The sequence below is a fragment of the Idiomarina sp. A28L genome, assembly GCF_000218785.1.
Classification (GTDB): Bacteria; Pseudomonadota; Gammaproteobacteria; order Enterobacterales; family Alteromonadaceae; genus Aliidiomarina.
This window is the reverse complement of record NZ_AFPO01000020.1, coordinates 57,672-115,342: the sequence shown is the minus strand read 5'-3', so window position 1 is coordinate 115,342 and position 57,671 is coordinate 57,672. Positions and strand designations below refer to the sequence as shown.

Sequence of the window (57,671 nt, the reverse complement as noted above, 5' to 3'; positions counted from 1 at the left end):
ACGTTTTAGAGCTTCGCAGATTTGACTTCTTGAGGCTGTATAGCTCAGTTGTTATATACTTGCTTATGCGGTGAAAATTGAATGATAACTGCTGAGATAAGAATGAGTTGATGCTTATCAGCGTTAGACTAAATGCATGAATTCATGTCAGAAAGTTGTGACCAAATAAGATTGTGACCGAGATAAAGTACGTTGTTCGACTTTAAAATACACAGTTGCAATTCTTAATTAATATTATTAATAACAATGAGTTGCAATCATTGTCCATTGAGGTCTAATAATGTAAAACACTCTTAACCACCTTGACATGGTGGGGGTCGGTGGTTCGAGTCCACTAGGACGCACCAATAATTTCAAAGATCCTGCTGCACTCTTGTGTTGCGGGATTTTTTTGTATCTGATTTTCGTATTAGCTTTTGCTCCCTGTCATTTAAACGTCATAAAACTTCTATAGCGTAGCGGTGCGCTAATACGCTTGTATTGCGTGCTTTTTTGTTACTGCTAGGGGATTCATCTTTGAAGTTTTTTGCTAAAGAACTGAGCTGGTTATCGTTTAACGAGCGGGTATTACAGGAAGCAGCTGATCGAACGGTTCCGGTAATTGAACGTGTGCGTTTTCTGGGGATATTTTCGGCCAACATGGATGAATTCTTCCAAGTTAGAGTGGCTGATGTACGCCGAAAAATATTTTTCGCTAAAGACGCGGAAGAGATAGAATCGGCGCAACTGTTACTAAAGCAGATTCAAGATAAAGTAATTGCCTTACAACTCAAGTTTGATGAAATACAAAAAGATGTTGTGATTTCGCTAGCGCGAAAAAATATTTTTATTCTAGGCGAGCATCAGCTTTCAGACACCCAGCGCGATTGGGTTGTTAGCTATTTTCACGATAAAATTAAGCGCTATATTATTCCACTAATCATCTCGCCGAAATCAAATTTATTAAAGCATTTGAAAGAAGATCGCATCTACTTTGGTGTTGAGATGAGTTTTGAAAAGGAAGTTCTATACGCTGCAATAGAAGTTCCTACCGAAGAAGTTTCGCGATTCGTACGTTTACCGCACAACAAAAGCAAACGGCGCAAAGATGTTATTTTACTCGATAACATTATCGCTATGTGTTTGGGGCAGGTGATGCATTTGATGTTTGATTGCGAACAGATACGTGCATTTTCCTTTAAGCTCACGCGCGATGCTGATTATCGTTTGCCTCATGATATTGACCAAGGCTTGCTTGAGAGAATGGAAGAGGGTATCAAGCAACGGGAACAAGCCGATCCAGTTCGCTTAGTTTATGATAGAGAAATGCCTAAAGCGATGCTGCGGTTTCTGAGTAAAAAGCTGCATATGAACGAATATGATTCGCGAGTAGCCGGGGGTAGTTATAGAAACACTCGAGATTATCAAAAATTCCCAAATTTGGGCCGCAAATCGTTAGCATACCCAAGTTTGCAAACATTGGAACACCCGAGGTTTCTTCGCGATAGTAATGTTTTTGATGTGATATCTAATCGTGATGTGCTGCTATATTTTCCATACCATAAATTTGCTCACGTTACTGAATTATTGCGGCAAGCCGCTTACGATCCCGCGGTTCGGAAAATTCAAATCTGTGTATATCGAGTAGCTCCACACTCTCGAATCATGCGCTCGTTAATGGAAGCTGTGCATAACAACAAACAGGTAAAGGTAACCATAGAATTGCAGGCTCGTTTTGATGAAGAAGCTAATATTGAGTTGGCTAAGGAGTTAACTGATGCGGGCGTGCACGTAGTATTCGGAATCTCCGGTTTAAAAGTGCATTCGAAACTATTCTTAATTCACCGCGAAGAAGGCAACAATATTCGCCGTTATGCTTATATAGGCACTGGTAATTTTAATGAGAAAACTGCAAAAGTTTACACCGATTTCGCCCTAATGACCTGTAATCCGGGTATCTGTAGCGATGTAGAAAGCGTATTTTCTTATTTGGATACTCCTTATTTACGTCACTCATTCAATAAGTTGATGATCTCACCAGTAAATTTACGCGAGCGTTTTGTTGCTTTACTTGAAACTGAAATTGAGAATGCTCAGCAGGGTAAACGCGCTGAGATTTTCCTGAAAGTAAATAATTTAGTAGATGAAGCTATTATTGTGCAACTTTACAGAGCCAGCCGTATGGGCGTTAAAATTCGCTGCATCGTTAGGGGAATGTGCTCACTGCGCGCTGGTGTTGTAGGCTTAAGTGAGAATATTGAAGTGCGCAGTATCGTTGATCGCTTCTTGGAACATCCTCGCGTATATTGGTTTCATCAAGATGGCGGTAACAAAGTATACATTTCATCTGCTGATTTAATGACGCGTAATATCGACCATCGAGTTGAGGTAGCGTGCCCTCTAGAAGATACAGATAGCAAGCAACAAGTTATGGATATTGTGCAACTGCAGTGGAAAGATAATTGCAAAGCAAGGGTAATCGATGCTGAGCAGCGCAACGAATATGTAACCCGAGGTAACAAGAAAAAAGTGCGTAGCCAAATTGAAATCTACAATTATTTAGCCGCAAAAATGCGAGCAGTAATACCTCCGGAATAGGTACACATTTAATGGTTAAACCTTCAGATCCTGCATTTACCGCTATGCCGGAGGACGCTCCGCAATTCGCCACGTTAGATTTGGGGTCGAATTCGTTTCATTTGTTAACCGCGAGGTTTGATAAAGGAACCATGCTTCCATTGCTGCGTTTTAAAGAAAAAGTGCAGCTCGCCGCAGGTTTGAAAGCTCCCGGTATTCTTACCGAAGAAGCGATTGAACGTGCAGTTCTCGCCTTGCAAGGTTGCGCGCAACGATTGCAAGGGTTTAGCCCTGAGCAAGTTCGCGTGGTGGCAACCCATACGCTACGCATAGCACAAAATAGCGATATCTTATTGAATCGTGCGAAAGCTATCTTTCCGTTTCCCATTGAAATTATTTCCGGGCACGAGGAGGCACGATTAATTTATCACGGCGTAGCGCAAACAACCGCGATGGATAGCTCTCGGTTTATTATTGATATCGGTGGTGGTAGCACCGAGCTCGCAGCTGGCGATAAAGTTTATCCGAAGATTGTTGCTTCTGTAAGTATGGGTTGTATCTCTTACACGGAACATTTCTTTGCCGGAGGTAAACTAACTCGTAAGCGTTTTGATAAATCTATCATTGCTGCTCGGCGTGAGCTTGAAGCCATGCAAGCCGATTTTCGGCCCTTTGCGTCAGGCAAGGTGTATGGCACTTCCGGCACCATTAAAGCTTTGAGTGGTTGGTGCGCTAGCCGTTTTAATAATGCTGCGGATACAATTGAACTTGAGCAATTATATTCTTTGGTTGATTCGCTGATTGAGGCGAAAAGTATTTCGGTTATTGATATTAATTCGCCGGAGTTTATCGGTTTAGAAACGGAAAGGGCGGCTATTATCCCCGGCGGTATCGCAATTCTTATCGCGGTGATGGAAGAGTTAGGCGTGAGCGAGGTTCATGCTCATGATGCCGCCTTGCGTGAGGGGGTACTTTATCAGCTGGCGGAACAGGTATTGGAAGACAAAGACGTACAGCAGCGCACCATCGATAGCTTGGCGTTGCGCTATAGTGTGGATACGGATCAAGCGGCACGGGTGCAAGCAACAGCGCTCGAGCTTCTATCGGCAGTAAAACAGGAATGGCAATTAAAGGGAAAAGTATTTCGCCGTTTACTGAGTTGGGCGGCGCTACTGCACGAAATCGGATTTCATATTAACTTTAGCAGCCGCCACAAACATGCCGGTTATATATTGCAGCATACGGATATGCCCGGTTTTAACCGTGAAGAACAGCAAGCTACTGCTCTATTGGCGCGTTATTTTCGGAAAAAAATTGATCCGAGAGCATTTCCTCCTTTTACCCTATTTGAAACATCAAAAGTTCTAGCGTTATTAGTGCTTCTGCGCTTAGCTATTGTATTCAATAACGATCGTCAGCATTTATCACCGATTACGAATATCTCGGTAAACGGCTCTGCGCTGCGAATATCGCTAACTGATGTTGCTCTAGCGGATAAAGTATTAATGGAAGATTTAGAGTTTGAGAAACGCCAATTCGGAAAACTTGGTTTTTCACTCTATGTTGTTGAAAAAGTGCCTAACTAGCGTTAGCGCCTTAATAGAATTCCAATGAAAAGCCGAGCTGGAGCTCGGCTTTCAAAAGGATATCCTAGTAAAAATAGTTTATTTATTTTTACCTTTATTTCCATTGTCGCGCTTGCCACACGAACTTTGTGCCGCGGCGCTCACAAGTTCAGAGCCTTCAGCTTCGGTTATCAATCCGTTATTTACCTCGTTATTTTTTGCTTTAGCTACACAGCTAACATATTGACCATGATTTTTCCACGGAGAGTTGTCATCGCTTCCTTCACATGAACAAGCGAGGGCAATGTTTTGCACTCCTGAACACCCGAATTGGTCTACAAGGACTCCCTCAGAGGTATTAGGGCATGCATCATCAATATCCCAAACTCCGTCACCATCTGTATCGAACACTGGGAAATCATTTGGATCGTTAGGATCTGTGCCCGCAGCAACTTCTTCGCCGTCAGTGAAACCATCACCATCGCTATCCGGGTTAAGTGGATCCGTTCCATACAGAGCTTCTTCAGCATCTGTTAACCCATCATTATCTGAATCCACGAATACAGTTCCGGTATTCGTTTCGAGACGGAACATTCCGCCAGCTAATCCACCACCGTCAAAAATTAAAAAATCTAAAGTATGATCACCGTTTAACGTCACCGGATATTTCTGCGCTAGGCTGGTTACTGCCTGAAAGCCAACTAACGTACCATCAATGTAAATCCATGAGCAGTTATCAGCGAGAAGGTCGAGCACAAACTCGCCTTGCCCTGAAATCTCGGTAGAATATTTCGTCCAGCTCTGACCTAGAGGGCCGCGAGCGTTAATATCACTCCAAGCATTTATCCACTGAGCATTTAAAAACGAGCCTGATTGCCATGGGTGAACGTTAGTGCCGAACTGATAACTAGGATGAGGGTTTTCCCAATCTGCATCGAGCCCAACGTCAGGATTGATAGTACAGGCTTGATTTACCCAATCAGAGTAAGCGGTAGACGGAAAAATCGGGTCATACGCTGTTACTGATGAATCGCTTGTGTAAACCGTATCAGCCTGAGCAGCAAAAACTAACATGCCAGCGGAGACAACGGGTAAGAGGAATGAATTGATCTTCATCATGGTGTTACCTTCAGTATGTAATGGTCATATTTGAGTTTTAAATCGGTAATAGCTTCCGAATGACCACGTTACAATTCGGTAACCTTCACCTATAAGTGTGAGGCTAAGTAAAGAGCTAGCCTCATATTAAAATAGGTTAAGTTGTATACTTTGCCACTATGATAGATGTTATATAAACATAAAAAATGTATATTTTTTTAAGGATTATGCTTTGGAGTGATAACAGAAATTACGATGAATGGCGCTTCTTACCCTAAAATGAGCAACGCAGGCTGGGGCCAGCAAACCCGTTTAAATTGGTTTGATGGTGGGGTGCAACGAGCGATAGTTTATAATATTTGATGTTCATTGCACTTTAAATCACTAGAAGGATTTGTAATCAACTTCAGGTAATGTTTCGAAACCAGGTTTAGCAAAAAAGAAGCCTTGCATTAATTCAACGCCACGCGATTTAAAATAATTAACTTCTTCTAGCTTCTCAATACCTTCAGCTAGTGGCGTAATACCTAAACGCATACACATGGTGAGCAAAGAATCGACAATAATCTGCTTCACGGTAATTTCATGAACATCCCGAACTAACTCCATATCGATTTTCATCACTCGAGGTTGAAAACTCGAAAGAAGATTTAAACCAGCATGGCCAGCACCAAAATCATCGATAGCAGTTACAAAGCCTTGTTCGGCGTAGTGCTTAAAAATCTTTGTTAGATGAACTGCATCATGTACTTGCTCTGATTCTGTGATCTCAAACATTAACTTTTCGATTGGGAAATTATATTCCTTCGCCGCAAGAAGAGTGCTGCGAATGCAGTGGGCAGGTTCATAAACGGCATTTGGTAGAAAGTTGATACTTAGAATCGAATCAAGCTCAAGCTTAGCAGCAAGGCGAATAGCAGTAACACGACAAGCTTGGTCAAACATGTATCGGTTATCATCGTTTACTTGGCTGAGAATGGACCAAGCCGAGCTTCCATCACAACCACGAACTAATGCTTCATAGCCGAACATGGTTTTAGTTTTAACATTAACGATGGGTTGAAATGCAAAAGTGAACTTGAAAGGGAGATCAACAGCACAACGGTTACAGCCGATCACTGGCTCCATATCTTTTGGGAAGTTCGTACGCATTCATTTCGCCTTTACAAATAATCATCAATAAATGCACTATAACGCAATAACGACGGGGAAAAAAGTAGCTTATATTAACCGTTCCGAATATGTCGTTTTAGTGCTTCTCTTTATGAGTGTTAATACCCATCTACGTTACCTTATCGGCATGAAGGTTCCAATCTGAAGTAGCCTAGGGCTAATTTACACTTTTATTTTCGAAATTAATTAACCATGAACTTAACTGAGCGCGCTTACGTAACCTTTAGACTAATATGACGCGTTCACAGCTATTGTTCACAGCATCTAATAGCTACATGAGTGATGTTAAGGCAATAACCTGATAAGGGCAGGTAAAGCAATGTTGGAGCATGAAAAATCGAGAATTATTGAGATGGCGTGGGAAGATAGAACGCCTTTTGAAGCGATTGAAGAAACCTTTGGTTATGCGGAAAAGGAAGTAATTAAGTTAATGCGAGCATCATTAAAGCCTTCTTCGTTTAGGTTGTGGCGTGCGCGCGTAACTGGCCGCAAAACTAAACATAAGGCTTTGCGCTCTCCGGAAGTATCGCGTGGGTATTGTCCTACTCAATACAAGCGTTAATTATTTTAGAGGCTTTAAATGCTAGATAAAAGCGAGAAGAATTACATTGCTACCAGAGCTTCTGAGCATACCAAAGCCGAGCTTGAACGGTTTAATGCACTTGCAGAAGAATGGTGGAACCCAAATGGTAAATTTAAAAGCGTATTAGCGTTTAATGCCGCTAGGGTAGATGTAATCATTGCCGGAATCTGTGAGCACTTTCAACGTAATAAAGCAGCGCAGTTGCCTCTATCGGGGCTTCGAATTCTTGATGTAGGCTGCGGCGCGGGGCTAATTTGTGAGCCGTTGGCAAAACTGGGCGCAGAGGTTACCGGCGTTGATGGTAGCGAAATGAACATAGCCGTGGCGCGTGCACACGCAGAAAGTTCTGGTGCCAACATTACGTATCATCATGCCCTGGTGGAAGATCTGCTAGCAGATAATGCTGGCAGACAAGGCTTTGATGTGGTTCTGAATACCGAAGTGATTGAACACGTGGCAAATCAAAATGAGCTCATTGCTACCTGCGCCAACTTGGTTACGAGCGGTGGAATGTTGGTAATGGCCACACTAGATCGAAGCATAAAATCATTTTTAGTGGCGATTGTTGGAGCGGAATATGTTCTGAACATGCTGCCACGCGGCACTCACGATTGGCGCTATTTTGTGAAGCCGAGTGAAATGATCGACAAGCTCTCAGTGCATGGTTTTAAACCCTTCAGACAGAAAGGGTTTGCCTTTAATCCTTTAGTTCAAGAATGGCGAGTAAAAGCTACCCCAAACGTTAATTATATGCAGATGTTCTGCCGCTAGCGAATTCCCAAAGGCTAATATTCTCACAAAATCATAACAGTAGGGCTACTCTGGCCATGCTAATATTTTGTCCAAATTTTATTGTGCGGCTTTTCCCGTTTTTATTACTTTGAACTTTCGCCCGGAACTTTGAGAACCTTACTTGTTATGAATTATTGGAACCTATTGCAACGCTACCCTGGATTTTTAATGTTCGGGTTTCTCGCTACGTTTGCATCTAGCTTTGGACAAACCTTTTTTATCTCGCTTTTTGTTGACGATATCATCAAAGTACACTCGCTAAGCTATGGTGAGTTCGGAACCATTTACGCTTTAACTACTGCACTTGGTGGCGTGTTTTTAATGCGCTTAGGTAAAAAGCTAGATATCGTTCCATTACGCCAGTTTGCGCATTTTGTGGTGCTTGGGTTGGCCTTTTCCGCTGCGATTATGGCTTCTTCTTCGCATTTTTTGGGCTTACTTATTGCCTTATTTGGCTTGCGTTTATTTGGCCAAGGCTTGATGGGGCACATGGCCATCACGAGCATGGGCCGTTATTTTGATAAGCTTCGTGGCCGCGCGGTCGCCTTTTCCGGTATTGGTTTTCCTGCGGCAGAAATTATTTTTCCAAGTATTGCTCTTTTTCTACTTCTCCACCTTGGGTTTACGCAAACCTGGTGGGTGTTTACTGCCGTATTGCTACTGGTTTTTTGGCCACTTTTAGTATTTTTACAAAGCCGGCATCCGAAGGTTTCGGTAGCTGAAGATGATCCCGAAGCAGTAGAGGATTTGCCAGCGCTTTTACGGCAACGAGATCTTATTCGCGATCCTCGTTTCTTAGGTATATTACCGGCTATGCTTGCACTGCCGTTTGTGATTACCGGTGTATTAATTAATCAACTGTGGTTTGCAGGTGAGCGTAGCTGGGCGATCGAAGTTATTGCTTTAGGTATTGCTGCATTTTCAGTAAGCCGCGTTGCTACCTCAATTATTGCTGGCAGCTGGGTAGATAAGCTAGGTTCAAAAAAGCTGATAGGCGTGAATATATTACCGGTTGCATTGGGGCTTATCGTGCTGGCCTATGTTGAATCGTATTGGGGATGGTATGTGTTTCTTTTACTTTCTGGCTTTGCTGCGGGCTTCAATTCAGCCATTTCTGGAACTCTCTGGGCTGAAATTTACGGCACAAGGAGCTTAGGCACGGTGCGTGCTTTGTATCACGCGCTGATGGTGTTCGCCACTGCGGTGTCGCCGATGTTATACGGCTTTCTCATCGATCTAGAAGTGCCCATGCACCTGTGGCTTATGGGCACAGTGGTGGCGTTGATTCTTGCCTGGTTTGCAGCACGTACTGCGGTTGCTAAAACAGCTTAAAATAGAGTTTTACCAACCGCTCTTCGATGCCGATGCCTGCACTGATGCCAAAATTTACACCAATGCATAGGCGCTACTTCTTTTTTAAATAGGTGAACCCGGTGGCATTTGTGCCGGGCTGAATGAATCCAACCACTCTTGATGCTCTAGTACATGGGCCAAACGGCGCATTAAATAGTGAGCAAAATAAGCATCCTCAGATTCATTTTCTAGTGCAGCTTTCCAATTGTGCAACGCCCATTCAAACTGACTCCGAACTTCTGGTGCGGTAGCCGAGTTAAGCATGCTTGCAGCTAGGTGGTATGCCGTTAAGTAAGCTACGCGTTGGCTGATCTGGCTATTGTTGTGTGTTTTTATGTTGTTACTCGCGTTTTCAATTAGCTTCTGCGCTAGGGCTCTCGGCGAGGTGTGCTTATTGCCACCGCGTTCGAACTGCCAGTTTAAACGGTTCAAGCGCTGAGAGTTGAGCAGTAAGCTAAGGGTGTGGTTTGCGCTCGTTTCCGCCATAGTAATTGGATCGCTGAATAACCCCATTCGGGTGGGGAAATCTTCGCGGCTGTCATAAGAGCCGTATGCTTTCGGTACGAGAAGGTTTTCGATAGTTGTGGGCAACTGCAAAAAATCAGTGTTGAGAGTATTCATAAGCGCTGCAATCGCTTGTTGTTGCTCATCAGCACTCACCGCCTCATTAATAATAGGTTCACCGTTCACTACATAGCGATAATCAACACCACCTACGAGCTTAACCGCAGCTTCAACTTGATACCGATGTAACAAATACATAGGCGCCAATACCTGTTGTAGTTCATCCAAAGGGCGGCCGGGTGCTAAGTTATCTTGATTGAAACGCGCAAGTACATTTTCACGAACGTGAATTAAGCGGTTTAACTCATCTGTAGCACTTTCGCCATTATTCCAAAGATGCGCGGTAGGATGACCTCCATGAATTGGTCGAGCATCGCGGTCGGAAATAAAATGCATATCTTTTGCGTAAGTTTCGGCAATCAAGTTCTCAAGGCCTTCAACTTCAGCTTCAGGTGATGAAAACTCAGTGTAGCCATAGGCCACAGTAAACATATCCCATTCGCCCATGCCGGAAGCGTAAGCATTATTCAAACTTAGTTCACCGTTATTGTTAACTGTGATTAGCGGGTGAGGGTAATCCATCACTGATGCGCGATCTTGTGAGTTAGCAGCAAAATTATGAGCGATACCAATGGTGTGGCCGATTTCGTGTGCTGATAACTGCCGAATACGATGTAATGCCATTGCTTCAATATCGGCCATTAGTTGTTGGCTATCTTTATCTTCTGCAAACGGCGCTAATAACCCCTGAGCAATTAGCATATCTTGGCGAACGCGCAGTGATCCCAAAGAAACATGGCCTTTTAGAATTTCACCGGTACGTGGGTCTGCTACCGAAGCACCATAAGACCAGCCCCGAGTTGCCCTATGGATCCATTGAATAATGTTGTATCGCACATCCATTGGGTCGGCATCTTTTGGTAGTTCCTTAACAATGAACGCATCCTTAAAGCCTATAGCTTCGAAGGCCTCGGCCCACCAGCTCGCGCCATCAAGTAATGCAGTGCGAACTGGCTCAGGAACACCGGGGTCGAGATAATACACAATGGGTTCAACCGCTTCACTTATAGCTGCATTGGGGTTTTTCTTTTGCAAGCGGTGGCGAGAAATGAAGCGCTGATTCATCGATTCTTGCAAAGGAGCTGCGTAATCTTGAAAGCCACGGGCGTAATAGCCACTGCTTGGGTGAAATGCACGAGTTTGATAACCATCATCAGGTAACGCAATTAATGAGTGATGTAAATGCACCGTTATTGCTGAAGGTTCCGGCGTTACTGAATTAACAAAGCGGCCAGCGTTGCTACCGGCAAAGGTTACTTTAGCCTCAAGCTCGGTATTCTTGGGGAATGATTTCATGCGCTCGGGCCACAATACCGAGCGCGATGTATCGGGTTTAAACGTACCTTCATTGATGCGCAGTAAGCGCTGCTCGATATTATTGATATCGGTAAATAGAAATGGGGTGTAATCAATCAACACAGCGCTTTCGCTTTCAGCCACCACGTTAAAGCCAAACAGAGCTGATTCAGCGAAGGCTTCTTCAACGCTTCTGCGCTCCATTTCGTTATCAGTAATAGCGCGAAATGCGGTGTTTTTTTCAATTAATAGTGCGCGGTTGCCATGAACACTGAACTCAACCAAACGAGTAGCCCCAAGTTGGCCGCGATCAAGGCCAAGATCGTTTGAACCAACGCCCCGAGGTAAACTACTTTGGAAGATAAATTCTCCGCTATCAGAGGGTATTTCAAGGTAAATCTTATCGTTTTTGGAATCAAAGTAGAAAGTATAAAAGCCTTGGTTTCCCTGCATCTCAGCCGTGTACTCAGCAATAGTCTTGGTATCGGTAGCTATTGCTGATGATGCACTTAACAGTAATGCTATGGTAAGTAGGGCTTGGAAAATTGATTTCATAGTAGGTCCCTGAGCGTTAATTGATATTTTTATTCTAATTTTTCGCCCATAACCATGCTGTATTTCGGCGTTAGAATCAAGGCTATTGCGGTGGCTTGAGCGTTTGTTTCTTGCGAATAGATTCGCGGTGGCTGATATAAACGCCGCTGGCGATAACAACGCACGCCCCAGCTAAAACCCATACATCTGGAAGTTCCTGCCAGAATATATAGCCCAACAAAAGAGCCCAGATCATGGCGGTATATTCAAACGAAGAAAGCACTGATGGAGGTGCTTGACGGTAGGCTTCAGTTAACAAATATTGGGCAATAGCCCCCGATATTCCTAACAGTAAAAGCCATGGTAAATCACTGTTCGATAGGGCGCGCCAATCGCTCAGTGCTAAAATTCCGCATCCAAGCGTTAAACTGAGTACAAAGAAGAACATTAATGATTCAGAGGTTTCGGTGCGATGCATATAGCGAACTAAAATCATTGCAAAGCTGTAGCCAACGGTAGCGAATAGCCCGGATATAACACCAACAGATGCAAAGCCCATAGCATTTGGATTAAGCATAATCACTACGCCAATAAACCCAACTAACACGGCTGTATATCGATGAATACCTACTTTTTCACCAAGAATAGGCACGGATAACAAGGTAATTATCAGGGGTGCCGCAAAAAATATGGCGTAGGCATTGGCGAGCGGAAGTTCTCGGAGCGTAATTACTGTAAGAACCAAAAAGGCAATGCTAATTCCGCCGCGAAGTGCATGGAGAAATAGGTTGTTGGGTTTGATTTTATGTAAGGTTCGCTGACTTGCAAGCCACAAAAGAACGAAAGGCAGTGAAGTAGCTCCCCGGAAAAAACTTACTTGAAAAGCGCTTAAATGAGCGGCGAGATGCTTCATTGCTACGTCCATCAGTGCAAAACAAAACACGGCGAGCACCATAAAGATAATGCCGCGGCTGATATGTTCGGAGGCTTGATGTACAGAATTCATGGATAATTTCTCATAGGCAATAAACTGCAACGCACAGTAATGATAGGGGCTTTAGTGACGATTAAGCCGATACATCTTCTCAAATAACGATTAGCGAGTGCGCGCGCATTGTATAGGCATTTCCGTGCCGACGAAATAGTTGTTCAGCCTAATACGAGAAAGGCATAATGAAGTATTCTCGTTGGTTTTCTCGAAAGTTTGCAAGGAATGAACCTGTTCCTTATTTTGCAACGATACCAAGATAAGCTGGAACTTCAATTAAAGAGACCTTGAAATGATAAATGAACAACCGAAAAACCCACTGCATGGCGTTACGTTAGAGCAAGTTGTAACGCGCCTTGAAGAACATTACGGCTGGGAACTATTGGCCACTAAAATCAATATCAATAGCTTTAAAAATGATCCTTCAGTGAAATCGAGCTTAAAATTCTTACGCAAAACCCCGTGGGCCCGCGAGCAAGTTGAGCAGCTTTACATTCATACTTTTGAAAAGTAATAGTGCACTTTGGTGCAACGTATCGAATATTTTGGAGAAACGAATGTTAGAGCATGATGCTTGCCCTTGTGGTAGTAAAAAAACGTACGAAACTTGCTGTGGTGTTTTTCATCAAGGAACCCCTGCGCCAACACCAGAGGCGTTAATGCGCTCGCGATATGTAGCTTTTGTGCAAGCAAATCTGAATTATTTGCAGGAAACTTGGCATGCAACTACGCGGCCACAGCTGAACTTGCAGGGTAACCCTGAGTGGGTTCAGCTTCAGGTTATAGATAGTTGGCAGCGCGGTGTTAAAGGTTTTGTCCATTTTCGCGCTTTTTATAAAGATGAATGCAGCCTACAAATGATGGAGGAAAAATCTAATTTTGTGCGCGAAAATGAACGTTGGTTCTATTTGGAGCCGGAACAGATTTGATTAAGGGCAGGGTGTGCTTAGCTATAGGTAAAGATTCGGCGAAACTGTGATCATTTAGGTGATTTTTACGTACATAAAGTTCGTGCCAAAACTATAATCTATTGATAACCATGAAAGGAAACACAATGAGTGCTAGCTGGGATCGATCATTTTTTCTTATACTGCTCGGTATAGCGTGTTTATTTTCGCACACTGCAAATGCTCAGCAAAATGGCCGCACTAACCAAACGCTTGTACTCGTAAAACCGGTAGAGATTGAGCGAGAAAGCCGCACTATTGAAGCGGTGGGGTCGGCTCAAGCGGTGCAATCGATCATGTTATTTCCTGCGGTAGGCGATATCGTAACGGCAGTGCATTTTTCTCCGGGGCAGCTTGTAGAGAAGGATGGAATTTTAGTTGAACTTGATGCCCGCCGGCAAAATGTGGCTGTGGCTCGGGCGCGCATTCAGTTGGCCGATGCTGAACGTACTGTGCGCCGATTACAAACAACGCGCGAGCAGGGTGGTGTGGCGCAAAGCGCGCTTGATGATGCAATAACGGTTCGCGATCTATTAGAAGTTACATTACAAGAAGCGCAAACAGAACTCGAAGACCGATTTGTGCGCGCACCCTATACTGGGGTAGTCGGTTTAACCGATGTGAACGTGGGCGATCGCATAACGCAACAAACGGCAATTACCAGCCTCGATGATAGAAACCAACTGTTTATTAATTTCCGCGCCCCAGAAGCGGCGTTAGAAATTCTCGCCAATAATCCAGAGATTACCGTACAACCTTGGCAGCGCCAGGATGTAAGTGTTGATGTAGAAATAGCTGAGATTGATTCAAGAATAGACGAATTGAACCGCACCTTGCGGGTGCGGGCATTGCTGGATAACAGCGCTGATTTGTATCGCCCTGGTATGAGCTTTCGCGTGAATATGAAGGCTCTTGGGCAACAGTACGTTGCGATTCCTGAAGCCGCTTTACTCTGGAGCGCAACGGGCGCCTATGTTTGGTTGGCGGTAGCCGATAATGATGAATTTCGAGCACAACGTGTGAATGTGCAAATTAAACAGCGATTAGCGGGCCGTATTCTAGTTGATTCTGAAATTAGGCAAGGCGATTTACTGGTTCTCGAAGGTATTCAAACACTAAGAGAGGGTGAGCTTTTACGCTTTACCGACGACTCCCAGGTGAACCTATGAGTATCAGCAAAGGAGAAATTACCCAAAATAAGGCTCGGCAAGATCTTCCCTCTTTGGCAATTCGCCGGCCAGTTCTTATTATTGTTCTTAATCTGCTGATAATCATTGCCGGATTCGCCGCACTAAATGCTATCGAAGTGCGTGAGTTACCCGATGTAGATCGCCCTGTGGTTACTGTTACCGCGGCATTCCCCGGAGCTGCACCGGAAACTGTGGATACTGAGGTAACGCGTTTATTAGAAGGTGCTGTAGCACGTGTAAACGGCGTTAAATCAATTAGTAGTTCAAGTGAAGAAGATAGCACGCGTATTGTTGTTGAATTCCGGCCTGGCATCGATTTAGATAACGCGGCGAATGATTTACGCGAATCGGTGGCTCGGGTTGAGCGTGAACTACCACCCGGAGTGGAACGTTTAGCGATTATTAAGGCGGACAACAATGCCGATCCGGTAGTGCGCGTAGCCGTTACGAGTGAAACGCTTGATTTCGAAACGATGACCGATAGAGTAGAAACCGATTTAATTCCCTTACTCTTAAATATTCCCGGCGTTGCAGATATTGCTTTGAATGGTGATCGTGAACGAGTTTTACGAGTAATGATTGACCCGCTCAGGCTAACCAGCTTTGATTTAGCGGTAACTGATATCGCTAATGCGTTGCGGCAAGCGCCATTTGATGTTCCTGCTGGGAGTATTCGTTCAACCGACCAACAATTAATAGTGCGGGCAGATGCTACTTCAGTGACTGCCGAGCAGGTAGCGGATATTGTTATTCGCGGTGATACTCGGGTGGGCGATGTAGCCGATGTATATTTTGGCCCTGCTGATGCTCGCAACTTTGTGCGCTTGAATGGCCGCCCTGTTATTGGGCTTTCTATTATTCGCCAAGCAAGCTCCAATACGATTGAAATATCGAATGAAATTCAAGCCCAGATGGTGGGAATTGCAGAGCGTTTCCCTGATTTGAAAGTGCAGATTACCTCTGATGATGCAGAGTTTATTCGCGGCTCGGTGCGAGAAGTGCTGACATCGCTTGTTTTAACGGTGCTTTTGGTAGTTCTTACTCTTTGGCTATTTATTGGTAATTTTCGATCTACGATTATCCCTGCGTTAGCGATACCGGTTTCTTTAATCGGCTCATTAGCCGCTCTATGGGTTCTTGGCTTTTCTATCAACATTTTAACGCTGCTTGCTCTCGTGTTAGCTACGGGGCTGATTGTTGATGATGCTATTGTGGTTACAGAAAATATTCAGCGCCGCCGAGCGATGGGGCTTGGAGCTCGAGCGGCTGCAGTTATCGGCACGCGAGAAGTTTTTTTCGCGGTGGTGGCTACCACGGCAGTGTTAGTAGCAGTGTTTGTGCCGATCGCATTTCTTCCTTCCACTGCGGGGCGCCTATTCCGCGAATTTGGTGGTGTGCTTGCCGCTGCAGTAATTATATCCTCGTTTGTGGCGTTATCTATGGTGCCAGCGCTCACCGCTCGATTGCCTTTAGCCAAACCAAGTAATAGTGCTTTAGCTCGATTCGGAAATAAACTACGAGATGGTTATAGTACTAGCTTGCATTGGGCATTAAATCACGCGTGGATAGTATTTGTAATTTGTACATTGGCGGCTATTTCATCGGTTTGGGCTTATCAAACATTAGATAATGAACTGTTACCTCCAGAAGACCGTGGCCGAATCGCGATTTTTGCAACAGGCCCAGATGGCGTTGGTTTGAATTTCATGGACCGCCAGGCGGATCGAATTGAAGCGGTATTGTTACCTTATGTTGAAGCTGGTGAGATTGAAAATATTGTAACGGTTGTAGGGCAGTGGGATCCGAATCGCGTGTTTGTGGTTGTGCCGTTAAAACCATGGGAAGAACGTACTCGTAGCCAGCAAGAAATTATTAATGAAATTCGCGGGCCGCTCTCTGAAATTCCCGGAGCACCAGCACGGGCGGCTGGAGCTAATAGCCTAAACCTTCGTGGCACAGGCGGTGGTTTAGATTTAGCCCTTACAGGCCAAGATTATGAAGAAATCTATGCGGCAGCCCTTAAGTTTTCGGGATTAATTCAAGATCGAATTCCAGAACTTGGGGTACCAAACATTGGCTATCAACCCACGCAGCCTCAATTACGTGTGAACATCGATCGGTTACGTGCCGAAGAACTTAACGTGCCGCTAGCGGATATAGCAACTACTTTGCGGGTAGCTATCAATGGTGATGATCTAGCTGATTTGAATGTAGGTGATCAATCAATACCTATTATTTTGCAGGCATCTCGGAACTTGGTTGAGAACCCTTCTGACTTAACTAATTTGTATGTGGGCTCTCGCGATGGTGGCTTAGTGCCATTATCGAGTTTAGCGAGCATTAGCGAAGAGGGCGTAGCTGCGGAGCTTGAGCGTCAGGCACAGCGTCGAGCTATTAACATGGATATGGAATTACCGGATAGCATTACCATAAATGAGGCGGTATCTAGGCTGCGAGAATTAGCGCAAACCGAGTTACCATCCGATATTGGTTTAGTATTTCTTGGCGAAGCGCTAGCATTTGAAGAAACGACCCGAGATGTAACGCTTACTTTTGTGTTCGCGTTACTAATTGTATTTTTGGTGCTTGCAGCGCAGTTTGAAAGTGTTAATAGCGCTGTGGTGGTAATGGCAACGGTTCCATTTGGTATTGCGGCGGCTCTTTTTGCACTTCTGTTAACCGGTAACTCAATTAACATTTACTCGCAAATTGGCTTGGTAATGCTAATCGGCTTACTTGCCAAAAATGCAATTTTGTTGGTTGAATTTGCTGATCAAATGCGTGATGGTGGCCGTTCGGTGCGTGAAGCGGTTGAAGAAGCTGCGAGCATTCGGTTACGCCCGATCACAATGACACTGTTATCAACCTTGCTTGGCGCGTTGCCGTTGATTCTTTCCTCAGGAGCTGGCGCTGAGGCTCGCAATGCCATCGGTTGGGTGGTATTTGGTGGATTAGGTATATCAGTATTGTTTACGTTATATCTTACGCCAGTACTGTATTTAGCGTTAGCGCGATTAGTTAAACCGCGTGCTGATGAAAGTAATCGTCTAGAAAAAGAACTCGCAGCAATAACGGATAATTAACTCGGCTAAACCAAACATGTAAACTTGCTGTAACCATTGCTTACTGTACAATGCGCGCAGAAGGGTATGTATTAGTTGAATCGGAGAAAGCACCATGCGCGTTTGCGGCATCGAAATAAAAAGTAATGAAGCGATTATTTGCTTGATGGAAATGAAAGATGGGTTGTTGCAAATCCCAGATTGTCGGCAAGTACGTTTCCAGTTATTGAAAGATAACGATGCAGAGCAAGTGCGCCGTTTTCAATTCACTTTTCGCAAGTTAATTGAAGATTACAAAGTAGAACGCTTAATCATTAAAGAGCGGATGCAAAAGGGCAAATTTTCGGGTTCGGCGGTGGGTTTCAAAATCGAAGCTGCATTACAGCTAATTGATAATGTAGAAACACATTTATTATCGGGTTCAATTCAAAAAGAGATCATTAAACGTAACCCGATTCCTGTTGATTACGCAGATACAGGATTAAAAATATTTCAAGAAACGGCATTTACAGTAGCTTATGCCTATTTGATGTCGAAAGAATACAACTTGTAATTTATTGCGAACTAAAAACGCAGCCTACTCGTGTTCAAGCAAGTGGCTGCGTTTTTTTATAGGTGACTTCTAATAAATCTAAATCGTATAACTGGTTACCCTTGGTTTGCACGGTAACGCTTGCAGCAGCAACACCGTAACGAAAAGCAACATCTAAAGATTTGCCTTGGTACAACTGATGCGTTAGCGCAGATACAAAGCTATCGCCCGCACCCACATGGCTTATTATTTCAACTTTCGGTGGCATATAGGCAAGCTCTTCGCCACTTTCGGTAATCAGCAGAGCACCGCCTTGGGCTAAAGTAACGATTAGGTTGCTAACCGCCCCTTTTGCCATGATTTCGCGCATTTGCGCGCGCAGGGTAGCTATATCATCGAGCTCAGAATAGCCGAGTGAAGAGAACTCTTTGCGATTTAATTTGGCAACATAAGCCCCGTTATAAAGAGCTCCTTGTAAGGCAGCGCCCGAGGTATCGAGCACAACCTTAATCCCCAACGCGCTTGCCTTTTTGGTAATCTCACCATAGAAACTTGCAGGAACGCAATCCGCAATACTACCGCTCAATACAAGAAACTCAGGTAACTGTTGGTGCTCTAGTAAGGCGTTTCGGCAGGCATCTTGCTCGGCTTTAGTGAGCTCTGGACCCGGAAAGACAAAATGATACATTTTTCCACAGTAGCGCTCTGTGATAGCTAAATTTTGCCGAGTATCACTGGCTATTGATATTGATTGATATGGGGTATTATCACGTGCTAGAAGCTGCTTTAGCAATTCGCCATTTAGCCCGCCAGCAGGAAAAATCGCAAGGGCAGGAGTGCCCATACGGATTATATTGCGAGCTACGTTAATACCTCCACCGCCTGGCTCTTGGCGTGTTTGTTGACAGCGAGTTTTGCTATCTTCAAAAATACGTTCAGTTTCACCGAACGTATCAACAGCCGGATTCATAGTAAATGTAATAATAGGGGCGTACATAACGGTCCTTTTTTATAAGTTTTACAACTTAATAGCTGGTTTTTATCTTGTTTTTTAAAGTATAGCTATCTTTTCGTTACGGATGCTGTATACTTCATTTCAATGCAAGAAAGATACAATTTAACACTCCAATTCGTCGTATTACCATAATCTTCGTCCTGTAGTTCTTAAGTTTCAGTTTATTTTTCCCGCATGACCGCACTATCCGAGCTGATACCAGCTGGAGTGCACATTTAACATTTAAAATTTCAGGATAATATTATGTCTAATACAGTTACTGGTACCGTAAAGTGGTTTAACGAAACTAAAGGTTTTGGTTTCATCGAGCGCGAAGGCGGTCCAGATGTATTCGCTCATTTCAGCGCGATCTCTGGCAACGGTTTCAAAACTTTGGCTGAAGGCCAAAAAGTTTCTTTCACCGTTACTCAAGGCCAGAAAGGTCCTCAGGCTGAGAACATCGTAGCAATTTAATTTGCCATGATTTCTGCCTAGTTTAACTTCGGTTAAACGGACGTGAAATAAATAATAAAGGGTAGCCGTTGTGGCTACCCTTTTTAGTTGTGTGCCGGGCACGGCGCATAGAAGGAGGCCGTGAGGCCTCCTTCTACTCGATTATAGGTGTGAACTCTTCAAAGCCTGTTTTATTTCGTTAATACTTTCAGGATTGTCTATCGTGGATGGAACAACATAATCGTGTCCATCGGCAATCTTTCTCACTAAGTTACGAAGAATTTTACCCGACCGCGTTTTTGGTAATTGCTTTACGGTAACCGCTTTCTTAAAACACGCCAGGGCACCGATTTCTTCCCGAACCAGCGCTATTAACTCTTTCTCTAATTGTTCTGGTGTAATATCCAGACCATTTTTCATGATAATCAACCCAATAGGTTGCTGTCCTTTTAAGCTATCGCTTGCACCTACCACACAACATTCGGCAACTGCAGGATGGCTGGCAACTACCTCTTCCATTTCACCCGTAGATAATCGATGGCCAGCAACGTTGATTACATCATCCGTTCTCCCCATGATAAATACATAGCCATCGCTATCAATGTAGCCACCATCACCGCTTGCATAGTAGCCGGGGAATTGTTGCAGATAACTCGTTTGAAAGCGTTCGGAATCGTCCCAAATTGTGGTTAAGCAGCCCGGTGGAAGGGGAAGTTGAATGGCTATATTTCCTTGTTCATTCGCTGCAATGGGATCACCCGAATCATCAAGTACCATAACATTATAGCCAGGTACGGGTAATGAAGAAGAACCTGCTTTTACGCTAAGCCTTTCAATACCCGCAGGGCTTGCGCAAATTGGCCAGCCAGATTCAGTTTGCCACCAATGATCAATAACTGGTTTCCCAGTTTTTTCACAGGCCCAATCAAAAGTAGCTGGATCTAATCGTTCTCCCGCCATAAAAATATTTTTCACACTACTTATATCGTATTTCTGCAGGAATTCGGCTTCAGGGTCTTCTTTACGAATCGCTCGAAAAGCTGTTGGTGCGGCAAAGATAGCGTTCACTTTATATTCTTCACATATTCGCCAGAAAGCCCCGGCATCAGGAGTAAATACGGGTTTTCCTTCGTAAAGAACGGTGCTGCAACCGGCAAGAAGGGGCCCATAAACGATATAGGAGTGGCCTACCACCCAACCAACATCAGAGGCAGAAAACATGACATCGCCGGGTTCAAGGTTATAAATCGCCTTCATACTGTAATGCAGGGCGGTGGCATAACCTCCAGTATCGCGCACCACACCTTTCGGCTTGCCGGTAGTACCCGAAGTATAGAGAATATAAAGCGGATCATTGCTAGCGACAGCAATAGGATTAGCCGGCGTTGCAGATTCCATGGCGCTTTGCCAATCAATATCAAAGCCCTCGCGCATGCTGCACGCTACTTTTTTCGCTTCTGGTACGTTGTTCCGCTGATAAACTATAGTGCCTAGCGGTTTGTGCTTAGCTTTAGTAATGGCCAAATCTAATAACGGTTTATAAGGAATAACGCGATGCGGTTCAATGCCGTGAGATGCGGAAATAACCAATTTAGGCTGGGCATCATCAATGCGCACGGCTAATTCATGAGCAGCGAACCCCCCAAATACAACCGAATGAATAGCGCCTAAGCGAGCTACGGCAAGCATTGCAATAGCGGCTTGGGGGATCATAGGCATGTAAATAACAACACGGTCACCTTTACCTACGCCTTGCTGCTGGAGAACACCCGCAAATTTAGCAACTTCTCCAAGTAGCTCTGAATAGGTATAGCAGTATTTATTTCCAGTGATTGGTGAATCGTAATAGAGCGCCACTTGTTCACCACGGCCTTGTTCCACATGATAATCAAGGGCGAGGTAGCAGATATTCAGCTTACCGCCAGCAAACCATTCGTAACCGCTGGGCTGTTCAGGATTATTTCTTAGAATCGTTTCAGGTTGCTGGAACCATGCTAATTTCAACGCTTGCTCGCGCCAAAATTGCTCTGGATCATTGATAGAATGCTGATGTGTTTGCTGATAATTCATGGTTCTGCGCTCCAGTTGCGGGTGAGCTGTTTTTTCCGTAAGGATTGATGGGTTTAGTGAACACACCAAAAGTTTCACACTGAAAATTAATTTTCAATGCAACTTAATCTACTCGGAACGCAGAAAAATGGAATTCGACTTTAGGTTAATGCTCGAGGATTATTTACTCGAGCACTAATCAGCCGCGGGAAGCTGCATGAAATCTGCGCCTATATGGCCAACTTTAACGTAGATAAGCGCACCTTCAGATTCGGTAAAGGGAGTGTGTTTACTCCAGCGTGGGCTGCGTAACCAGGAACCCACTGGGTATTCGCCGTGTTCATCACGAAATAAGCCCTCAAGCACGAAAATTTCTTCTCCGCCGGGGTGCACATGTGGATTAAACTGGGTATTCGGAGCCCAGCGCACAAGGGCTGTGCTAATACCGTCGTGTTCATGTAATGGCAGAACCGATAGCCCCGGAACTAGGCCGGGCCGCCATTCCATTTCAGTGGTGTTTAAAGCCATTTGTTGATTATCGCCACTAGCAAATTGCCAGAGTTTTACTAGTATTGTGCAGCCATGTTTACTAAATGGTGTGTGTGAACTTCCCGGGGGATTCCGTATATAGGTTCCGGCAGGGTAATCACCATGTTCATCAGAAAAAACACCCTCTAACACAAATATCTCTTCACCACCGCCATGGGTATGCGCAGTGTAACCCGCGCCGGCAGCATACTTTACAACACTAGTTGCACGGGCAACCTCACCACCTTGGCGGTCAAGCATCATTCTAGATACGCCAGGTAATGGTGAATCCACATAGTTGTATTGCTTGGGTGTAATTACTTCGCGTTTTTCAAAATCAGCTCTTACTAACATTGAGTAGTTAACCTTTCTGCTATTTACGGTGAAAAAACACAATATTTACGGTTGCAGGGGGCGGCACTGCATGAACGTTAGTTTAACCGAAACCGCCCAACATGAAAGGTTCGAAAATTCGATGGCCGCAATTGATATAAGCACATAAAAAAGGCCCCTTAATCAAGGGGCCTAGTCATTATATTCTAGCGAGTGATTGAGTTCGCTATTTTATAAGCTTGCCAATACATCGTTTAGAATTTCACTTGGACGCATTGCTTTACTTACTAAATCAGTATTTGGTTGATAGTAACCTTCAATCTCAACCGCTACACCTTGAACTTCATTCAGCTTGGCTACAATAGCATCTTCGTTACTGTGCAGCTTTTCGGCAAGCTTGGCAAACCGTTCTTTTAGCTCAGCATCACTATCTTGGTTAGCCAAGGCTTCTGCCCAATACATACCCAAATAGAAGTGGCTACCACGGTTATCAATTTCACCCGCTTTGCGTGACGGTGATTTGTTGGTTTCCAAGAATTTAGCAGTGGCTTGATCTAACGTATCGGCCAACATTTGCGCACGATCGTTGCCAGTAACGCGGCTTAAGTGCTCTAAAGAAGCGGCTAAGGCCAAGAACTCACCTAATGAATCCCAGCGTAGGTGGTTTTCTTCAACGAACTGCTGCACGTGCTTAGGCGCAGAACCGCCGGCACCCGTTTCAAATAAGCCACCGCCATTCATGAGTGGCACAATTGAAAGCATTTTTGCACTGGTGTTCAGTTCGAGAATTGGGAACAAATCAGTAAGGTAATCTCGTAACACGTTACCCGTTACTGAAATGGTATCTTTGCCTTCTTTCATGCGTTTCAGCGTATGTATAGTCGCTTCAACTGGCGCCATGATTTGGATATCTAAACCTTTAGTATCGTGTTCTTGTAAGTAATCTTCTACTTTGCCGATTAGCTGGCGATCGTGAGCACGCTCGCTATCTAACCAGAATACCGCTGGCATGCCGCTTTGGCGTGAACGCGTTACCGCAAGTTTTACCCAATCACGAATAGGAGCATCTTTTACCTGGCACATGCGCCATAGATCACCTTTACCAACGGTATGTGAAAATACAATTTCGCCTTCGGTATTCACAACTTGCACGGTACCGGCTGCAGGCATTTCAAAGGTTTTATCGTGAGAGCCATATTCTTCAGCCTTTTGAGCCATCAAACCAACGTTTGGTACTGTGCCCATGGTTGCTGGATCGAATGCACCATTTTCTTTACAGAAATTAATGGTTTCAGCATAAACACCTGCATAGCAACGATCTGGAATCATTGCCTTGGTATCTTGTTGGCCACCAGCGGTATCCCACATTTTACCGCCATCACGAATCATTGCAGGCATTGAGGCATCAATGATTACATCGCTTGGAACGTGTAGGTTGGTGATGCCTTTATCGGAGTTCACCATTGCCAGTTCAGCTTGGTTCGCATATACCGCTTTAATATCGGCTTCAATTTCCGCGCGCTTCTCCGTTGGTAACTCAGCAACTTTTGCTACTACATCGCCAAAGCCATTAGTTAAATCAACGCCGATTTCTTTAAAGGTATCGCCGTGTTTTGCGAATAAATCTTTAAAGTAAACTTTTACTGCGTGGCCAAATAAAATTGGGTCGGAAACTTTCATCATGGTGGCTTTCAAGTGTAGTGATAACAATACACCTTCAGATTTCGCAGCCGCTGTTTCTTTAGCATAAAACTCTTGCAGCTTAGTAGTATTCATTACTGCTGCATCAACAACTTCACCAGCCAGTACTTTAACGCCGTCTTTTAATACTGTTTCTTCACCGCTTTCAGTTTTCAAAACAATTTTTAAGGTATCGGCATTCTCAAACGTAGTAGATTGTTCGCTGGCGTAGAAATCGCCGCCATCCATATGTGCTACGTGAGTTTTTGAATCTTTGCTCCAAGCGCCCATACGATGCGGATGCTTTTTCGCATAGTTTTTAACAGAAGTAGGGGCTCGACGATCGGAGTTACCTTCGCGCAAAACAGGATTTACAGCACTGCCTTTGATTTTATCGTAACGTGATTTTACATCGCGTTGCTCATCGCTTTGTGGATCAAACGGGTAATCGGGAAGCGCATAACCTTGGCTTTGCAATTCTTTAATAGCAGCCACGAGTTGTGGAATCGAAGCACTAATATTTGGTAATTTAATAATGTTCGCTTCTGGTGTTTTTGCAAGCTCGCCTAATTCGGTAAGGGCATCGCCGATGCGCTGATCTTCGCGAAGATATTCTGGGAAGTTTGCAATAATACGGCCAGCAAGAGAGATATCACGAGTTTCAACAGAAATACCAGCTGCCTTCGTGAATGCCTGAATAATTGGCAATAAAGAATAGGTCGCTAAGCGAGGCGCTTCATCAGTTTCGGTATAAATAATCGTTGATTTATCAGTCGACATTGTGATTCCTATTGGTTAAAACAACGCATTCAAGCTCCAGAAGGTAATTCCGCCAGAAAATAATGCGTTGGGAAAAAGGGTGGTAAAGACAACCCACACCCCTCAGAATTCGCGGCACAGTATGCCACTTTTACGCGCGGAACTCAATGCAGAGAGGCTATGCGCAAAACCAGCACAGATAGGTAAAATCGCTTATCTGTGCTGAATTTAGGTGCTGGATTTTAATGTTGAAAATTATGCTAGAAGTTACCAACCGCCGCCAAGGGCTTTGAAGAGATTAGTGCTTGCGGTTAGTTGTTTGCTACGCGCGGTACTTAGAGCCATTTCAATGTTTAACAACGCACGCTGAGTTTCTAGCAGCTCAAAGAAACCAATGGCACCACCTTCATACTGCATTTCTGCCAACCGATAAGTATCAGCAATAGCTTTATATTCAGATTCGGTGGCTGTTAAACGTTGCTCGGCAATCTTCAATAGCACAAGTGCATCACGAGTATCTCGCAACGCAGAAACTACTGCTTGTTGGTATTCAAGCTCTGCCATTACTAAACCGGCTTCAGCGGTTTCAACCGCGCTGCGGCGGCGTCCAAAATCGAATATTGGGCCGGCAAGATCAGCACTCACGCTCCATGTTTCTGAACCAGAGCTGAATAAATCGCTAGTATCCACCGCGGCGGTGCCGAGTAGGGCATTTAGGTTTAAACTTGGGAAGCGTTGAGCAACAGCAACGCCAACTTCCGCGGATGCAGCTTTCAGGCTCGCTTCGGCCGCACGCACATCAGGGCGGCGTTGCAGCAACTCAGAGGGCGCTATCGGTGGAAATGCAGTGGGCTGATTTACGGCATTTAACTCACCTTCAGCAAATTTAAACTCTTCCAACATTTCTCGTGGTGTATAGCCCACCAGCATCGCCAGCGCAGAACGCGTGGTTTGTGCTGCTTCTTCTAAATCTGGAAGCGATGCTTTTGCACTCGCCAAACTTGCTTGCGCACGGCGCACGTTCAGCGGGCTACTAGCGCAGCGCTCATAGCGATATTCCTCGATGGCAAGGGTCTGTTCTTGCGATGCAATCATATCCAACGCGGCTTGCCACTGTTGCTCAATGGTGAGCAAAGAAAAGTAGGTAGATACAACATCGGTAATGAGGTTTAAGCGAATTGCTTCGGTACCGAAAATAGATTGCTCGAGCATAGCCGTAGCCGCTTCACGCTGCCTAGATACTCGCCCCCAAAGATCAACTTCATAACTGAGTACACCGGCAATTGAAAATTGGTTGCGCGGCTCGCCACCACCTAACGCCGTTGGCATTATCGTAGTAGGCTGTTGCTCGCGAGCAGCAGAAGCCTGAGCACTCAACATTGGCCATCGATTCGATTGGCTTAAGCCAAGCTGTGAACGTGCTTGCTCAATTCTACTTAATTGAATTTGCAGTGATAGATTTTCATCCAGTGCGCGCTCTACCAGTGTGTTCAATGCGGGATCTTGATACTGAGTCCACCATTGCTGCCACTGCTCAGTATTCGCTGTCGATTGTTGGTTTGCTAGCGCGAGAATATCGGAATGGCCCTCGTTCCAAACATCGGGCACATCAACCTCTTGGGCCTGATAATCAGGCCCCATTGCACAGCCACTCATTATTAGAGCAGCTGCAATCGTTAACGTAAATTTATGCATGATTTGATTCCTCGGCATTTCCTTGCGCATTTGCTTTGCGCTCATTCCGCCAGGTGGTTACATCTTCTAATAGCTTGTAAGCAAGGGGCACAAATAGAAGCGCAAGCGAGCTCGCCGCAATCATGCCACCTACAACAACCGTACCAATTTCTTGGCGGCTTACTGCACCTGCACCACTAGCGAATACAAGCGGTAGCGTACCGATAATAAAGGTTGCAGCCGTCATAATAATTGCCCGGAAACGTTGGCGTGCAGCAGCAACAGCAGCTTCAGTTGAGCTCATGCCTTCTTTACGGTTTTGCGATGCAAACTCAACAATTAAGATTGCATTTTTCGCAGCTAAACCGATAAGCACCAATAATCCAACTTGGAAGTAAACATCATTTGGGAAACCTTTCAGCATAGAGGCAAGCGCACCACCGAATACAGCAAAAGGCACTGCCGTTACCACCGCAAAGGGTAGGGTAATGCGTTCATATTGAGCGATTAGGATGAGTAATACCATGAGTAAGCCCAAGCCAAATGCGGAGCCAGCAGCACCAGCCGCTTCATCAAGCTGAAAGGCTTCGCCTACCCAACCCATTTGTATATTTTCTTCTTGTTGAAATTCGCGAACAACGGCATCAATCGCATCTTTCGCTTGGCCAGTGGTGTAGCCAGGAGCGGGGTCGCCCATGATTTTAGCGGCACCATAGAGGTTAAAGCGATTGATGATATCTGCACCGGATACACGTTCGAGGGTTACCAGAGCGCTTATCGGTACCATTTCTCCAGAATTAGAACGCACATAAACATTGCGTAAATCATCTGGGTTCGCGCGATATTCGCCTTCAGCCTGCAAGTTAACTTGCCACAAGCGGCCTTGGAAAGTGAAATCATTCACGTACATTGAGCCAATCGTGGCTTGCATGGTGCTAAACAGTTGATCGAGTGGCACACCAATGGCTTTCGCTTTATCGCGATCTACGTGAATCATGTAGCGCGGAATATTAGTTTCTAGGGTACTGCGTACACCCACGAGCTCTGGGCGTTCGTTCAATGCGGCAACAACTTTTTGCGCAATAGCATTGATTTGTATTGAATCAGATTCGCCGCGAACTTGCAGGTATCCTTCAACACCGCCGGTGAGTGAAAGCCCCTGAATTGGAGGTGGAACAAACACGAATACGTTGGCTTCTTGCATACCAAAGCCAATGCCCATGATTTGCTCAGCAATTTCAGAAGCACTCAGCCCAGGCGCTTGGCGTTCGCTCCAATCAGATAAGTTCACAAAGCCGGCGAGTGAATTTGAGCGCAACGAACTTGCGATAATATCGAAGCCAGCGAAGGTAGTGAAATCATCAACGCCATCTACTGCTCTAATGCGCTCTGATAGTTCATTACGAAACTCTTCAGTGCGTTGTAAAGATGAAAGGGCAGGAAGTTGTGCAACGGCTAATGCAACACCTTGATCTTCGCCCGGTACCAAGCTTGATGGCATGCGCAGCATGAGTACAACAGTTAGTGCGCAAAAACCAACAAATAAAGCAACGCCAAGAATCCAGCGGCGAATTAAAAATGCCACAGCGTTTACGAAGCCATTGGTGAGTTTCTCAAAACCACGGTTAAAAATTTGGAACGGCTTTGCTACTTTCTTTGTTTGTTTATCAAGAAGTAGCGCGCACATGGCTGGTGTTAGAGTAAGTGCAACAACACCTGAAACAACTACCGATACGGCAATGGTTACGGCGAATTGGCGATATAACTCACCACTTAAACCACCTAAAAATGCAACAGGTGCGAAAACCGCAACTAATACAAGGGTAGAGGATACAACTGCACCAGAAACTTGTTTCATTGTTTCTACTGCGGCTTCCTTCGCTTTCATGCCTTTTTCAGCTATTAAGCGTTCAACGTTCTCCATCACGATAATTGCGTTATCAACCACGATACCGATGGCCAACACCAAGCCAAACAGGGTGAGCATATTAATCGAGAAGCCCATCGCTTGCATGCCAGCAAAGGTACCGATAAGCGATACTGGAATCGCGGCTACCGGAATAAGGGTAGCCCGCAAATGCTGTAAGAACAAAAACGTTACGAGAACAACCAAGAATACAGCAATGATCAGTGTGATAATTACTTCTTTAACTGAGATCTCAATAAACTCAGTTGTATCGTAAGGAACATAATAATTCATTCCTTCTGGGAAGCGTTCGGACATCTCCGCTAATGCATTATGCACATTTGTAGCGGTTTCTAGCGCGTTAGCGCCTGGCTGTAAGAAGATGCCCATAGGCACCGCATCTTGGTTGTTAAAAATTGCCGAGAACGCATAATTTTGTGCGCCTAATTCAGTGCGAGCAACATCACCAACGCGAATTACATTACCGTTTTCATCAGAACGAATTATAACGTTGGCAAATTCTTCCGGCGTAGATAGCTGAGTATTCGTAGTTGCACTAATGGTAAATGCGGTATCTGAGGGTGTTGGTTGGGAACCAAATTGGCCGGCCGCATACTGTGCATTTTGCTCACGTATGGCGTTGGCTACTTCCGCAGGTGAAAGGTTAAATTCGGCTAACTTTGCTGGGTCTGTCCAGATGCGCATTGAATAATCTTGCGCACCAAACAGTGAAGCGTCACCCACGCCCTCTACGCGAACAAGTTCATCAAGAACGTTTAACAATGCATAGTTGCTGATTTCAAGAGTATCTATTACGCCACCCTCAGAATACAGCACCGGCACCATGAGAATATTGGTTGAGCGAGATTCAACCCGCACTCCCAAATCACGAACGGTTTGTGGCAAGCGCGAGGTTGCCGCCTGCACACGGTTGTTAACGTTAATAGTAGCTTGGTCGGGATCGGTGCCCATAGCGAATGATACGGAAATTTGCAGCATGCCAGAATCAGTGCTGGTGGTTTCCATATAGAGCATATTGTCGACACCGTTAATTTCTTGCTCTAACGGTGCGGCTACTGAATTAGCGAGAACATCGGCACTCGCGCCAGGGTAAACGGCAGAAACCACTACCTGTGGGGGCACGACATTCGGATACTGCTCAACGGGCAACGCACGTATTGCCACTATTCCGGCAATCATAATAATAATAGAAATAACCGATGCGAAAAGCGGTCGGTCGATAAAAAAACGTAACATGGTAGTCCCTCTTAATTGCCGTTGGTAATGTTCACTGGTGCACCATCAGCAAGCGCTACATGGCCATTTACCACGAGCATATCGCCATCCATAAGCCCTTCGAGAATAACTTGCTTGCCATCAACGATAGGGCCGAGCACCACAGGCTTAGCTTGCGCACTCTCACTTCCGTTAATAACAAACACTTGTGCGCCCTCTGGCCCTTGGCTAACTACGGTTGGATCAACAAGGGCTACAGATGAAAATTCTTGTAAGGTTATTCTTACCCGTACAAATTGCCCTGACCGCAAATTGTGGGATTGGTTAGCAAATTCTGCGCGCATTTCAACTCGAGAAGTTGCAGCGTTCACACTGGTGTTGATGTAATTAATTTTGCCTGTTTCCGAGTATGTTTCGCCATTAGCAAACACTATCCAGGCGTTTGCATGTGTATCATCAACTAATTGTTCTAGGCGAGCTCGGTAGAGCTCACCATCGTTTTCAGGAATCGCAAAATGCACTCGCACGTGATCGGTTTGCACCATGTTTGTGAGATGAGATCCGGAACTAATTAAATTCCCTTCCGATAATGCTTCGATACCTGCAATACCACTAATAGGTGCTTCAACCCGGGTGTAGCGCAGATTTCGCTCTGCATCTTTTAGGTTTGATTCGGCTTGCGCAAGATTTGCGTTAGCAGCTGCGATACTCGCGCGTGCTTGATCAAACTCACGGGTGCTGGCTGCATTGTTTTCGTAAAGATCGGCTACTCGTTCCCACTCATTTTGAGCCTGGGCTTGATTAGCTTCTGCAGTTGCAAAAGCAGCTTTTGCCGAGTTCAACGCAAGCGCGTAAGGTTCAGGGTCTATTTGAAACAGCGTTTGGCCTTGTTCAACGTATTCACCTTCTGAATACTTTCGTTCTTGCAGAATTCCGGCCACTTGTGCGCGAATTTCAACTTCTCGAACGCCTCGAATGCGTCCTGGGTATTCAACTTGATGAGTGGCGGGTTGCAGTGATACTTCTGCAACGGTAACAGGTGATGGCGGCATACCACCGCTCATTCCTGCATTTTCCTCAGCAGGTTCACCGCTGCATGCGGCAAGAAAACTTAGCGCCCCGAAGCCAATAACTACACGAAGGGTAGTATACCCTTGGCTATTTAATGCAGAACTTGAAACTGCTTTCATGAATATATCTCCGTAACAACATTTTATACTGCTATCTGCACACGATTCTTTGTTTGCTTGTACAAAGAGCATGTGCGTATTCGTATGAATTTAAAGGTTATGTAATTGGTAAATCTCATCAACATCTGCATTTGTTACTAAGCCTTGCAGATAAAATCTAAATACATTCTCTAGGCGATCATGCGAGGCTCGGCTTGGCACAACAGCTTTACTTAAGTAAACGGCACCGTGCATGATTTCGCCGCATAGGCACATCATTTCCTCTACGTCGATATCACGCATTGGTAAGGCTGCTCTTACGGCTTCAAACATGGGAATCCAATCGCCGGTATGTTCGTGCATACGGGCAAAATACAACGGAGTTTCTTCATGCCCAAATTCAGCACGCTCATGCACAAATAGCTCTATTGTTTCTGGGTGTTCATCAAAAAACTGGAAATAGGTACTCATAACCAATTTCAATTGCTGCAGAGGTTCAGCGCAGGAATCGTGAGCTTGCAACATTTTGCAACGCAAAATATCTAATTGCCGGATCAACGCTTGTTTAAACAGGTCTTCTTTAGTGGGAAAGTAGCGATATACTGTTCCTTTTCCTACTCCAGCATGCTCAGCAATAGTTTGTACATCGGCTACTTGATAACCTTTATTCGCGAACACTTTTACAGCTGCATCGAGTATTTCAGCTTGCCGTTCTTCTGCTGGTTTATGTACACGCTTTTTTTTCAGTTCTTCTGCCATGTTTACCCTTTAAAATCTCATTTCTAGTTTCTAGAGGAACGAGCCTAAACTATAGGCTGTATAACTAAACTAATCGTAAACTATGCTTAAAAAATAACCGGACGGACTGGTCGGTCACTAATTCTAGATAGGTTTTCTTTGGGTGTCAATTAAAGCCATTGCTGTTAACATCAAAAAATAGGCTGTAATTGCTTTTAAGGGTGAAAAGTGAATAAATTTGAAGCGTTTGTAGTTACCGAAGTGGTGCGTAATCATGAACTGCAAAATGGCCCGCTAACCGACCAACATGTGCTTGCCCAAGCTCGGGTTGAAAATACGCCGGAAAAGCGGGTAATTACTCGCGCCACTTTACTTGCTGAATCCTTGGGCTATTTGCAAGCAATCAGAGATTGGATAACTATTCGCTTACTGGCATTTTCTAGCCTCGCGATTATTGCGGTTATTGCCGGTTGGGGTTTGGGCCGCAGTGTTTTGGTAAGCACGAACGAACCACTTAGTATTGCTTGGATCTTTATGATCTTGCTCGGCCTTCATGGTATTAGTTTCGTAATCTGGCTGATCTTTACGCTCGGCTCAGGTAATGGCGGCGGAATAGGAGGGAAGTTATTTGAGCTTATTACCTCATTGCGGCGGAAAAAATTTGGTATCTCTGTATTCTTTGCCGCTACTACCGTAGCCGCCCGCCACGGGTTGATGAAGCCAGCAATGTCGGTGATAACACACTGCTTTTGGATACTATTATTACTGCTCGCTATGCTTACGCTCTACACCCAGTTTCTTTTCAATGAATATAGTTTTCGTTGGGCAACCACTGTGCTATCTAATGCTGAAATAACCCGTATGAGCGAAATAATTGGCTGGTTACCGGCCAAATTCGGTATATCAGTGCCAACGATTGAACAGTTGTTAAGTAATGATGATTTTACGAACAACGCCATTGTAAGTAAGTGGATTCTAGCGGTGCTGTTTTGTTATGGAATATTACCCCGATTGCTAGCCGCCCTTATTTGTTTTGGGTGGCTTATGCTGGCAAAGCGCAACCTGAAACTTGATTTAACTCAACCCGGAATTAGTCATCTGCTGAATCGCCTAACGCCGGTGAGCACATCGGCTACAGTAGTGGATGCAGATATTCATAAAGCAAACTCGTTGCGGGCTGGGAAGCCATTGGCAACTGGTAGTGGTGAGTTGGTGTTTAGCTTAGAGTACGAACTAGAACCTGATTGGAATCATTTGTTATGGTTGAACTCGGCAGGGGTTATCGCCAGCTTAGCCGAGCGCTCAACACTAATAAAGCAAATTCAAAGTAAGCCTCCAGCACGAATTCTGGTGCGTATTAATAGCAAACTATCGCCCGATCGTGGCAGTCTGCGCTTTCTGCAAAGCCTGCAACAACAGTGCGGTAGCTTGGGTGCGTGGCTGGTTGATCATGGTGCATATTACGAGCACTGGAGCGAAGCCTTAGCCGAAATCGATGTTTTGCTGTTTTCCATAGATGAAGAAGCGGTGCGCTGGGCGCAAGGCAATTCTGGTAGTAGTAACGATATAGGCACTCAGTAATGGCATATTACAATAGAGATAACCCATTGCGGCTGGCGGTTGTTGGGCACACTAATACCGGTAAAACCTCTTTGTTGCGCACATTGTTGCAAGATACAGCGTTTGGCGAGGTTTCTTCGCGGCCTAGCACTACCCGCGAAGTAGTTGCCGCACATTTATTGGTTGCCGGTGAACCTTCGGTTGCACTTTACGATACGCCAGGTTTAGAAGATGGCTTAAGCCTGTTTGCGGTGCTTAATGAATTGCAAGACCCGAAATTAAGGCATGATGGCCCAGCTCAAATACAGCAGTTTTTGCTTTCAGACTTGGCGCATAGCGATTTTGAACAAGAAGCTAAAGTGCTGCGGCAACTGCTGCTATCCGATGCGGCTATCTATTTAATTGATGCCCGCGATCCGGTTTTGCCAAAACACCAAGATGAACTCGATATTTTAAGGCGATGCGGCAAACCTATTTTGCCAGTGTTGAATTTTACCGCTTCTGCGGAGGCTAATTCGCAAGCATGGATGGACGCCCTCGCCAAGGTTAATTTACATGGCTGGGTGGAATTCGATACGGTAAGTATTCCGGAACAAGGCGAGGTAGAGCTGTTTGAGCACTTGAGCACGTTACTACCAAAAGCTCGTGAACTTCTTCGTAATCTTTTAACTGATCGTTCGCAACGGGCTGTTCACAAGGAGCAAGCGGCGAAGCGCATTGTTGCTGAATTGCTGCTTGATGTAACCGCTTATGCCGTTACGGTAACGGATAAAAGTGAACACGAAAAGATTACTCAAGCCATGCAAAAAACCGTTTCTGCAAGGGAGCAAGCTTGCTTACGGGATCTGTTAAATGTTTATAGCTTTACCAACGATGCGGTTAATTTACCTGAAATTTCAGTACGAGCAGGGCAATGGCAAACAGATTTATTTTCTAGTGAAACTTTTAAAGCATTCGGCGTGAAAGCGGGTAAAGGCGTGGCTGCAGGTGGTGCAGCGGGGGCGAGTGTCGATTTGTTGTTTGGTGGTATGACACTCGGTGCCGGTACGGTAATGGGTGCGGTAGCTGGCGGTGCTTGGCAAACGTGGCAGAAATATGGCCGTAACCTTAAGCACAAAGTGCAAGGTTACTATGATGTGCATGTTGATGAAGCCGTTATTCGGCTGTTGGCGGCGCGCCAGCAGAAGCTCATTCTGGCGTTGAACAAACGGGGGCATGCAGCGATAGAACCGTTGAATATTCTCGATAGCGAGCAGAAGTTTCAAGATCCAGTGAAGTTCAAACAATTCTTTCGTTTAGCTCGTGAACACCCGCAGTGGTCGTCGATCAATAAGGCTACATTTGTAGAAGGTCATGAACGCGATGAGTGTGTTCGTTTAATTCTTTAAGAGGATAATCAAATGGAATTTCAATTAAAACAAGAACAAACGAAATTGCATGGGATAGATCTAGAGTGTTTGGAAAAGAGCTCTGGTAAATCGAGAGTGCTTCGAGTTGCACTCAGCGCAGCGATTGTGTTCGCACTTGCGGGCTGCGCTGGCGATAATAATTCGCCTATTCGTATCGGCGCTACGATGTCGGAAACGGGCGCGTATGCTACGCAAGGTGTTGCTGCGAAAAATGGCTATTTGCTTTGTGCCGAACATGTGAATGCGGCCGGTGGAGTATTGGGAAGGAATATAGAATTTATCATTCATAATGATGAATCAAATACCGAACGCGCGCACGAGCTATATTCCCAGTTGATTGTTGATGAAAATGTTGACGCCATTATGGGGCCTTATGGCTCAACACTTACTGAAGCGGTTGCCCCCATTACTGAAAAACACCGCATGGTACATATATCCCCTTTAGCGGCAACAAGTTCCATTTGGGAGCAGGGGCGCCATCATCTATTTATGGTGCTACCGCCAGCCGAACTGTTTTTAGCGGGCTTAATTGATTTAGCCGATAAACAAGGGTTTACGCGGGTAGCTGTGCTGCAAGAAGATTCTCTCTTTCCCCGAGCAGCTGGCAGAGGCGCTGTAGCCCTGGCTGAGCAACGTGGCATGCAGGTGTTGCTAAATCATACTTACACCAGCGGCACTGGAGATTTTAGTGATTTTTTGCAACAGTTAGGCGATGAAAACATAGAGATACTAGCCATGGCGGCCTCGGCGCTTGATGATTTTGTAAAAGTGCGGCAACAACTCAATACCATGGGTATTGAAGTGCAAATGTTTGGTAATTCGGGTGCTGTAAGCCAGTATCAAGAGGCGTTGGGAGCTGCCGCAGAAGGTGATTTAGGGCTTTCTGCTTGGGAAGCAAGCTTACCAAACCCGGGTGTTACTGAGTTTGTTGCGGATTATGTAGAGCGGTTTCAAATGCAGCCTAGTTTTCACGCTGCAGGGGGTTACGGCAGTTGCCAATTATTAGTTGAAGCGGCGCGTCGGGCGGGGAGTTTACACACCGATGCGTTAAGACAGGAGCTTTTGGAAATGGACTATACCACAGTGTTTAGCCGTTTTAAGGTTGATAACCGTGGGTATCAGGTAGCTAATCAGGGCGTGTTTGTGCAATGGCAAAATGGTGAAAAAGTAGTGGTTTGGCCACAAGTGCTTGCAACTGCTGAACTAAAGCTTGCAACTGAAACCGATTCTGAATAAATAAAATTTAAAGGAAATTACATGCTGGCAATTATTGGTGGTTCTGGGTTGTATTCCCTTCAGGGATTAGAGCTTATTCAAGAGCATGATATAGAAACCCCTTTTGGCAACCCTTCTGCACCAGTTGTTGAAGGAAAGCTGCACGGGCAAAGAATTCTATTCCTCTCTCGGCATGGCGCTGGCCATGCTCGCTTGCCCCACGAAGTGAATTATCGAGCGAATATTTTTGCGTTAAAAAAACTTGGTGCATCTCATGTACTTGGGGTTTCTGCGGTGGGTAGTTTGCGCATGGAATTACCGCCGGGCGCTTTAGTGGTACCCAAACAGTATTTTGATCATACCCGCGGGCTGCGTGAACGTTCATTTTTCGGTAATGGTATAGCCGCACACGTGAGCACCGCCGAACCAGTATGCCCAAACCTAGTGAGCGATTTGCAAAATGCAGCAAATAACGCCGGTGTAGCGTTACACACCGGGCAAACTTATGGTTGTGTTGAAGGCCCTAGATTAGGAACTCAGGCGGAAAGCTTCTTTTTACGGAATGCGGCGGGTTGCGATTTAGTGGGCATGACTAATGTTCCAGAAGTGTTTTTAGCCCGAGAAGCACAGTTGGCGTATTGCACACTGTGTTTAGTTACTGATTACGATTGTTGGTTAGAAGACCCTGAGCAACACGTAAGTGTAGAGAAGTTCCTGGAAACTTATGCGGCAACATTACAGCAGGGCTTAAAAGTTATTGAAGCCTTGCTAAAAGCGCCATTGCAAGCTCGCTCTCCGCTAGCAAAAAATGCTTTAGCTATGGCGGTAATGACACCTGATGAAGCGCTCTCGGCTGAACAGCGTGAATGGCTGAGCGTGTTGCGTGGCTGATAACGTTAAGCTTAGCATAGTGATTCCGGTAGCTCCGGATGAAACTCAACATACACAACTGCTTGGTGATATCGAACATTTACAACCAGAGTTTGTAAAACAGTCGGTAAAGCTGAGCGTAAGTGTGGTTTCGGCTGGAAGCCGAGCAAAAAGCCTGAATCAGGGTGCTGAGAATAGCGCCGATGGCTACATTTGGTTTCTGCATGCTGATTCTCGAATTACAGCTGAGAACGTGAAGGCGTTGATGCAGGCACTCAACAAAAATCCATCACCTGCAACTATCTTTTATTTTAACCTCGTGTTTCGCGAGGGTGGTTTAGCACGCTTAAATGCGCTGGGTGCCAATCTTCGTTCAGTATTATTTCGAGCACCCTACGGTGATCAAGGCTTCTGTATGCAACGTAGTTTATGGGAGAAGCTTGGTGGATATCCAGAAAATGTAGAATACGCCGAAGATCTATTGTTGGTGCAAGCAGCGAAAACTAATGGTGTGAAAATATATCGCATCACAAGTACGCTAAGTTCAAGCGCGCGCAAGTATCAGCAGCAGGGCTGGCTGCGATTAACCCTTCGCTATCAATGGATTTATTGGAAATTAACGTTGAAAAATAGGTGGCAGTAACAGTGAAGCCAGATAAAGAGAATACAACCGCCGTAGCCGTTTTCGTGAAAACGCCTGGTGTATCTCCGTTGAAAACACGGTTAGCGGTTGGTATTGGTGCCGTAGCCGCGGCAGAATTTTACCATTTGAGTGTTGCTGCGGTTGAGCAACAGCTTGCGCAAATAAAAAAAAGCTTAGGTATTGAACCATTTTGGGCGATAGCAGAAGAAGCTGAATTAAATAACCCACTTTGGCAGAACCAACAACGCTTGTGGACGGGCCCAGGAGATTTAGGGGAACGACAAAGCCAAGTTTACAATGAACTTCGCCAACAATTTTCGCAAGTTATCTTGATTGGTGCGGATACGCCGCAACTTTGTGAACAGCAATTCTCTTCGGTTTTATCGGCGTTGGTTGATCATGAGTTTACCTTTGGGCCAGCTCACGATGGTGGTTATTACCTATTTGCTGGCCGCAGAGATATTGCCCGTTCGGTTTGGCAAAATGTACCTTGGAGCACGAGCAAAACGCGTTCGGTTTTTCAGGCGAAGTTACCGAACCATTCCGCGGCGTTAAAACCACTAATGGATGTTGATGTGGCCGCTGATTTATTGGTTATGCAAGAAGAACTAGAAAAGGTACCGGAAACCATGCGGGTTCCCGGCCAATTAGCCATGTTTGAATGGCTTAAGCACTACAAGAACCCCCGCCAAGAACACAAAATTTTGCACAGTGTGGATGATTAAGCGGAACGGCGCCTGAAGCCTCGGCAAGGGTTGTGCCGAGATTAAATTGCTGATCGTAGGCAAGTAGGGTGCAGGCCATAACACTGGTAGTGCTATCGCCTTTATGTTTTACAACCATTCGTGAGCTTGCACACATCATTGCATCGGGGTTCACGCCAAGAATGCCCCAACATTCGGTGGTAATTTCTGGTACTGGCGCTTTTTCATCCATTTCTGGGAACAGCACTAAATGATGTTGATCCCAAGCGTTTAAGTTGATTCCAAGTTCTGTGAACAGTTGTTCGTAGCCTTTACGAAGTTCTTTTTCATCATCACCCCAGCGTGTGCGGCCAGCTACATCAATTTGAAACTTGTTTTCGGCAAGCCATTGCATACCCTCAATCATAGGCTGCCAAGAACCGGTTCCACGTTCTTCTTCGTGTAGCGTTTGTGAGTGGTGGTCAATGCTAATTCGCATTGTTATTTTGTTTGGAAAAGCGTTGTTCATTGCCAATAAACGTTGTTGCAGGCGTGGTTTGAAGCGCATTGCGTTGGTGAGCACTAAAACTTCAAATCCTTGCGCTAACGTGGCTTCTAAAATATCCGCCATTTTTGGGTTAAGGAATGGCTCACCACCGGTAAAACCAATCTCTTTAGTAGGTAAATTCGTTTGTTTGATCTCGGTGAGGTAGGGCTCCACATCCGATACGTCTAGATACACCAAACGGTCGTTTTCGGGTGATGATTCGATGTAACAATTTTCGCAGGTTAAATTACAGCGCGTTCCTGTATTGAACCATAGGGTGTGTAAGTTTCTCAATTCAACGCTGGCGCGCCGCTCTCCTTTAGCGGTGAGCTTTGGATCTTTAAATTTCGGACGTTCAGTTACTTCCATAATGCGAAAAACTCCGATTTATTCATTTTCATCTTGCATACTCATCAAGGCCGATTGGCAAATATTGAATGGTGCAATACAGTAATTGGTTCGGTGATTTTAGTATGTCAGGGCAAATCTAATGGAACAAGGTATAACTAACCCTTACAATAGGTTTTCGTTTTGAGATCACTTTTGTAATTATACGAATATCTTTCTAAACCATAAATAGGTGTTACTTGCCGTTATCAACCACTGAGCATACACACGCCGGAATTTATTTCAGCCTTACCCGCAAACGAATGAAAAATATTCGGTTGCGTGTTTTAGCCCCTACGGGTGAGGTTAAAGTTTCTGCGCCACACCGCGCGCGAGTTGAAGATGTTTTGCGTTTTATTGCTGAAAAGCAAGAATGGATTCGGCAACATCAGCAGCGAATAAGTGAACAGGCGCTCTTAATATCAGAACCGGAAAAAGATTTAGAGCCACTGCGAGAGCCTATGCGGCAGCGTATTAGTGAATTATTGTTGCTGTGGGAGCCGCGTATGCAGGTTAAGGCGAGCAGCTTTGGTATTCGAAACATGAAAACCCGCTGGGGCAGCTGTAATATTCGTACAAAAAAAATATGGTTAAGTTTAGCGCTTGCGGCAAAAGAACCAGATCTATTGGAATATGTGTTAGTGCATGAGTTAGTGCATTTGCTCGAAGCAGGCCACAATGCACGCTTTTATAGGTTTATGGATGAATTCATGCCGAACTGGCGCGAAAAACATCAACGATTAAACCCAAATGCGCGTATTCGATTATAGTATTTTTCACCTTCTTTACGCCTCTCACCCCATCTTTTTCGTAAATCTGCATTACACTGATAGTTGGCTATAGCGTTTTTATCCTAAGCTTCAACTGGCAACAAGAGGTAGCTTTGGCTTAATAGTTATGAGGTATTCTATGCGTATATTTATGAAGCAGAATTTAATGCAAGGGCATTTTGGTAAAGTAATTGTTGTCACCATGGCGCTTTTACTCAGTGCGTGTGCTGGGCAACCCGATTATCGCGCGGCCGAGCGCGGTGGTTTTGGTTATTCGGAGCGGCAACTAACGGAAAATCAGTACCGCGTAAACTTTAAAGCCCGTGGCGATGATACAGGCGCAGCAATGGACTATGCCATGCTTCGCGCCAGTGAATTAACTCTTGAGAACGGATATGAGTGGTTTGTAGTTACCAGCCGCGAAACATTTGTAGATCGGGAACGCGTAACCAACAACAATTTTGGATTTGGCTTTGGCTACGGTTTTCGCTCTCGCAGCAGCTATCATTTAGGCATGACATTGGGTGATGGCCGCAAAGAAGTGGCGGTAAACTTAGAAATTCGCATGGGGCGAGGTGAAATCCCTGAAAGTGATCAAGCGTATAACGCCGCTGAATTATTTGAGAACTTGCAGCCACCGGTTGAATAAACTAAAGCACACAGATTTCAATAGGGCTCATCTACTTTTATTAGAATCGCAGAGCACTCTGATATATGCTGAGGTTTCAGCTGTTTAGGAGAGATTCTGTGGCAAGCACCCGAAAGATATTAATTTTCCTCAACCCTTTGGCGAATAAACGCCGAAGGGTTTTACTTAATGTGCTTATTCATGAGCTTGATGCTCGCGGTTTTGCTTATGTTCACTTTGAAACCTTTCCCGATGTGCAAAAAACGATTGATGGGGTGAGTGCGAGTATTGCGGATTGCACCGAGGCAATTGTGCTAGGGGGGGATGGTACGCTGCATCAAGCAGTGAATGCCCTAATTGGATATCGTTTACCTATCGGTTATATACCCTGTGGCACTGGAAATGATTTTGCCCGGGGTTGGTTTGCAGAAAAACAGCATAAAGCAGTTCAGGAATGGGTGCAGCAAGCGCTCGATTCACCCGCAAAAACGATTGATGTAGGCCAAGCAGGATCTCGCTATTTTATTAATGTTGCCGGTGTTGGTTTCGATGGCGAGTTGGTTCAGCGCTTGGGAAACAAGAAATCAATTTGGCCAAAGCTAAGCTATTTATTGGCGGCATTAAGGGCTATTAGTAGCTATCGTGCGAGGTCTTTTTCGTTAGCTGGCAGCAACACAAAAGTAATGGCAATAGCGCAGCGGCCTGGTTTTTTGTTAACGCTGGCGAACAACCAGTTTTTCGGGGCAGGAATGCATATCGCACCCCATGCCAGTTTGAATGATGGCACGCTGGCCTATTGCTTCATTGAAAAATGTGGCTGGTTAACACGCTTTCGAATTTTAAATAAAGTGATGAAGGGAACGCACGCGAATCATGCCAAGGTTCATTGCGGGCAATTGCATGCGGTGCAAATACAAACGCCTGATTTACCAGTGCAAGCTGATGGTGAATATGTAGGCAAAACACCGATGATTATTCGCACTATTCCAGCAGGCATTCAGCTACGCCGCTAGTGCACGCATATCTAGCCAGTGTTAACGCACTTCAAGGTTGCATGCAGCAAGAAATGCTTGCCATTCCTCGGCATGAACACGTGCAAGCTGCCGGCTTTTTACCCCAAAGCTTTCTTCGCCCAATAGTGCAGTTAAATACTCATTCCAATCTGAACTGATCACTTGCGATTGTATGTTTATCGTAGTGCTCGCTACTTGGCGGTATTCATTATCCCAACGGGCAAGTGCCGGCTGTAATCTTTCTATCCAAACAGCGTTTAATACATTCTGCATGTATTCAGCATTTTGCGGCGTGAACGAGCGGCCACTGCTTGTTTCAGAGTTACTCACACAGCTTAATGCGTTAGCTCCAGCGGCCAGTTGTTCATTCAGTGCGTTTAGCCAACCCACCACATGCTGCTGTGTGCGCAACAACTCAGGAATAGATTTTCCTGTTCCCAGAGCTTCCATATGCAGCTGCCATTCGTTTTGATCGAGCGCAATTTTTTCTGGATCAGCGAGAATACCGGCAAATAAGTTAGAGAAATAATCCAACGCTGCTAGCGATTTTTGCAAATTACTCTGCGCATCAACCGCACGAAGGTTGCGGCCGGGTCGAAAGGTATCTCGAATTGCTGGTTCGCTTGTCCAGAAACGGTCTATCCACAGCGGAAGGTTGTTAATCTTTTCTTCTAAACTGAGCGTTAGCGCCTCAGCAAGGTTAGATTCAGCAATATCGGTATTTTGCAGGCAATCAGCCAACGCTGGTATCATTTCGATTTCATATAGAACTCGTGCTTGTACTGATTGAACCCGGCCCAATGAACTGTTGCGTTGAGCGATTAATTGGCCAGCGCGGCATTGATTCAAGCGCATGCTTTCGAACAAACCGATGCTGCCCTCTGGGATTTCTTGCCGCACATCACTTACGCCCGGTTGGCGCGGAACCTGTGGAATTTCTGGTGCCACTGCCGGCTCAGCAATCAAACGCTGAACTCGATTTTGATAATCTTCAAATACCTTATTAACATCGCTGCCAAAACAGCCGCTTAGAAAGGCACTAAGCGTAATGATGCCAATGCTTTTAATGATCCTTTGCGGTAAACTCTGCTTATAACTCATGGTTTTTATCGCTTCGGTAATATGTTTATTTACTAGAATATTAGCACGGGAAACTTATGTTCACGGGTATAGTTCAAACGAAAGCAGTGGTTAACACGATCACTGATCAAGGGCAATTTCGGCGCTTGGAACTTAGGGTTGCGAGTAAGCACCTAAAAAATATTGAAACCGGCGCGAGTATTGCCGTTAACGGATGCTGCCTCACGGTCGTAAGTTTTACGGCAAGCGAGCCAGAAGCATTAGTGTGCTTTGATATCATTGATGAAACATTACGGCTCACTAATTTAGGCGCATTGAAACAGGGTAGTAACGTTAATTTTGAGCGCTCATTAAGCTTCGGTAGTGAATTAGGTGGCCACATTGTTTCTGGGCATATTCATACTACCGCCACTTTAGCGCAACGGGTTGATAGCGAAAATAACTGCCGCATGTTTCTATCGGTTGAACCGAAGTGGCTAGAATACATTCTAGCTAAAGGGTTTGTAGCCATCGATGGTGCCAGCCTTACGGTAGGCGAGGTAGAAGAAAGTGGGTTTTGGCTGCACTTGATTCCGGAAACATTAGCGCTAACTATTCTTGGCGAAGCCCTGGAAGGGCAAAAAATCAATATTGAAGCCGATCAACAAACGATTACCATTGTTGAAACAGTGAAGCGGGTGCTTGCGCAAAAGTTATAATCTGCGATTTGTCTTATAGCAGTTAATAATATTGTTCATCACCCGAACTGATTTGTAAGTGCAGCCGATCATCTGCTGCGTTTCGGTATAAATGCAGATATATAATCTCGCCACAGGCACGGCATTCATCATCAAAACTTTGTTGTTCTTCTGAAAGATCAACATCCAGATGAATGTTATGCCCGCAATGAGGGCATTGCAATTTGGTATCATGAATTTTTTTAGTGTTCATACCAAGCACCTTTTTGTATTGCATAACTTAACTGTTGCATAAGTTAACTATAGCAACAGGCCATGTTTTTGCTGTTAAGGCGTGTTGCCGATATCCTAAACCGCGGTGATTACAGATGTTTTTTATTAAAATAGTAGGCACGCTCCTTGAATAGTTTAATTACCCCTTTATTTCTTGGTCAGCTAGCTGCGTTAACGGCTGCTTTTTGTTGGGCTTTAGCCACATTGATGTATAGCCGCAGCAGCCACCACTTAAGTTCAGCACAGTTAAATCTCGTGAAGGGTGCAATAGCATCGCCGCTGCTGTTTCTAGGCCTATTACTGTTTGCCGATATGCAGCTTTTGCAATGGCACAGCACTCCCTTTCTACTTTTACTGTTGAGTGGTGTTATCGGTATTACTATTGGCGATACTTGTTATTTCTCAGCGCTTCGGCGTTTAGGCCCCGCACATACTATTTTATTTGAGTATTTAGCACCGCCGCTTGCAGCGCTTATTGCTTGGCTTGTGCTTAGTGAACGAATGAGTTGGGTAGAAATTTTTGCTGCAGTTATCGTGATAGTAGGGGTTTTGTTGGTGCTTACGGAGCGGCAACCGGTTGCTGGCATTAAGTTGAGCAGGCCGGGTTTGCTGTTTGCGGTTGCGGCAGCACTTTGCCAAGCTATAGGCTTGGTAATGGCATTCTATGCGTTTCAAAACTTTGAAGTTAATGCACTGCAAGCGGCAATGTTAAGGCTCTCAGCTGGAACTATGGTGTTAACACTAGCCTTATTGATAGTGAAGCCGCGTATGTTGATGCAAACATGGGGTGCTGTGCAGAAAACACGAAAATCAATTCTATTTACCGCGATTATTTTAGGAACATTCATGGCCATTTGGTTGCAGCAAATAGCTATCGCCTACGTAACACCGGGCATTGCCCAAACCTTGTTATCTACGGCGCCATTGTTCATGCTTGGATTAAATCTCTTTCGTGGTCGCACCGTGAGTTTCCGAGCGTTGTTAGGAACCTTTGTTGCCATGATAGGAATAGGGCTGTTGTTTCTTCGCTAGTAAAACGGCTAATAAGATAAATCCAAAGCCATCACGGCAAAAGCGCGTTGAAAGCGTTGCGGGCTAGCAACGATTTAGCTATAGTTGCTCGTCTATTTTTTGTAGTATTTTATATATCTCGGTTATTCAAAATCGAATTCACTCATACAAGTGGCACTTGGTAGGTGTCACCACTGTAGAAAGGAAGAATCATGCCTGTAATTACTCTCCCCGATGGAAGCAAACGCGAGTTTGATCATCCAGTTTCTGTATTAGATGTGGCAAACGATATTGGCCCCGGTTTAGCTAAGGCTACGGTTGCTGGCCGCATTAATGGCGAACTTGTTGATGCTTGCGAGCTGATGGAAAATGATTCCACGCTGGAAATTATCACCCCAAAAAATGATGATGGTGTTGAGATTATCCGCCATTCCTGTGCGCATTTATTGGGCCATGCGATTAAACAATTGTGGCCAAATACGAAAATGGCTATCGGGCCAACGATTGATAATGGTTTCTACTACGATGTAGATATCGATAAGCCGTTACTTCAAGAGGATTTGGATGCGCTCGAGAAGCGTATGCAAGAATTACAGAAAACTGGCTACGATGTTGTTAAAAAACGCGTAAGTTGGGAAGAAGCGCGTGAAACCTTTGTACAACGTGGTGAAAGTTATAAAGTTGAAATTCTTGATGAAAATGTAGCTCGTGATGACCGCCCAGGCCTTTATCATCATGATGAATATATTGATATGTGCCGTGGCCCACACGTTCCCAACATGCGGTTTTGCCAGCACTTTAAAATTATGAAAGTAGCTGGTGCATACTGGCGTGGTAATTCCGATAATAAAATGCTGCAACGCATTTATGGTACTGCTTGGGCAGATAAGAAAGAATTAAAAGCATACCTACAGCGCCTCGAAGAAGCAGAAAAGCGCGATCACCGTAAAATTGGTAAAACTCAAGATTTGTTCCATTGGCAAGAAGAAGCGCCAGGAATGGTGTTCTGGCATCACAACGGCTGGACCATTTTCCAAGAGTTAGAAAAGTATATTCGTGAAAAACTCAATGAATACACCTATCAAGAAGTAAAGGGCCCGTTGATGATGGATCGGGTGTTGTGGGAGCGTTCTGGCCACTGGGAGAAATTCTCAGAGCTGATGTTTACCACTTCATCAGAGAACCGCGAGTATGCGGTTAAGCCAATGAATTGCCCGGGGCACGTACAGATATTCAATCAAGGCTTGAAATCCTACCGTGATTTACCGTTGCGCATGGCCGAGTTTGGGTGTTGTCATCGTAACGAGCCAAGCGGTGCTTTGCATGGCTTAATGCGCGTTCGAGGTTTTACTCAAGATGATGCCCATATTTTCTGTACTCACGAACAAGTGCAGGAAGAAGTGGCAGGTTGTATCCGCATGGTTTATGAAACTTATAAAACTTTCGGCTTCGATGAGATTGTAGTGAAGCTTTCTACACGCCCAGAAAAGCGGTTAGGCGACGATGCAACATGGGATCGTTCAGAGGCTGCTTTAGCAGAGGCGCTGAAGAGCCATGGTATCGAATTTGAGTATTTACCGGGCGAAGGTGCCTTCTATGGGCCGAAAATTGAATTTACTTTACACGATTGCTTAGGAAGAGCGTGGCAATGTGGTACAATACAGCTTGATTTTGCGTTACCTGATCGTTTAGGTGCTACTTATGTGGGTGAAGATAACGAACGCCACGTACCAGTAATGATTCACCGAGCGATTTTGGGTTCGTTAGAACGTTTCATGGGTATTTTGATCGAAGAGTATGCTGGTTTCTTCCCGCTTTGGCTCTCACCAATGCAGGTTGTGGTAATGAATATTACTGATAATCAGGCAGAATATGCCCAGAATTTAGTAGCAGAATTGAAAAAACAGGGTTTTAGAGCAAAAGCCGACTTGAGAAATGAGAAAATAGGCTTTAAAATCCGCGAGCATACGCTTAAGCGCGTGCCGTATTTATTGGTGGTTGGTGATCGCGAAGTCGAAGATGGACAAGTAGCGGTACGAACCCGGCGGGGTGAAGATTTAGGCAAACTAGCAGTAGCCGACTTCATGTCTCGCATACGCGGTGAAGTTAATTCGCGCGTAATTTCTTAAAATTGTTTGGAGGAAGACACAATTAAAGGCGGAAAAAAAGGCCAAAAGGTCGATAAAACTCGGATTAATGAAACTATCACAGCCCCTGAAGTACGTTTACAAGACGGCGAAGGTGAACAGCGCGGGATAGTTAGTTTAAGCGAAGCTCTTGAAGTTGCTGCAGAAGCGGGAATGGATTTGGTGGAAATCAGTCCTAACGCTGAGCCGCCTGTGTGTCGTGTGATGGATTACGGAAAATTCCTCTACGAAAAAAGTAAGCAGCAGAAAGAGCAAAAGAAAAAGCAAAAACAGATTCAGGTTAAGGAAGTTAAGTTCCGGCCTGGAACTGATGAAGGCGATTACCAGGTAAAACTACGCAACCTGCGTCGCTTTCTTGAGGGTGGTGACAAAGCAAAAGTTACTATTCGTTTCCGTGGCCGAGAAATGGCGCATCAAGAGATTGGAATTGAATTGCTAGAGCGTATTAAAAACGATCTAGAAGAAGTTTCAAGCCTTGAATCGTTCCCTCGTAGGGCTGAAGGGCGCCAAATGATTATGGTTCTGGCCCCAACAACTAGCAAGTAGCACTGGTACACAAGAAGGTAATCATTCCGATTGCCTCACCATGTTATCTTGAATGGCAACCAATGCGGAGTTTATGCAATGCCTAAAATGAAAAGTGTAAAAAGCGCCTCGAAGCGTTTTAAGAAAACTGCTTCTGGCGGTTACAAGTGCAAGCAGTCTCACTTGCGTCACATTTTGACCAAGAAGAGCTCAAAGCGGAAGCGTCACCTGCGTGCAAAGAGCATGGTTCATAAGAGCGATGTTGCTTTAGTAGATCGCATGTTACCGTTCGCATAAGAGGAGACTGACCCATGGCACGAGTAAAACGTGGTGTAATGGCGCGCGCGCGTCACAAGAAGATAATGAAGCAAGCCAAAGGTTACTATGGTGCACGTAGTCGCGTATTCCGCGTTGCGAAGCAAGCAGTAACTAAAGCCGGTCAATACGCATACCGCGACCGTCGCAACAAGAAACGTACTTTCCGTCAATTATGGATTGTTCGTATCAATGCTGCTGCACGTCAAGGTGGCCTTTCTTACAGCCGTTTCATCAATGGTTTGAAGAAAGCATCAGTAGAGATCGACCGTAAGATTTTGGCTGATATCGCTGTTCACGATCAAGCAGGTTTCTCTGCATTGGTAGCGAAAGCGAAAGAAGGACTTTCTGCGTAAGCAGGCGTTCTTTAGCTAGCAAAGAAGGGAGCCAATTGGCTCCCTTTTTGTTGCCTGTATTTTATAGCCCTGATACGCCGACCTGATTATATCGGGGATCTCCCCTATACCCGTAAAGCCCAGCAACTGTCAGTCTTAGTTCCGTAACGTTTAATTAACATATTCTGTATTGAAATTTGCGGAGAAAATTATTATGAAAAAAACTGCTATTTCGTTAGCGATCGGCACGGTTATTGGGTTTTCCATGTCATCGCCAACCCACGCGAGTGTTCTTGGCGAAGCGCTTCAATCTACCCTAAATACACTTGAAGCTACCGATAAGGTTATGGTTGTTGTTAGTTATGAACAGTTAGAACCAGTATCGGAAACTCAGCTTGGACAACTGCTAGATTTGGGTATCAGCGAGGGCGTTCAGTTCCGCTCACTACCAATTATTGGTGTGCTTGCCAGCCCCGAACAAATTCGTTCCATTAGTGCGCAACCGGAAGTGCGATCGGTTTGGTTGAATCGGCCACTTGAGTATTTTAACAACGATTCCCGCAAGATTACTGGTGTGAATCAAGTACAGGGTCAAGATTTCATTGATCGGAACGGTATAGAATTTACTGGTAGTGGCGTTACTGTTTTAGTTCACGATAGTGGCATCGATGCGAGTCATCAAGACCATTTCTTCGGTGATACGGTTGTAGAAAACGTGCAGGGATTAACCCATGCCCAAGCTTTGCGCATTTTAGGTACTAACGGTGCGTGGTTAGAAGGGCAAATAAATACTGATACTAACTCCGGACACGGAACTCACGTTGCTGGAACAATTGCCGGTAACGGGGTTATGTCGAACGGTAAATATGCAGGGGTGGCACCAAATGCCGATCTTGTGGGCTACGGCTCTGGTGGTGGTATTGCTATACTAGATGCACTTGGTGGCTTCGATTATGCGATTAGTAATGTGTACTCGTTTAATAGCCCGATTCGGATTATAAGTAACTCCTGGGGTAGCTCGGGTAAGTTTGATCCGAATGGACCCATCACATTAGCAACCTATAAAGCGTTTCAATTGGGTATTTTGTCTGTATTTGCTGCTGGTAACTCAGGGCCGGGTGAGGATACGCATAACCCATATGCGCAGATTCCATGGGGCGTTTCAGTTGGTGCGGCAACGAAAAATGGCGATTTAGCGGGCTTTTCATCGCGCGGTTTAAAAGGCGAAAGTGGTGATTTCTCAATGCCAGACGGTTCCCAATGGACCTACACCAATGATGTTACGATCGTAGCACCGGGGGTTGATACTATCTCAACTCGTGCGGCAACGAACCTTACTGCGAATGGCGGTGCGAATGATGTTGGTGTAATCGAAGAAGAATATTTGCCGTTTTATACAATGATTTCTGGCACATCGATGGCAACACCACATGTTTCTGGTGTGTTGGCACTGATGATGGAAGCAAACCCAAATTGGCAGCCACTTGAGTATGTTGAGCTGTTAAAAGAAACAGCAACTAATATGCCTGGGCGTGAAACCTGGGAAGTGGGAGCAGGCTTTATTAATGCCCGCGCTGCGGTAGCTGCCGCATTAGGTGCAAATTTAGAGTTCAGCCAGAATGTGAATAGCTTACGCGATTTCAATGCAAATGCACTAACCTTCACTAGTGATCATGTTGAACCATTCGAAGTGCTATATAGCCCGCTCGGTGAACTTGATAGATTCACTTTCGAGGTTGATGCGGATACCGCATGGGTGAAGGCGAGCGCAAGTTCATTAGCGAACACGATAAAACTGGTATTAGTTGCACCAGACGGTACTGAATACTCAGGCAACCTAACCCTGCCAGCGCTGGAAACTGCAATGCGTGTATCAGCTCCTGGTCAAGTAGGAACATGGTCGCTTTATGCGTATGGTTTAACATCGTTATCTGGTGTTGAAGCAGATCCTTTAGGTATTACTAATGGTCCAGGCGTTCCAGAGGTTATTTCCGGGAATATTGAGTTTGTAGAATCGGCAGGATACGAAGGAACCGATGATATTGAAGGGCACCCATTCCAGGGCGCAATTGAGTACGCGATTAGCCGTCGTTTAATGGATGGTTTGCATAACCGTCGATTCCGTCCAAATGCTAACCTTCAGCGTCAACACCTTGCTGAATACTTAGTTATGGGCGCTGCGGTTCGCCAATATCGCGAATTGTTGAATGAACCAGAGCCGAATATTACTCAATTACCAAAGGGTAAAGAAAGTTTTGTTTTAGCAGCAAGCCAACAGGGCGGTGCGTTACGCGATAACGATTATTCTCAGAACGGGGTGATGCGCGTGGTTGCTGGCGAATTCTCACCTCGAGATGCGGTTAGTAAACTTGATCTTGCGTATAGCTTTGTACAAGTACTCGGTTTAGAAGCTGCAGCATTGGCGTTCGATCCAGAACAACCGATTACAGTGACGTATCAAGGCAAAACGATCGAAGTTGCTGACCAAGATGAAATTCCGCGGGAATTACGTGGCCATGTGCAATTGGCCTTGAACCTATCCGTGACCAATGTGCACTTTACGGTTACACAAGGCTTGTTTGACTTAGAGCCAACAATTACGGCAACCTTTAACCCTAGCCGAGATATCACACGAGTTGAATACGCAGTGTGGGCTAGCCGTCTATTTGATGGGTACTTTCAGTAAATAGTTAATAAAAACAATCAAATCGGGGCATATGGATGTGTCCCGATTGATATTAGTGTAAACAAAAGTTACATTTATGTTAATTCATTTGTAACAAAATGTTTCTAACTAGGAGTTGAATGATGGCTATTTTAGCAAAACGAGATACACAGAATCGGTCACGTTTATTATATTGCTTGAGCGGTTTCCTAATCTTTATTGCGAGTTTCTTTATCGCAACTTCAGCTCAAGCTTCCACAGAAGCTAATGTGGTTTATACAAACGATGGGTTTACCGCCCAGGTGCAAGTTACCAGTTTAATTGAGCTAGAAGTGTCGGTAAAATTTGAAAACGCAGTGGGAGTGGCTGCAGAAAACTTTGAGCTTGATTTTCAGATAGTTTCTCCACTGAACACGAATCTTCTTAACCGACTCCCAGGAACGTTAGTGTCTTTACCTGCTGATTTCCCAGTGCTCATTTCCATTAAACCAATTGCAGATCGTGGTTTTAGCTTCGAAGGCGTTGCAGAAATTGAAATTTATACCAAGAATTTACATTACGTAGCAGGATCACCATTACGTTTGTTCCATAGCTCAGATGGTGGAGAATTTAAAGATATTACGGTTACTACAGGTGCTGGAAGTTATCGAGCTCGTGGGCAGATGGGTACGTTCTCAGATTTCCTTATTGCGGCCGATTTGCGAACGCCGGTAAGCGTGGTTGCAGGCAAAGTTACTGCGTTTTCTGATTACCTTCAGGCACAATCTAGTGTTATCGAATCGCCAACCTATAACTTGCTTTCTGCAGCATTATCAATCTTGCAACAGCAAGTGAGTGCTGGTAGTTACGGTTCTGCTCAAAACACTGTGAATGAAATTATCACAATCTTAGAAACAGCAGATGGTGCTGTGATGCCTTCGATTTGGCGGTCGTCTAAAGATTTGCAGAACGTTTCGGGTACATTGCTTGCTCAAGCTAGAACTATCCGTTATAGCCTGCGGATTTTGTAAATAGAGGTAACAAGTGCCATTACGTTTACAAATGAACTTAGTTGATCAACCAAGCCAGATTTCCCTCCTTTTAGAGGGGAGGCATTATGTAATTGGTAGAGGTTCAAAGGCAGATATTCGTATAAACGATCCAGCGATATCAAGAGCTCACGCCCAAATTCAATTCCGCGAGGGCAGTTGGCAAATTCAAGATTTAAATAGCCGGAGTGGCTGTTATTTTGCGCACGAAAGAATTGAATATCTTAGTTTGCCATACGAGCCTCTTCGATTCAGAATGGGGCATGTTAACTGTCTTGCTGAACAGCTACCATACCGAGATGCCGTAGCGGCAGATAGTGAGGCAGGGTGGCAGTTTAAACAAATAAAAAATAGCACGCTACGACTCGCTCAAACCATGAACTTGGAAACGTTTGCGAATTTTGCCACGGAAACATTACAGAACCTTTTTCCTCGAGAACGAGCAGCTCTATTGCTTTTAAATGAAGCCGGTGTAGTTATTCAATCTTGCGGTAATCCCTCTTGGTGTTCTGCTGCTGATTTTTCAGGCAGCCGCAGCGCTATTCGTAGAGCAGTAACCGAAAACCAACCTGTTGTATTAGCAAATATTAATGATGATCCACTACTTCGCAATGCACACAGTATTGTTGAACAAGAATTATCGTCATTAATTTGTGTGCCAGTTAATTTTAACGGCCGTACATATGCAGTGTTATATGCAGACAGCACTGAAACGTCTCGAGCTTTTACCGATATAGATTTACGTGTTGTTACATCATATGCCCGACAATTGGGCATTGTTTTTGGCTTGCGAGAGATAGACCAAGAACTTGCTAATTCTGAATTACCTCTATAGTGTAAAGAAGCGTATAGAATACTGTTTTTAGTTATCTATTACTTCGCCCACTCTGTTCGTATAATCATAACAATTATTGCATGTGAGAGGTGGCTTTTGAGGTGAGTATGTCGACCCCAAGTGACGGGATTAAGGATGACATCCGCACAACTATTATTGCCGATACAGGGATACCTGCTGGAACACTTTTAGCTAATCGTTTTTTCATTCATGAGGAGCTTGGACAGGGCGGGCAAGCTCACGTATATCGTGCTCATGACGAAATCACCGACAAAACGATTGCAATTAAAGTACTAGCTCGGAGAACCGAACTATCTGAATCTGCAATACAACGATTGCGTGATGAACTACTTGCTGCTCGAAGAATTTCCGATCCAAATATTATCCGTGTTCATGAGTTTTATCGTGATGAGGCATACGTTTTTTACACAATGGACTATATCGCAGGGCAAACACTTGCTCAGCGATTGCAAGAAAATGTATCAATGCCTGATGCGGAGCGTTGGTTTCATCAGATCATTGCGGGAGTTCAAGCTTGTCATCGAGAACAAGTTATTCATGGTGACCTCAAACCGGCAAATTTACTGATTGATACAAGTAATAACTTGGTTATCGCTGATTTCGGTATTAGCGCGGTTCATGGTGATTCGTATACTAGAGGTAGCGGAACAGACGGCTATCGAGCCCCCGAAATAGATGAAGGAGAGGCGATTTCAAACGCGGTTGATATTTATGCATTAGGTAAAGTTATTCAACGAATTCTTAATGCTGTTCCAAGGCATGGCACAAGAACTCACTTATGGCGATTGCGCTGGTTAAAGCTTGCAAAGAGAATGCTAAATGAGAATCCTGAGAACCGTTCATCGCTCACAAAAATCGTTAGAAAAACAACGGTAACGGGTTCTCGTCGACACATCGCGATGGCCGCTCTTGTAGTCTTGTTGCTTTTTCTAGCGACAATATACCAGCATTATTCTAACGGCACTGGCCCTGAGCTGTTGGTTGAGCCAAATCACTCAGTTGCACCTGCACGAATTGCATTCGTACATACACCGGATGCGCCCGATGCAGAGCGAATTGTGCAAATGCTCTCACTTACCTACACAGAGAAGAATAAGTTCTCGGTAATTTCGCCTACCCGTGTCAACAACCTTGTTTTACAGCTAGGCTTAAATCCATTCCAGCAAGCGCGTGATCGAGAGCGCTTGGCTACTTTATTGAACGTTTCAACACTAATTTTTGTTGCATCCTTTAACGATAGCGATGGCGCTTCAGATTATGTTCAAGTTTATGTTAGTCACTACCCAGAGAATCAGCCAATGGGTGTTGAGGCTTTTGCTTTACAGCGAGGTGTGTTAACTGCCTTTCAGCAGATTCAATCACATCTAGTCATTCATCTGGATAATGTTAGTGGTGGGAAAACCAGCGATGTACTCAATGCGGAACTAGCAGAATTAGTAATTCAAATACAAAACGCAGAATCACATGAGCAAGTGGAACGGTTGCAACGCGATCATCAGGCTCAATATCAGCAATCTACAGCATTTTGGTTCGCATTAGCGCAATGGGCAAATTTAGCAGGGTTAGATGACAAGGCAGATTACTATCTATCTATGTTGTTTGAAACCACTGCCGAAAACACAGCAAACTATTGGGTGTTAAGAGGGCGGGTGTTAGAAGCTCAGTTGTCGGGTGATTTAGATTCAGCTGCGCTGGCATTAGATCGGCTTCTTGAAGTTTACCCGAGCCGACCAATTTTATTAGAACAACGAGCGATGATAGCTCAACAACTCGACGATGTATCATTAGCGGAGCAGTTGCTGGAAGCAGCATTAAGTATAGATCCTAACTCAGGTAATCTCTGGTTTGAGTTGGGCCGTTTACGAATTAATCAAGGCGACATTCAAAGTTCTATTCATCATGAATTAGCACAAGGGTTGATTCGATTCCGGCAACAAGAAGATTTATTCGGCCAGGGCATTATTTTAAATGCGCTCGGTGTAGCTTACCTGCGCATCGGTGACTTGTTAGCATCACAGAACTACTTCGAGCAAGCATTGAAAGTACGAACCGCGAATGAGGATTTCATGGGCCAAGCGGTGACATTAAGTAATTTAGCCAATGTTCTCGCAATTATGCAGAAGTATGTAGAGGCAGATTTGCAGTTAGAAAAAGCAGCAGAGATATTTGCCACGTTGAATGATCATCGAGGTACTGCGCAAGTTCTGAATGAACGTGGATATTTAGCTGAAGAGCAGGGTAAATACGACGCGGCGCTACGGTATTTTCGCGGTGCTTTAGATTTGCGAATACGCTACAGCAGCACTGAAGAGCAAGCTGAAACTATCAACAATGTGGCTTTTGTCTATTTCTTGTCAGGAGATTTTAGCCAAGCTGATATTTTCTGGCGGCAAGCAAATACTTTATTTGATCGAATTGATCACGAAAGCGGCAAACTCAGAACTGAACTGCAGTTGGCAAACTTGCACCTTCATCGTGGTGAGTATCAAATGGCAACTCGCATACTCGCCAAAGTAAGTAATTATATTGGTGATAACCGGCCAATTGAACAAGCATTTTTGAACTTTGTATTTAGCCGTCGTAATTTTGGTTTGGGGAATCTCGATGCTGCGTTGAGCAATGTTGTGCAAGCGATAGAGTATGCTTCTGCGATTCAAGATAATAGGGCGATCATAGAGAACTTACTGTGGAAACTTGAAATGTGTTTTTGGATTGCTGATGCTGGATGCTTTCTGCGTGAACAAGAGCATTTAAATTCATTACAAGATGGATTTACGCGCGAACAGGAAATTGTTTTCGCGTGGCTAAATTGGAGTTACAACCACGCAACTAAAACTGATAATGCAGTGGCCGAGGGCAAACGTTTACGGGAATCGTTAAACGATATTAATCTCCCGTTACATACGGAGATGAAAATGCGTTTGTTATTATGGGAATTCATGCCAAAAGCTATTGATTTAGAAGAAAAAGAAGCGCTTATGGCAGTTGTATTGCCTTCATACTACCAAGAGCATCTACATGTTAATTATCTAGCAGCAAGAGATGGCTTACAGTCATCTGAGGCATTAGTTAGGGTGCTTGCTCAATATCCAAAACATTGGCGAAATCATATTTTCATACAAGAAACACCGAACTCAGATACTAAGGTACGATTAGCGAAAACCGAGTGGTTAGGTTCATTAGAAGAAGAGCAAGCACAACGATATAGCTGTTGGTTCTATAAGGAATGTGGAAGTGAATAGTAAACTTGATTCACTATGTGAAATCCAACAACAACTCCGCAATTTGTTGATGCAAGAGCAGGACGAGTTGAGAGAACTCGCTAGGCGCGTGTGGAATCAGCAAGAGCTCGAAAGGAATCAATTAGCACATGATTTGCATGACGGCGTTGGTCAATCAATGGCTATTCTTTCACGCAGATTAAAGCAGCGCAGAGAAAATTCAGAAGATGATGAAGATCTCTACTTACTAGCTGATAATATGATGGAAGATATTCGTACCATGGCAAGATTAATGCGGCCTACTGTGCTTGATGACTTAGGGTTACATGCTGCGTTGAGGTGGTTAGCTAGAACCGTGTTTAAAAAAGAAAATGTGCAGGTTAAGTTAGATATCGATGTTAACGATGAGCTACCTGATGACCTGAATATTATGGTATTCCGCATCGCTCAAGAAGCGTTTACTAATATACTTAAACACTCCGGTGCAACTGAAGTTCGGGTATTTGCTGCCCGTAATGGTCAGGCATTTAGAATGGATATTATCGATAACGGTAAAGGCTTTGTTTACGATACAGTGAAAAAGGGGGTTGGGCTGCGCAGCATGTTTGATCGCGCCGCCGCATTTGATGCCACACTAAATATACAAACGCGGCCGAGCAACGGCACGCAGCTTACTGTTCAGGTGCGTTTATGACGCAGATCATTTCGTTAGTTATTGCTGATGATCACACGCTTATGCGCCAGGGCGTGGTAAAAATGCTCGATGTGTATGAAGACATTACAGTTCTTGCGGAATGTGATAACGGTATTGACCTTACAAAAGCAGTAATAGTTTATCAACCCGATGTGATCCTAATGGATATCGCCATGCCAAAAATGAATGGTTTAGTGGCGATTGAAAAAATTTTACTGCAACGTCCAGATTCCAAAGTACTGGTTTTAACGATGCATAATGAACTTGAGTATATGGAAGCATTTTATCATTCCGGCGCGGTTGGTTATGTGCTGAAAGATGCTACCGGTGATGAGTTATATGAAGTGATTCGAAAAGTATATGGCGGGGTTCGAGTGTTCCCGCCATTGCTAGAAGAGGCAATTAAACAAGGCAACGTTCGGCCAAGCCTTGAGAACTTAACCCGCCGAGAACGGGAAGTATTTCATCTCGTTGTTCAGGGGCATCCTACCAAAGAAATTGGTCGATTATTGAATATGGCCACCAAAACTGCGGAACACCATCGTGGAAAAGTATTACAAAAATTTAATGTTACTACTACCGCAGAACTAATTCATATCGCTGTAAAAAAGAATATATATCATTAGTTTACCTCTTGCTTAGTAATTAGAGTAGTAGGGTTGCACTGAAGAAGTTCGGGGATCTCCCTGATATTAAATCGCTCTTCGCCGTGTAAATGTGTCCTTGTTAAATTCGTGTTACAGAGGACACACTTATGAAAAGCAAAAAAACATTCATTTCATTTAAACTGGCTTCAGTTGCTGCAGCAACCATGTTCGCAATGGGCGCGCATGCTTCAACCATTGGGCCAAAAGTTCAATCTATCTTAGATTCTGGTGAGCTACAGGGAAGTGTAGAGTTAGTAGTAAGTTTTCAAGGAGATGGTCCACTCACGCCGGCACAGGTTCTTGCATTGACGAACCTTGGCGTTACCGGTACCACTTTTCAAAAGCTACCAATTGCGGGTGTAGTTGCTGATCTTGGTCAAATACATGCAATAACCGCATTACCTGAGGTACGTTCTGTTTACCTCAATGACGCGATGGACTACGAAAACGCAGAAGAAACCGAGATCACAGGTGTCAATCGGGTGCGTACCGATCGTAACCTGCGCATTAATGGCTTTCCAATAACGGGTCGTGGCGTTGGTGTGGTGGTGAACGATTCAGGTATTGATGGCTTACATCGAGATGTTGAATATCCTACGCGTACTATTCAAAATGTAGCAGCCGCAATTAACCTCAACGGGTTATCACCGTTATTGCCGA

Annotated in this window: 48 protein-coding genes (1 of these 48 only partly in view); 33 read left to right on the top strand and 15 right to left on the bottom strand. The window is 44.8% G+C overall.

What is annotated here, in order from left to right; translation table 11 throughout:
• Positions 1 to 516: 516 nt before the first annotated feature.
• A complete protein-coding gene (gene ppk1, locus A28LD_RS07370) occupies positions 517 to 2,577 on the top strand; it encodes a polyphosphate kinase 1 (RefSeq protein ID WP_007420451.1) in 2,061 nt (686 codons plus the stop codon).
• 11 nt (positions 2,578 to 2,588) lie between these two features.
• Positions 2,589 to 4,142, top strand: coding sequence for a Ppx/GppA phosphatase family protein (locus A28LD_RS07365; protein ID WP_007420450.1), 1,554 nt, complete (start codon positions 2,589 to 2,591; stop codon positions 4,140 to 4,142).
• Between the two features lie 78 nt (positions 4,143 to 4,220).
• Here A28LD_RS07365 and A28LD_RS12315 read toward each other — a convergent pair whose 3' ends face one another.
• On the bottom strand, positions 4,221 to 5,240 hold the full coding sequence (locus A28LD_RS12315) for a thrombospondin type 3 repeat-containing protein (RefSeq protein WP_007420449.1): 1,020 nt from the start codon (positions 5,238 to 5,240) through the stop codon (positions 4,221 to 4,223).
• A 363-nt stretch (positions 5,241 to 5,603) separates the two neighbouring features.
• Complete coding sequence (locus A28LD_RS07355; protein WP_007420448.1) at positions 5,604 to 6,371, bottom strand: EAL domain-containing protein; 768 nt, start codon at positions 6,369 to 6,371, stop codon at positions 5,604 to 5,606.
• Between the two features lie 340 nt (positions 6,372 to 6,711).
• Between A28LD_RS07355 and A28LD_RS07350 the strand changes: the two genes are divergently transcribed.
• The 3 genes from A28LD_RS07350 to A28LD_RS07340 all read left to right on the top strand — a co-directional run bounded on the left by A28LD_RS07350 (position 6,712) and on the right by A28LD_RS07340 (position 9,099).
• Positions 6,712 to 6,954 (top strand): TIGR03643 family protein, encoded by a 243-nt coding sequence (locus tag A28LD_RS07350; RefSeq protein WP_007420447.1) that lies wholly within the window; start codon positions 6,712 to 6,714, stop codon positions 6,952 to 6,954.
• Positions 6,955 to 6,972: 18 nt separating this feature from the next.
• Positions 6,973 to 7,746: a bifunctional 2-polyprenyl-6-hydroxyphenol methylase/3-demethylubiquinol 3-O-methyltransferase UbiG gene (gene ubiG, locus A28LD_RS07345; protein ID WP_007420446.1), complete on the top strand. Its 774-nt coding sequence runs from the start codon at positions 6,973 to 6,975 to the stop codon at positions 7,744 to 7,746.
• A gap of 189 nt (positions 7,747 to 7,935) precedes the next feature.
• Complete coding sequence (locus A28LD_RS07340; protein ID WP_007420445.1) at positions 7,936 to 9,099, top strand: MFS transporter; 1,164 nt, start codon at positions 7,936 to 7,938, stop codon at positions 9,097 to 9,099.
• 84 nt (positions 9,100 to 9,183) lie between these two features.
• On the opposite strand, the gene A28LD_RS07335 is transcribed toward A28LD_RS07340, so the two are convergent.
• Together A28LD_RS07335 and A28LD_RS07330 are read right to left on the bottom strand one after the other, a co-directional pair.
• Positions 9,184 to 11,595 (bottom strand): zinc-dependent metalloprotease, encoded by a 2,412-nt coding sequence (locus A28LD_RS07335; RefSeq protein WP_007420444.1) that lies wholly within the window; start codon positions 11,593 to 11,595, stop codon positions 9,184 to 9,186.
• 82 nt (positions 11,596 to 11,677) lie between these two features.
• On the bottom strand, positions 11,678 to 12,580 hold the full coding sequence (locus A28LD_RS07330; RefSeq protein WP_007420443.1) for a DMT family transporter: 903 nt from the start codon (positions 12,578 to 12,580) through the stop codon (positions 11,678 to 11,680).
• A gap of 274 nt (positions 12,581 to 12,854) precedes the next feature.
• On the opposite strand from A28LD_RS07330, the gene A28LD_RS07325 reads away from it, so the two are divergent.
• From A28LD_RS07325 to A28LD_RS07305, 5 genes are all read left to right on the top strand, one after another.
• On the top strand, positions 12,855 to 13,076 hold the full coding sequence (locus A28LD_RS07325) for a VF530 family DNA-binding protein (protein WP_007420442.1): 222 nt from the start codon (positions 12,855 to 12,857) through the stop codon (positions 13,074 to 13,076).
• 43 nt (positions 13,077 to 13,119) lie between these two features.
• A complete protein-coding gene (locus tag A28LD_RS07320) occupies positions 13,120 to 13,491 on the top strand; it encodes a YchJ family protein (protein ID WP_007420441.1) in 372 nt (123 codons plus the stop codon).
• A 125-nt stretch (positions 13,492 to 13,616) separates the two neighbouring features.
• Complete coding sequence (locus A28LD_RS07315; protein WP_007420440.1) at positions 13,617 to 14,678, top strand: efflux RND transporter periplasmic adaptor subunit; 1,062 nt, start codon at positions 13,617 to 13,619, stop codon at positions 14,676 to 14,678.
• Positions 14,675 to 17,782 (top strand): efflux RND transporter permease subunit, encoded by a 3,108-nt coding sequence (locus A28LD_RS07310; RefSeq protein ID WP_007420439.1) that lies wholly within the window; start codon positions 14,675 to 14,677, stop codon positions 17,780 to 17,782. Before A28LD_RS07315 ends, A28LD_RS07310 begins: the two co-directional genes overlap by 4 nt.
• Before the next feature lie 94 nt (positions 17,783 to 17,876).
• The gene (locus A28LD_RS07305; RefSeq protein ID WP_007420438.1) at positions 17,877 to 18,314 is read left to right on the top strand and encodes a DUF3010 family protein; all 438 of its coding nucleotides are present in this window, start codon (positions 17,877 to 17,879) and stop codon (positions 18,312 to 18,314) included.
• Positions 18,315 to 18,348: 34 nt separating this feature from the next.
• Here the strand turns inward: A28LD_RS07305 and A28LD_RS07300 are convergent, their stop codons facing one another.
• Positions 18,349 to 19,290 (bottom strand): 1-phosphofructokinase family hexose kinase, encoded by a 942-nt coding sequence (locus A28LD_RS07300; RefSeq protein ID WP_007420437.1) that lies wholly within the window; start codon positions 19,288 to 19,290, stop codon positions 18,349 to 18,351.
• A gap of 261 nt (positions 19,291 to 19,551) precedes the next feature.
• Between A28LD_RS07300 and A28LD_RS07295 the strand changes: the two genes are divergently transcribed.
• A complete protein-coding gene (locus A28LD_RS07295) occupies positions 19,552 to 19,761 on the top strand; it encodes a cold-shock protein (RefSeq protein ID WP_007420436.1) in 210 nt (69 codons plus the stop codon).
• Between the two features lie 141 nt (positions 19,762 to 19,902).
• Here the strand turns inward: A28LD_RS07295 and A28LD_RS07290 are convergent, their stop codons facing one another.
• From A28LD_RS07290 to A28LD_RS11960, 7 genes are all read right to left on the bottom strand, one after another.
• On the bottom strand, positions 19,903 to 21,810 hold the full coding sequence (locus A28LD_RS07290) for a propionyl-CoA synthetase (protein WP_007420435.1): 1,908 nt from the start codon (positions 21,808 to 21,810) through the stop codon (positions 19,903 to 19,905).
• Positions 21,811 to 21,984: 174 nt separating this feature from the next.
• Positions 21,985 to 22,671 (bottom strand): cupin domain-containing protein, encoded by a 687-nt coding sequence (locus A28LD_RS07285; RefSeq protein WP_007420434.1) that lies wholly within the window; start codon positions 22,669 to 22,671, stop codon positions 21,985 to 21,987.
• Between the two features lie 210 nt (positions 22,672 to 22,881).
• Entirely contained in the window at positions 22,882 to 25,110 is a 2,229-nt protein-coding gene (locus A28LD_RS07280) for an NADP-dependent isocitrate dehydrogenase (protein WP_007420433.1), read from the bottom strand.
• Positions 25,111 to 25,356: 246 nt separating this feature from the next.
• Complete coding sequence (locus tag A28LD_RS07275; RefSeq protein WP_007420432.1) at positions 25,357 to 26,784, bottom strand: efflux transporter outer membrane subunit; 1,428 nt, start codon at positions 26,782 to 26,784, stop codon at positions 25,357 to 25,359.
• The gene (locus A28LD_RS07270) at positions 26,777 to 29,926 is read right to left on the bottom strand and encodes an efflux RND transporter permease subunit (protein ID WP_007420431.1); all 3,150 of its coding nucleotides are present in this window, start codon (positions 29,924 to 29,926) and stop codon (positions 26,777 to 26,779) included. The genes A28LD_RS07275 and A28LD_RS07270 overlap by 8 nt, the downstream gene beginning before the upstream one ends.
• A gap of 11 nt (positions 29,927 to 29,937) precedes the next feature.
• On the bottom strand, positions 29,938 to 31,095 hold the full coding sequence (locus A28LD_RS07265; RefSeq protein WP_007420430.1) for an efflux RND transporter periplasmic adaptor subunit: 1,158 nt from the start codon (positions 31,093 to 31,095) through the stop codon (positions 29,938 to 29,940).
• 90 nt (positions 31,096 to 31,185) lie between these two features.
• Positions 31,186 to 31,833: a TetR/AcrR family transcriptional regulator gene (locus A28LD_RS11960; RefSeq protein ID WP_007420429.1), complete on the bottom strand. Its 648-nt coding sequence runs from the start codon at positions 31,831 to 31,833 to the stop codon at positions 31,186 to 31,188.
• A gap of 207 nt (positions 31,834 to 32,040) precedes the next feature.
• On the opposite strand from A28LD_RS11960, the gene A28LD_RS07255 reads away from it, so the two are divergent.
• The 6 genes from A28LD_RS07255 to A28LD_RS07230 are packed head-to-tail and all read left to right on the top strand — an operon-like array spanning position 32,041 to position 38,234.
• Entirely contained in the window at positions 32,041 to 33,393 is a 1,353-nt protein-coding gene (locus tag A28LD_RS07255) for a DUF2868 domain-containing protein (RefSeq protein WP_007420428.1), read from the top strand.
• On the top strand, positions 33,393 to 34,760 hold the full coding sequence (locus A28LD_RS07250) for a GTPase/DUF3482 domain-containing protein (RefSeq protein WP_007420427.1): 1,368 nt from the start codon (positions 33,393 to 33,395) through the stop codon (positions 34,758 to 34,760). Before A28LD_RS07255 ends, A28LD_RS07250 begins: the two co-directional genes overlap by 1 nt.
• A 12-nt stretch (positions 34,761 to 34,772) precedes the next feature.
• A complete protein-coding gene (locus A28LD_RS07245; RefSeq protein ID WP_007420426.1) occupies positions 34,773 to 36,017 on the top strand; it encodes an amino acid ABC transporter substrate-binding protein in 1,245 nt (414 codons plus the stop codon).
• A gap of 21 nt (positions 36,018 to 36,038) precedes the next feature.
• Positions 36,039 to 36,887, top strand: coding sequence for an MTAP family purine nucleoside phosphorylase (locus A28LD_RS07240; RefSeq protein ID WP_007420425.1), 849 nt, complete (start codon positions 36,039 to 36,041; stop codon positions 36,885 to 36,887).
• Positions 36,880 to 37,509, top strand: coding sequence for a hypothetical protein (locus A28LD_RS07235; protein ID WP_007420424.1), 630 nt, complete (start codon positions 36,880 to 36,882; stop codon positions 37,507 to 37,509). The genes A28LD_RS07240 and A28LD_RS07235 overlap by 8 nt, the downstream gene beginning before the upstream one ends.
• The gene (locus tag A28LD_RS07230; protein WP_083824794.1) at positions 37,500 to 38,234 is read left to right on the top strand and encodes a TIGR04282 family arsenosugar biosynthesis glycosyltransferase; all 735 of its coding nucleotides are present in this window, start codon (positions 37,500 to 37,502) and stop codon (positions 38,232 to 38,234) included. Before A28LD_RS07235 ends, A28LD_RS07230 begins: the two co-directional genes overlap by 10 nt.
• Here A28LD_RS07230 and A28LD_RS07225 read toward each other — a convergent pair.
• Positions 38,176 to 39,108 carry a radical SAM protein gene (locus A28LD_RS07225; protein ID WP_007420422.1) on the bottom strand — a complete coding sequence of 311 codons (933 nt, stop codon included), beginning with the start codon at positions 39,106 to 39,108 and terminating at the stop codon, positions 38,176 to 38,178. The two genes, A28LD_RS07230 and A28LD_RS07225, sit on opposite strands and share 59 nt — an antisense overlap.
• A 218-nt stretch (positions 39,109 to 39,326) precedes the next feature.
• Between A28LD_RS07225 and A28LD_RS07220 the strand changes: the two genes are divergently transcribed.
• The 3 genes from A28LD_RS07220 (at position 39,327) to A28LD_RS07210 (ending at position 41,537) form a co-directional block, all read left to right on the top strand.
• The gene (locus A28LD_RS07220; RefSeq protein WP_007420421.1) at positions 39,327 to 39,896 is read left to right on the top strand and encodes a M48 family metallopeptidase; all 570 of its coding nucleotides are present in this window, start codon (positions 39,327 to 39,329) and stop codon (positions 39,894 to 39,896) included.
• Positions 39,897 to 40,035: 139 nt separating this feature from the next.
• Positions 40,036 to 40,545: a CC0125/CC1285 family lipoprotein gene (locus tag A28LD_RS07215; RefSeq protein WP_007420420.1), complete on the top strand. Its 510-nt coding sequence runs from the start codon at positions 40,036 to 40,038 to the stop codon at positions 40,543 to 40,545.
• A gap of 98 nt (positions 40,546 to 40,643) precedes the next feature.
• Positions 40,644 to 41,537, top strand: a complete 894-nt coding sequence (locus A28LD_RS07210) for a diacylglycerol/lipid kinase family protein (RefSeq protein WP_007420419.1) — start codon at positions 40,644 to 40,646, stop codon at positions 41,535 to 41,537.
• 21 nt (positions 41,538 to 41,558) lie between these two features.
• Here A28LD_RS07210 and A28LD_RS07205 read toward each other — a convergent pair whose 3' ends face one another.
• Positions 41,559 to 42,638, bottom strand: a complete 1,080-nt coding sequence (locus A28LD_RS07205) for a DUF3080 family protein (RefSeq protein ID WP_007420418.1) — start codon at positions 42,636 to 42,638, stop codon at positions 41,559 to 41,561.
• A 56-nt stretch (positions 42,639 to 42,694) separates the two neighbouring features.
• On the opposite strand from A28LD_RS07205, the gene A28LD_RS07200 reads away from it, so the two are divergent.
• On the top strand, positions 42,695 to 43,315 hold the full coding sequence (locus A28LD_RS07200; RefSeq protein WP_007420417.1) for a riboflavin synthase: 621 nt from the start codon (positions 42,695 to 42,697) through the stop codon (positions 43,313 to 43,315).
• A 22-nt stretch (positions 43,316 to 43,337) separates the two neighbouring features.
• On the opposite strand, the gene A28LD_RS07195 is transcribed toward A28LD_RS07200, so the two are convergent.
• The gene (locus A28LD_RS07195) at positions 43,338 to 43,547 is read right to left on the bottom strand and encodes a CPXCG motif-containing cysteine-rich protein (RefSeq protein ID WP_007420416.1); all 210 of its coding nucleotides are present in this window, start codon (positions 43,545 to 43,547) and stop codon (positions 43,338 to 43,340) included.
• 146 nt (positions 43,548 to 43,693) lie between these two features.
• Between A28LD_RS07195 and A28LD_RS07190 the strand changes: the two genes are divergently transcribed.
• From A28LD_RS07190 to A28LD_RS07135, 12 genes are all read left to right on the top strand, one after another.
• Positions 43,694 to 44,599, top strand: a complete 906-nt coding sequence (locus A28LD_RS07190) for a DMT family transporter (RefSeq protein WP_007420415.1) — start codon at positions 43,694 to 43,696, stop codon at positions 44,597 to 44,599.
• 191 nt (positions 44,600 to 44,790) lie between these two features.
• A complete protein-coding gene (gene thrS, locus A28LD_RS07185) occupies positions 44,791 to 46,707 on the top strand; it encodes a threonine--tRNA ligase (protein WP_007420414.1) in 1,917 nt (638 codons plus the stop codon).
• Positions 46,708 to 46,713: 6 nt separating this feature from the next.
• Positions 46,714 to 47,271: a translation initiation factor IF-3 gene (gene infC, locus A28LD_RS07180; RefSeq protein WP_083824792.1), complete on the top strand. Its 558-nt coding sequence runs from the start codon at positions 46,714 to 46,716 to the stop codon at positions 47,269 to 47,271.
• Positions 47,272 to 47,349: 78 nt separating this feature from the next.
• Complete coding sequence (rpmI, locus tag A28LD_RS07175; RefSeq protein WP_040487138.1) at positions 47,350 to 47,547, top strand: 50S ribosomal protein L35; 198 nt, start codon at positions 47,350 to 47,352, stop codon at positions 47,545 to 47,547.
• 14 nt (positions 47,548 to 47,561) lie between these two features.
• Entirely contained in the window at positions 47,562 to 47,921 is a 360-nt protein-coding gene (gene rplT, locus A28LD_RS07170; RefSeq protein WP_007420413.1) for a 50S ribosomal protein L20, read from the top strand.
• Positions 47,922 to 48,114: 193 nt separating this feature from the next.
• Positions 48,115 to 50,586 (top strand): S8 family peptidase, encoded by a 2,472-nt coding sequence (locus tag A28LD_RS07165; RefSeq protein WP_007420412.1) that lies wholly within the window; start codon positions 48,115 to 48,117, stop codon positions 50,584 to 50,586.
• 119 nt (positions 50,587 to 50,705) lie between these two features.
• Positions 50,706 to 51,575: a DUF6689 family protein gene (locus A28LD_RS07160; RefSeq protein ID WP_139043547.1), complete on the top strand. Its 870-nt coding sequence runs from the start codon at positions 50,706 to 50,708 to the stop codon at positions 51,573 to 51,575.
• A 13-nt stretch (positions 51,576 to 51,588) separates the two neighbouring features.
• Positions 51,589 to 52,428, top strand: a complete 840-nt coding sequence (locus A28LD_RS07155; protein WP_007420410.1) for an FHA domain-containing protein — start codon at positions 51,589 to 51,591, stop codon at positions 52,426 to 52,428.
• A 107-nt stretch (positions 52,429 to 52,535) separates the two neighbouring features.
• Complete coding sequence (locus A28LD_RS07150; protein WP_007420409.1) at positions 52,536 to 55,691, top strand: serine/threonine-protein kinase; 3,156 nt, start codon at positions 52,536 to 52,538, stop codon at positions 55,689 to 55,691.
• A complete protein-coding gene (locus A28LD_RS07145; protein ID WP_007420408.1) occupies positions 55,684 to 56,364 on the top strand; it encodes a sensor histidine kinase in 681 nt (226 codons plus the stop codon). The genes A28LD_RS07150 and A28LD_RS07145 overlap by 8 nt, the downstream gene beginning before the upstream one ends.
• Complete coding sequence (locus A28LD_RS07140) at positions 56,361 to 56,990, top strand: response regulator transcription factor (RefSeq protein WP_007420407.1); 630 nt, start codon at positions 56,361 to 56,363, stop codon at positions 56,988 to 56,990. The genes A28LD_RS07145 and A28LD_RS07140 overlap by 4 nt, the downstream gene beginning before the upstream one ends.
• 128 nt (positions 56,991 to 57,118) lie before the next feature.
• On the top strand, positions 57,119 to 57,671 hold the 5' portion of the coding sequence (locus tag A28LD_RS07135; RefSeq protein WP_007420406.1) for a S8 family serine peptidase. Its footprint extends 1,904 nt past the window's final position; 553 of the gene's 2,457 nt are visible here — the first part of the coding sequence; the start codon lies at positions 57,119 to 57,121; the stop codon falls past the right edge of the window.

What these genes read in the sequence shown, in the direction of transcription:
- A28LD_RS07325 (WP_007420442.1), top strand. Translation starts at nt 12,855, where the DNA reads ATGATAAATGAACAACCGAAAAACCCACTGCATGGCGTTACGTTAGAG.
- A28LD_RS07305 (WP_007420438.1), top strand. Translation starts at nt 17,877, where the DNA reads ATGCGCGTTTGCGGCATCGAAATAAAAAGTAATGAAGCGATTATTTGC.
- A28LD_RS07265 (WP_007420430.1), bottom strand. Translation starts at nt 31,095, where the DNA reads ATGAAAGCAGTTTCAAGTTCTGCATTAAATAGCCAAGGGTATACTACC.
- A28LD_RS07275 (WP_007420432.1), bottom strand. Translation starts at nt 26,784, where the DNA reads ATGCATAAATTTACGTTAACGATTGCAGCTGCTCTAATAATGAGTGGC.
- A28LD_RS07160 (WP_139043547.1), top strand. Translation starts at nt 50,706, where the DNA reads ATGATGGCTATTTTAGCAAAACGAGATACACAGAATCGGTCACGTTTA.
- A28LD_RS07215 (WP_007420420.1), top strand. Translation starts at nt 40,036, where the DNA reads ATGCGTATATTTATGAAGCAGAATTTAATGCAAGGGCATTTTGGTAAA.
- A28LD_RS07270 (WP_007420431.1), bottom strand. Translation starts at nt 29,926, where the DNA reads ATGTTACGTTTTTTTATCGACCGACCGCTTTTCGCATCGGTTATTTCT.
- A28LD_RS07205 (WP_007420418.1), bottom strand. Translation starts at nt 42,638, where the DNA reads ATGAGTTATAAGCAGAGTTTACCGCAAAGGATCATTAAAAGCATTGGC.
- A28LD_RS07320 (WP_007420441.1), top strand. Translation starts at nt 13,120, where the DNA reads ATGTTAGAGCATGATGCTTGCCCTTGTGGTAGTAAAAAAACGTACGAA.
- A28LD_RS07330 (WP_007420443.1), bottom strand. Translation starts at nt 12,580, where the DNA reads ATGAATTCTGTACATCAAGCCTCCGAACATATCAGCCGCGGCATTATC.
- A28LD_RS07355 (WP_007420448.1), bottom strand. Translation starts at nt 6,371, where the DNA reads ATGCGTACGAACTTCCCAAAAGATATGGAGCCAGTGATCGGCTGTAAC.
- A28LD_RS07315 (WP_007420440.1), top strand. Translation starts at nt 13,617, where the DNA reads ATGAGTGCTAGCTGGGATCGATCATTTTTTCTTATACTGCTCGGTATA.
- A28LD_RS07300 (WP_007420437.1), bottom strand. Translation starts at nt 19,290, where the DNA reads ATGTACGCCCCTATTATTACATTTACTATGAATCCGGCTGTTGATACG.
- A28LD_RS07290 (WP_007420435.1), bottom strand. Translation starts at nt 21,810, where the DNA reads ATGAATTATCAGCAAACACATCAGCATTCTATCAATGATCCAGAGCAA.
- A28LD_RS12315 (WP_007420449.1), bottom strand. Translation starts at nt 5,240, where the DNA reads ATGATGAAGATCAATTCATTCCTCTTACCCGTTGTCTCCGCTGGCATG.
- A28LD_RS07240 (WP_007420425.1), top strand. Translation starts at nt 36,039, where the DNA reads ATGCTGGCAATTATTGGTGGTTCTGGGTTGTATTCCCTTCAGGGATTA.
- A28LD_RS07165 (WP_007420412.1), top strand. Translation starts at nt 48,115, where the DNA reads ATGAAAAAAACTGCTATTTCGTTAGCGATCGGCACGGTTATTGGGTTT.
- A28LD_RS07195 (WP_007420416.1), bottom strand. Translation starts at nt 43,547, where the DNA reads ATGAACACTAAAAAAATTCATGATACCAAATTGCAATGCCCTCATTGC.
- A28LD_RS07335 (WP_007420444.1), bottom strand. Translation starts at nt 11,595, where the DNA reads ATGAAATCAATTTTCCAAGCCCTACTTACCATAGCATTACTGTTAAGT.
- A28LD_RS07140 (WP_007420407.1), top strand. Translation starts at nt 56,361, where the DNA reads ATGACGCAGATCATTTCGTTAGTTATTGCTGATGATCACACGCTTATG.
- A28LD_RS11960 (WP_007420429.1), bottom strand. Translation starts at nt 31,833, where the DNA reads ATGGCAGAAGAACTGAAAAAAAAGCGTGTACATAAACCAGCAGAAGAA.
- A28LD_RS07295 (WP_007420436.1), top strand. Translation starts at nt 19,552, where the DNA reads ATGTCTAATACAGTTACTGGTACCGTAAAGTGGTTTAACGAAACTAAA.
- A28LD_RS07280 (WP_007420433.1), bottom strand. Translation starts at nt 25,110, where the DNA reads ATGTCGACTGATAAATCAACGATTATTTATACCGAAACTGATGAAGCG.
- ubiG (WP_007420446.1), top strand. Translation starts at nt 6,973, where the DNA reads ATGCTAGATAAAAGCGAGAAGAATTACATTGCTACCAGAGCTTCTGAG.
- A28LD_RS07225 (WP_007420422.1), bottom strand. Translation starts at nt 39,108, where the DNA reads ATGGAAGTAACTGAACGTCCGAAATTTAAAGATCCAAAGCTCACCGCT.
- A28LD_RS07150 (WP_007420409.1), top strand. Translation starts at nt 52,536, where the DNA reads ATGTCGACCCCAAGTGACGGGATTAAGGATGACATCCGCACAACTATT.
- rpmI (WP_040487138.1), top strand. Translation starts at nt 47,350, where the DNA reads ATGCCTAAAATGAAAAGTGTAAAAAGCGCCTCGAAGCGTTTTAAGAAA.
- thrS (WP_007420414.1), top strand. Translation starts at nt 44,791, where the DNA reads ATGCCTGTAATTACTCTCCCCGATGGAAGCAAACGCGAGTTTGATCAT.
- rplT (WP_007420413.1), top strand. Translation starts at nt 47,562, where the DNA reads ATGGCACGAGTAAAACGTGGTGTAATGGCGCGCGCGCGTCACAAGAAG.
- A28LD_RS07250 (WP_007420427.1), top strand. Translation starts at nt 33,393, where the DNA reads ATGGCATATTACAATAGAGATAACCCATTGCGGCTGGCGGTTGTTGGG.
- A28LD_RS07340 (WP_007420445.1), top strand. Translation starts at nt 7,936, where the DNA reads ATGTTCGGGTTTCTCGCTACGTTTGCATCTAGCTTTGGACAAACCTTT.
- A28LD_RS07310 (WP_007420439.1), top strand. Translation starts at nt 14,675, where the DNA reads ATGAGTATCAGCAAAGGAGAAATTACCCAAAATAAGGCTCGGCAAGAT.
- A28LD_RS07200 (WP_007420417.1), top strand. Translation starts at nt 42,695, where the DNA reads ATGTTCACGGGTATAGTTCAAACGAAAGCAGTGGTTAACACGATCACT.
- A28LD_RS07285 (WP_007420434.1), bottom strand. Translation starts at nt 22,671, where the DNA reads ATGTTAGTAAGAGCTGATTTTGAAAAACGCGAAGTAATTACACCCAAG.
- A28LD_RS07365 (WP_007420450.1), top strand. Translation starts at nt 2,589, where the DNA reads ATGGTTAAACCTTCAGATCCTGCATTTACCGCTATGCCGGAGGACGCT.
- A28LD_RS07350 (WP_007420447.1), top strand. Translation starts at nt 6,712, where the DNA reads ATGTTGGAGCATGAAAAATCGAGAATTATTGAGATGGCGTGGGAAGAT.
- A28LD_RS07245 (WP_007420426.1), top strand. Translation starts at nt 34,773, where the DNA reads ATGGAATTTCAATTAAAACAAGAACAAACGAAATTGCATGGGATAGAT.